Annotated in this window: 49 protein-coding genes (1 of these 49 cut by a window edge); 31 read left to right on the top strand and 18 right to left on the bottom strand. The window is 63.1% G+C overall.

Going from position 1 to position 57,331, the window contains the following annotated elements; translation table 11 throughout:
• The 8 genes from dctM to BBG20_RS24300 all read right to left on the bottom strand — a co-directional run.
• Nucleotides 1-1,273: the 5' portion of a C4-dicarboxylate TRAP transporter large permease protein DctM gene (gene dctM, locus BBG20_RS24335; RefSeq protein ID WP_065907971.1), read on the bottom strand. The gene continues 8 nt to the left of window position 1, outside the view; the window shows 1,273 of its 1,281 coding nt (coding positions 1-1,273); it begins with the start codon at nucleotides 1,271-1,273; the stop codon falls past the left edge of the window.
• Nucleotides 1,273-1,905 (bottom strand): TRAP transporter small permease, encoded by a 633-nt coding sequence (locus BBG20_RS24330; RefSeq protein WP_065907970.1) that lies wholly within the window; start codon nucleotides 1,903-1,905, stop codon nucleotides 1,273-1,275. The genes dctM and BBG20_RS24330 overlap by 1 nt, the downstream gene beginning before the upstream one ends.
• A gap of 175 nt (nucleotides 1,906-2,080) precedes the next feature.
• The gene (locus tag BBG20_RS24325; protein ID WP_065907969.1) at nucleotides 2,081-3,064 is read right to left on the bottom strand and encodes a TRAP transporter substrate-binding protein; all 984 of its coding nucleotides are present in this window, start codon (nucleotides 3,062-3,064) and stop codon (nucleotides 2,081-2,083) included.
• 173 nt (nucleotides 3,065-3,237) lie between these two features.
• Nucleotides 3,238-4,053 carry an HpcH/HpaI aldolase/citrate lyase family protein gene (locus BBG20_RS24320; RefSeq protein ID WP_065907968.1) on the bottom strand — a complete coding sequence of 272 codons (816 nt, stop codon included), beginning with the start codon at nucleotides 4,051-4,053 and terminating at the stop codon, nucleotides 3,238-3,240.
• Nucleotides 4,054-4,175: 122 nt separating this feature from the next.
• Nucleotides 4,176-5,369: a CaiB/BaiF CoA transferase family protein gene (locus BBG20_RS24315; RefSeq protein WP_065907967.1), complete on the bottom strand. Its 1,194-nt coding sequence runs from the start codon at nucleotides 5,367-5,369 to the stop codon at nucleotides 4,176-4,178.
• 13 nt (nucleotides 5,370-5,382) lie between these two features.
• Nucleotides 5,383-6,732, bottom strand: coding sequence for an MmgE/PrpD family protein (locus BBG20_RS24310; RefSeq protein WP_065907966.1), 1,350 nt, complete (start codon nucleotides 6,730-6,732; stop codon nucleotides 5,383-5,385).
• A gap of 10 nt (nucleotides 6,733-6,742) precedes the next feature.
• Nucleotides 6,743-7,906, bottom strand: a complete 1,164-nt coding sequence (locus BBG20_RS24305; protein ID WP_065907965.1) for an acyl-CoA dehydrogenase family protein — start codon at nucleotides 7,904-7,906, stop codon at nucleotides 6,743-6,745.
• 29 nt (nucleotides 7,907-7,935) lie between these two features.
• Nucleotides 7,936-8,754, bottom strand: a complete 819-nt coding sequence (locus BBG20_RS24300; RefSeq protein WP_065907963.1) for an FAS1-like dehydratase domain-containing protein — start codon at nucleotides 8,752-8,754, stop codon at nucleotides 7,936-7,938.
• A 191-nt stretch (nucleotides 8,755-8,945) separates the two neighbouring features.
• Here BBG20_RS24300 and BBG20_RS24295 point away from each other — a divergent pair, with 191 nt between their 5' ends.
• The 4 genes from BBG20_RS24295 to BBG20_RS24280 all read left to right on the top strand — a co-directional run bounded on the left by BBG20_RS24295 (nucleotide 8,946) and on the right by BBG20_RS24280 (nucleotide 13,088).
• Nucleotides 8,946-9,836 (top strand): LysR family transcriptional regulator, encoded by an 891-nt coding sequence (locus BBG20_RS24295; RefSeq protein WP_065907961.1) that lies wholly within the window; start codon nucleotides 8,946-8,948, stop codon nucleotides 9,834-9,836.
• Between the two features lie 33 nt (nucleotides 9,837-9,869).
• Nucleotides 9,870-10,358, top strand: coding sequence for a GFA family protein (locus BBG20_RS24290; protein ID WP_065907958.1), 489 nt, complete (start codon nucleotides 9,870-9,872; stop codon nucleotides 10,356-10,358).
• Between the two features lie 94 nt (nucleotides 10,359-10,452).
• On the top strand, nucleotides 10,453-12,276 hold the full coding sequence (locus BBG20_RS24285; protein ID WP_065907953.1) for a serine hydrolase domain-containing protein: 1,824 nt from the start codon (nucleotides 10,453-10,455) through the stop codon (nucleotides 12,274-12,276).
• Nucleotides 12,277-12,296: 20 nt separating this feature from the next.
• A complete protein-coding gene (locus tag BBG20_RS24280) occupies nucleotides 12,297-13,088 on the top strand; it encodes a MipA/OmpV family protein (protein ID WP_083221476.1) in 792 nt (263 codons plus the stop codon).
• Between the two features lie 131 nt (nucleotides 13,089-13,219).
• Here the strand turns inward: BBG20_RS24280 and BBG20_RS24275 are convergent, their stop codons facing one another.
• The gene (locus BBG20_RS24275; RefSeq protein WP_065907951.1) at nucleotides 13,220-14,497 is read right to left on the bottom strand and encodes an ATP-binding protein; all 1,278 of its coding nucleotides are present in this window, start codon (nucleotides 14,495-14,497) and stop codon (nucleotides 13,220-13,222) included.
• Nucleotides 14,498-15,205 carry a response regulator gene (locus BBG20_RS24270; protein ID WP_065907949.1) on the bottom strand — a complete coding sequence of 236 codons (708 nt, stop codon included), beginning with the start codon at nucleotides 15,203-15,205 and terminating at the stop codon, nucleotides 14,498-14,500. It lies immediately after the preceding gene.
• A gap of 157 nt (nucleotides 15,206-15,362) precedes the next feature.
• On the opposite strand from BBG20_RS24270, the gene BBG20_RS24265 reads away from it, so the two are divergent.
• On the top strand, nucleotides 15,363-16,562 hold the full coding sequence (locus BBG20_RS24265) for an MFS transporter (protein ID WP_065907947.1): 1,200 nt from the start codon (nucleotides 15,363-15,365) through the stop codon (nucleotides 16,560-16,562).
• Here the strand turns inward: BBG20_RS24265 and miaE are convergent.
• Nucleotides 16,518-17,120 (bottom strand): tRNA-(ms[2]io[6]A)-hydroxylase, encoded by a 603-nt coding sequence (gene miaE, locus BBG20_RS24260; protein ID WP_065907945.1) that lies wholly within the window; start codon nucleotides 17,118-17,120, stop codon nucleotides 16,518-16,520. The two genes, BBG20_RS24265 and miaE, sit on opposite strands and share 45 nt — an antisense overlap.
• A 150-nt stretch (nucleotides 17,121-17,270) precedes the next feature.
• Between miaE and BBG20_RS24255 the strand changes: the two genes are divergently transcribed.
• Nucleotides 17,271-18,134: a universal stress protein gene (locus tag BBG20_RS24255; RefSeq protein ID WP_065907943.1), complete on the top strand. Its 864-nt coding sequence runs from the start codon at nucleotides 17,271-17,273 to the stop codon at nucleotides 18,132-18,134.
• A gap of 42 nt (nucleotides 18,135-18,176) precedes the next feature.
• Here BBG20_RS24255 and BBG20_RS24250 read toward each other — a convergent pair whose 3' ends face one another.
• Complete coding sequence (locus BBG20_RS24250) at nucleotides 18,177-18,647, bottom strand: DUF1289 domain-containing protein (protein WP_065907941.1); 471 nt, start codon at nucleotides 18,645-18,647, stop codon at nucleotides 18,177-18,179.
• Nucleotides 18,648-19,042: 395 nt separating this feature from the next.
• Here BBG20_RS24250 and acnB point away from each other — a divergent pair, with 395 nt between their 5' ends.
• Nucleotides 19,043-21,652 carry a bifunctional aconitate hydratase 2/2-methylisocitrate dehydratase gene (gene acnB, locus BBG20_RS24245; RefSeq protein WP_065907939.1) on the top strand — a complete coding sequence of 870 codons (2,610 nt, stop codon included), beginning with the start codon at nucleotides 19,043-19,045 and terminating at the stop codon, nucleotides 21,650-21,652.
• Between the two features lie 335 nt (nucleotides 21,653-21,987).
• Here acnB and BBG20_RS24240 read toward each other — a convergent pair whose 3' ends face one another.
• Complete coding sequence (locus BBG20_RS24240) at nucleotides 21,988-23,637, bottom strand: SulP family inorganic anion transporter (RefSeq protein ID WP_065907937.1); 1,650 nt, start codon at nucleotides 23,635-23,637, stop codon at nucleotides 21,988-21,990.
• Between the two features lie 120 nt (nucleotides 23,638-23,757).
• Nucleotides 23,758-25,035, bottom strand: coding sequence for a serine/threonine transporter (locus tag BBG20_RS24235; RefSeq protein WP_065907935.1), 1,278 nt, complete (start codon nucleotides 25,033-25,035; stop codon nucleotides 23,758-23,760).
• Between the two features lie 451 nt (nucleotides 25,036-25,486).
• On the opposite strand from BBG20_RS24235, the gene BBG20_RS24230 reads away from it, so the two are divergent.
• The 7 genes from BBG20_RS24230 (at nucleotide 25,487) to BBG20_RS24200 (ending at nucleotide 30,979) form a co-directional block, all read left to right on the top strand.
• Complete coding sequence (locus BBG20_RS24230) at nucleotides 25,487-25,987, top strand: DUF4822 domain-containing protein (protein WP_065907933.1); 501 nt, start codon at nucleotides 25,487-25,489, stop codon at nucleotides 25,985-25,987.
• 54 nt (nucleotides 25,988-26,041) lie between these two features.
• The gene (locus tag BBG20_RS24225; RefSeq protein ID WP_065907931.1) at nucleotides 26,042-26,476 is read left to right on the top strand and encodes a hypothetical protein; all 435 of its coding nucleotides are present in this window, start codon (nucleotides 26,042-26,044) and stop codon (nucleotides 26,474-26,476) included.
• Nucleotides 26,477-26,628: 152 nt separating this feature from the next.
• A complete protein-coding gene (locus BBG20_RS24220) occupies nucleotides 26,629-27,222 on the top strand; it encodes a TetR/AcrR family transcriptional regulator (RefSeq protein ID WP_065907930.1) in 594 nt (197 codons plus the stop codon).
• A gap of 182 nt (nucleotides 27,223-27,404) precedes the next feature.
• Complete coding sequence (locus tag BBG20_RS24215; RefSeq protein WP_065907928.1) at nucleotides 27,405-27,929, top strand: cysteine hydrolase family protein; 525 nt, start codon at nucleotides 27,405-27,407, stop codon at nucleotides 27,927-27,929.
• A gap of 109 nt (nucleotides 27,930-28,038) precedes the next feature.
• Nucleotides 28,039-28,992, top strand: coding sequence for a 2-hydroxyacid dehydrogenase (locus tag BBG20_RS24210; RefSeq protein ID WP_065907927.1), 954 nt, complete (start codon nucleotides 28,039-28,041; stop codon nucleotides 28,990-28,992).
• A gap of 129 nt (nucleotides 28,993-29,121) precedes the next feature.
• Nucleotides 29,122-30,189: a phosphotransferase family protein gene (locus tag BBG20_RS24205; RefSeq protein WP_065907925.1), complete on the top strand. Its 1,068-nt coding sequence runs from the start codon at nucleotides 29,122-29,124 to the stop codon at nucleotides 30,187-30,189.
• 22 nt (nucleotides 30,190-30,211) lie between these two features.
• Complete coding sequence (locus BBG20_RS24200; protein WP_065907923.1) at nucleotides 30,212-30,979, top strand: SDR family oxidoreductase; 768 nt, start codon at nucleotides 30,212-30,214, stop codon at nucleotides 30,977-30,979.
• Here BBG20_RS24200 and BBG20_RS24195 read toward each other — a convergent pair whose 3' ends face one another.
• Nucleotides 30,980-31,423: a carboxymuconolactone decarboxylase family protein gene (locus BBG20_RS24195; RefSeq protein ID WP_065907921.1), complete on the bottom strand. Its 444-nt coding sequence runs from the start codon at nucleotides 31,421-31,423 to the stop codon at nucleotides 30,980-30,982.
• A 155-nt stretch (nucleotides 31,424-31,578) separates the two neighbouring features.
• Between BBG20_RS24195 and pdxR the strand changes: the two genes are divergently transcribed.
• From pdxR to BBG20_RS24180, 3 genes are all read left to right on the top strand, one after another.
• Nucleotides 31,579-33,012: a MocR-like pyridoxine biosynthesis transcription factor PdxR gene (gene pdxR / locus BBG20_RS24190; RefSeq protein WP_065907920.1), complete on the top strand. Its 1,434-nt coding sequence runs from the start codon at nucleotides 31,579-31,581 to the stop codon at nucleotides 33,010-33,012.
• An 84-nt stretch (nucleotides 33,013-33,096) separates the two neighbouring features.
• A complete protein-coding gene (locus tag BBG20_RS24185; protein WP_065907918.1) occupies nucleotides 33,097-33,378 on the top strand; it encodes a putative quinol monooxygenase in 282 nt (93 codons plus the stop codon).
• A 96-nt stretch (nucleotides 33,379-33,474) separates the two neighbouring features.
• Nucleotides 33,475-33,876 carry a cupin domain-containing protein gene (locus BBG20_RS24180; protein ID WP_065907916.1) on the top strand — a complete coding sequence of 134 codons (402 nt, stop codon included), beginning with the start codon at nucleotides 33,475-33,477 and terminating at the stop codon, nucleotides 33,874-33,876.
• A gap of 54 nt (nucleotides 33,877-33,930) precedes the next feature.
• On the opposite strand, the gene BBG20_RS24175 is transcribed toward BBG20_RS24180, so the two are convergent.
• A complete protein-coding gene (locus BBG20_RS24175; protein WP_065907914.1) occupies nucleotides 33,931-34,560 on the bottom strand; it encodes a DNA-3-methyladenine glycosylase I in 630 nt (209 codons plus the stop codon).
• Nucleotides 34,561-34,777: 217 nt separating this feature from the next.
• Between BBG20_RS24175 and BBG20_RS24170 the strand changes: the two genes are divergently transcribed.
• The 6 genes from BBG20_RS24170 to BBG20_RS24145 all read left to right on the top strand — a co-directional run bounded on the left by BBG20_RS24170 (nucleotide 34,778) and on the right by BBG20_RS24145 (nucleotide 41,722).
• The gene (locus BBG20_RS24170) at nucleotides 34,778-36,103 is read left to right on the top strand and encodes a C4-dicarboxylate transporter DctA (RefSeq protein ID WP_177343961.1); all 1,326 of its coding nucleotides are present in this window, start codon (nucleotides 34,778-34,780) and stop codon (nucleotides 36,101-36,103) included.
• 169 nt (nucleotides 36,104-36,272) lie between these two features.
• A complete protein-coding gene (locus tag BBG20_RS24165) occupies nucleotides 36,273-36,974 on the top strand; it encodes a FadR/GntR family transcriptional regulator (RefSeq protein WP_065907910.1) in 702 nt (233 codons plus the stop codon).
• Between the two features lie 17 nt (nucleotides 36,975-36,991).
• Nucleotides 36,992-37,678: a GntR family transcriptional regulator gene (locus BBG20_RS24160; RefSeq protein ID WP_065907908.1), complete on the top strand. Its 687-nt coding sequence runs from the start codon at nucleotides 36,992-36,994 to the stop codon at nucleotides 37,676-37,678.
• Nucleotides 37,679-37,750: 72 nt separating this feature from the next.
• Complete coding sequence (locus tag BBG20_RS24155; protein WP_065907906.1) at nucleotides 37,751-38,287, top strand: sigma-70 family RNA polymerase sigma factor; 537 nt, start codon at nucleotides 37,751-37,753, stop codon at nucleotides 38,285-38,287.
• Nucleotides 38,284-39,213, top strand: a complete 930-nt coding sequence (locus tag BBG20_RS24150) for a FecR domain-containing protein (RefSeq protein WP_065907904.1) — start codon at nucleotides 38,284-38,286, stop codon at nucleotides 39,211-39,213. The genes BBG20_RS24155 and BBG20_RS24150 overlap by 4 nt, the downstream gene beginning before the upstream one ends.
• Nucleotides 39,214-39,307: 94 nt before the next feature.
• Nucleotides 39,308-41,722: a TonB-dependent siderophore receptor gene (locus BBG20_RS24145; RefSeq protein WP_158267385.1), complete on the top strand. Its 2,415-nt coding sequence runs from the start codon at nucleotides 39,308-39,310 to the stop codon at nucleotides 41,720-41,722.
• Between the two features lie 137 nt (nucleotides 41,723-41,859).
• Here BBG20_RS24145 and BBG20_RS24140 read toward each other — a convergent pair whose 3' ends face one another.
• The gene (locus BBG20_RS24140; protein WP_065907901.1) at nucleotides 41,860-42,438 is read right to left on the bottom strand and encodes an LOG family protein; all 579 of its coding nucleotides are present in this window, start codon (nucleotides 42,436-42,438) and stop codon (nucleotides 41,860-41,862) included.
• Nucleotides 42,439-42,583: 145 nt separating this feature from the next.
• Here BBG20_RS24140 and BBG20_RS24135 point away from each other — a divergent pair, with 145 nt between their 5' ends.
• Entirely contained in the window at nucleotides 42,584-43,195 is a 612-nt protein-coding gene (locus BBG20_RS24135) for a hypothetical protein (protein WP_065907899.1), read from the top strand.
• 48 nt (nucleotides 43,196-43,243) lie between these two features.
• Here BBG20_RS24135 and BBG20_RS24130 read toward each other — a convergent pair whose 3' ends face one another.
• A complete protein-coding gene (locus BBG20_RS24130) occupies nucleotides 43,244-48,112 on the bottom strand; it encodes an NAD-glutamate dehydrogenase (protein ID WP_065907896.1) in 4,869 nt (1,622 codons plus the stop codon).
• 493 nt (nucleotides 48,113-48,605) lie between these two features.
• On the opposite strand from BBG20_RS24130, the gene BBG20_RS24125 reads away from it, so the two are divergent.
• The 7 genes from BBG20_RS24125 to BBG20_RS24095 all read left to right on the top strand — a co-directional run bounded on the left by BBG20_RS24125 (nucleotide 48,606) and on the right by BBG20_RS24095 (nucleotide 56,604).
• Nucleotides 48,606-48,959, top strand: coding sequence for a hypothetical protein (locus tag BBG20_RS24125; protein WP_065907894.1), 354 nt, complete (start codon nucleotides 48,606-48,608; stop codon nucleotides 48,957-48,959).
• Nucleotides 48,960-49,761: 802 nt separating this feature from the next.
• The gene (locus BBG20_RS24120; protein WP_017739127.1) at nucleotides 49,762-50,721 is read left to right on the top strand and encodes an AAA family ATPase; all 960 of its coding nucleotides are present in this window, start codon (nucleotides 49,762-49,764) and stop codon (nucleotides 50,719-50,721) included.
• Between the two features lie 5 nt (nucleotides 50,722-50,726).
• A complete protein-coding gene (locus BBG20_RS24115) occupies nucleotides 50,727-51,659 on the top strand; it encodes a DUF58 domain-containing protein (RefSeq protein ID WP_049712996.1) in 933 nt (310 codons plus the stop codon).
• Complete coding sequence (locus BBG20_RS24110) at nucleotides 51,656-52,150, top strand: DUF4381 domain-containing protein (RefSeq protein ID WP_065907893.1); 495 nt, start codon at nucleotides 51,656-51,658, stop codon at nucleotides 52,148-52,150. The genes BBG20_RS24115 and BBG20_RS24110 overlap by 4 nt, the downstream gene beginning before the upstream one ends.
• Entirely contained in the window at nucleotides 52,143-53,231 is a 1,089-nt protein-coding gene (locus BBG20_RS24105; RefSeq protein WP_065907891.1) for a vWA domain-containing protein, read from the top strand. Before BBG20_RS24110 ends, BBG20_RS24105 begins: the two co-directional genes overlap by 8 nt.
• Nucleotides 53,228-54,967 (top strand): tetratricopeptide repeat protein, encoded by a 1,740-nt coding sequence (locus tag BBG20_RS24100; RefSeq protein WP_065907890.1) that lies wholly within the window; start codon nucleotides 53,228-53,230, stop codon nucleotides 54,965-54,967. Before BBG20_RS24105 ends, BBG20_RS24100 begins: the two co-directional genes overlap by 4 nt.
• Nucleotides 54,964-56,604: a BatD family protein gene (locus tag BBG20_RS24095; RefSeq protein WP_065907885.1), complete on the top strand. Its 1,641-nt coding sequence runs from the start codon at nucleotides 54,964-54,966 to the stop codon at nucleotides 56,602-56,604. Before BBG20_RS24100 ends, BBG20_RS24095 begins: the two co-directional genes overlap by 4 nt.
• Nucleotides 56,605-57,331 lie beyond the last annotated feature (727 nt).

The following is a 57,331-nucleotide window of genomic DNA, read 5'->3' as shown; positions in this document are numbered from 1 at the left end:
CCAGCCAGTGCGGCAACGCCAGCGAGATGAACGGCAGGTACGTGACCATGATCAGGAACACCAGCAGGATCATCAGCCACGGCAACGCCGCGCGAATCGTCTGCCCGAGGCTCAGGCCGGTCACCGCCGAGGTCACGAACAGGTTCAACCCGACCGGCGGGTGGACCAGGCCGATTTCCATGTTGACCACCATCACGATCCCCAGGTGAATCGGGTCAATGCCCAGCTTCATCGCAATCGGGAAAAAGATCGGCGCCAGGATCAGCACAATCGCCGACGGCTCCATGAAGCTCCCCGCCACCAGCAACACAATGTTGACCATGATCAGAAAGCCGATCGGCGTCAGCCCTTCGGAGATCACCCACGCGGTGATTTCCTGCGGGATCTGCTCGGTGGTCAGCACATGCGCAAAGAGCATGGCGTTGGCGATGATAAACATCAGCATGATCGCCAGGCGCCCGGACTCCAGCAGCACCTTGGGGCAGTCGCGAAACGTCATGTCCTTGTAGATGAACAGCGCGACAAACGCCGAGTACACCGCCGCCACCGCCGCCGCTTCGGTCGGGGTGAACATGCCGCTGTAGATGCCGCCGAGGATAATCACCAGCAGCAACAGGCCCCAGAATGCACGGCGTGCGCAGGTCAGCCATTCACGAAAGGTCGCGCGCGGTTGCGCCGGCAGCTTCTTGATGCGCGCGACAATGTAGATCGCGACCATCAGCATCAGCCCCAGCAGCAGGCCGGGAATCACCCCGGCCATGAACAACTTGCCCACCGAGGTTTCCGTCGCCGCCGAGTACACCACCATCACGATCGACGGCGGAATCAGGATGCCCAGGGTGCCGGCGTTGCAGATGATCCCCGCGCCGAATTCCTTCGGGTAACCGGAGCGCACCATTCCCGCCACGGCAATCGAGCCCACCGCCGCCACCGTCGCCGGTGACGAGCCGGACAGCGCCGCGAACAGCATGCACGCCAGCACCGCCGCAATCGCGAGGCCGCCACGGATATGCCCGACACAGGCGTTGGCGAAGTCGATCAGGCGCTGCGCCACGCCGCCCGTGGTCATGAACGCACCGGACAGCAGGAAGAACGGAATCGCCAGGAAGGTGTAGGCGTCCGAGGTTTCGAACAGCTTGATCGCCAGCGAACTCACCGAGTCCTGGCTGAACATCAGGATCGACACCGCGCCGGACAGGCCCAGGGAAATCGCGATGGGCACGCCGAGGAACATGAACACGAACAACAGCAGGAATAGACAGAGCACGGCCATCAGTGACGCTCCTCATGGCTGCCAGCCAACTTGCTGGCCTCACCGGCCTCGTCGGCCAGGCCCAACCCGACCTGACGGTGGGTAAAGATGCGGTAGAAAATTTCCAGGTAGCGGATAAACACCAGGGCAAAGCCGATCGGCACGATGATCACGATGTCGCCGACGTCGACGCCGTACTGGTCGAGGTCCTCGGCGCCGATATGGGCCGTCATCACCGCGCTGACCCACTTGTAGCTGGCGACCATGAACAGCCCGGCGTAGGCCAGGCAGCACAGGCACGCGAGCATCCCGAGCACGCGTTGCACCGGGCGCTTGGTCAGCTTGACCAAGGCGTCCACGCCCAGATGGCCGGCGGTGCGCACGCCGTAGGAAATGCCAAAGAAGATCAACCAGCCGAACATCGCCTTGGTCAGCGCCACGCTCCAGGTCATGTCCTGGGCCCAGGTCATGGTGTGGTCGCCCAGGGCATTGAAGAAATTGCTGCTCAAGGCCCATTTGTCGGCCAGCGAGAAAAACAGCGTGTAGATGTTGTTGAGCATGACGTAGACGAACGTCACCAGGGTCATGGCGGCCAGCAGGAAGGCAATAAAGCCTTCCTCCAGGTGCTCCCAGACGCGCCTTAGCGTTTGCATGGCAAAACCTCGCGAAACTGGACGGGGGTATTCACGACAAGTCACTGACGAAACCGGATCAATGTGGGAGCTGGCTTGCCTGCGATGCGGGCGACTCGGTCTTTGAGGAACACCGAGGTGATGCCATCGCGGGCAAGCCCGCTCCCACAGGAGTCGGGTTTGTTTCAGCAATCAATTACTGGTTGGAAGCGTCGGCTGCCTTGATCAGGTCAGCCCCGATCTCACCCTCGAACTTCTGCCACACCGGACGCATGGCTTCGCGCCACAGCTGGCGTTGCTCGGGGGTCAGCTCGATGATCTCGCTGGTCTTGGCGTCGACGATCTTCTGCTTGGCCGACTGGTTCAGCGCCTCGGCCTGTTTGTTCACCTCGACGGTGACCTCGACCATGATCTGCTCCAGCGTGCTGCGGATGTCCGGCGGCAGGCCGTTCCAGAAAGTGGCGTTGGTGATCACCATGTAGTCGATCAGGCCATGATTGGACTCGGTGAAGTACTTCTGCACCTCGTTGACCTTCTGGCTCTCATAGTTCGACCAGGTGTTCTCGGTGCCATTCACGGTGCCGGTCTGCAGGCCCTGGTACACCTCGGCGAAGCTCATCTTGCGCGGGTTGGCGCGGATCGCCTTGAACTGCTCTTCAAGCACACTGGAGGCCTGCACGCGGAACTTCAGGCCACGGGCGTCCTTGGGTTCATGCAGGGCCTTGTTGGACGAGAGTTGCTTGAGGCCGTTGTGCCAATAGGCCAGGCCGAGGATGTTCTTGTCCTGCATCGAGGTCAGCAGGGCCTTGCCCTGGGCAGCCTGGAAACGGTCGACGGCAGCGAGGTCGTTGAACAGGAACGGCAGGTCATAGATCTGCACTTGCTTGGTGTATTGCTCGAACTTGGCCAGCGACGGCGCCAGCATCTGCACGTCGCCCAGCAGCAGCGCCTCCATCTCCTTGCCATCGCCGAACAGCGACGAGTTGGGGTACACCTCGACCTTGACCTTGCCCGGCAGGCGCTCTTCGGCGAGTTTCTTGAACAGCAACGCGCCCTGGCCCTTGGGGGTGTTTTCGGCGACCACGTGGGCGAACTTGATGACAATCGGATCCGCCGCCTGGGCCAGGCCCGCAGCGAACAAGGTGGCGGCGCACAGCAGCGCCCGGGAAAGCTTGAGCATGGGAAATCACCTTCTTATTGTTGTGTTGTAGGGCAAGGTGCCTGATGTCATGCGTGTAGTGAATTTCGAATTTTAGATACCTGCGTTCGGCGTGGACGAACGCGGCTCCGGCACACAACGAAGATCCAATCCGGGCGCTGGCTGGCCGGCGCCTACAGCTGGGGTTGTGTGAGTTATTTATGCGCAGCCAGCAGTCTCTGCGCACGCAACAGCACCGGCGCATCGACCATCTGCCCATCGACCTGATAGGCCCCTGCCCCATCGGCGCCGCCGTCTACCACGCGCTTGGCCCAGGCCAGGTCTGCTGCGCTCGGCGCCAGCGCCTCGTGGATCACCGCCACCTGCCGGGGATGAATGCACAGCGCGCCGGCAAAGCCCATTTCATACGCATGCCGGACCGAACGGCGCAGGCCCTCGGGGTCATCGATGGCCGGGTGCACGCCGTCCAGCGGCGCCACCAAACCCGCCGCGCGCGAATGCACGATCAACGCCAGGCGCGCCTGGTCGAGGGCGAACTGCGCGGCCGGCGTTTGGCTGCTCAGGTTCAAGTCCAGCGCCAGGTCCAGGCCACCGAACGACAGGCGTTGCACCTGCGGCGCACGGGCGATTTCAGCCACCGCCAACAAACCGCGCGCACTCTCGATAATCGGCCAGATCACTTTGCCGGTGGCGGCCACCACGGCGACCTGGGCGGCACTTTCCACCTTCGGCAACAACACGCCGGCCACATTTGCATGGGCTTTGCAGAACGCCACATCTTCGAAGTGCTCGGCATGCTCCGGCGCGTTGATGCGCACCCAGACCTGGGCACTGGGATTGGCGGTCAAAAACGCCGCGAGGTTATCCCGCGCCTGGCGCTTGAGGGGTTCTTCCACCGCATCTTCAAAATCCACGATCACCGCGTCGGCACCACTGGCCAGCGCCTTGGAAAAACGCTCCGGTCGGCTACCGGGAACAAACAGCGCCGAGCGCACAAGAGGGTTTGGCATCACACAATTTCCTTGTTATCGCCCCCGGTAGGCGCTGGCTGGCCAGCGATAGCGGCCCAGAGGTCAAACCAAGACTCAAGGACGCCATCGCCGGCACGCCGGCGCCTACAAAGGGTGCGGGGTCAAATGACGCCGCGTGTTTTCAGGGTTTCGATGGCTTCGGCGCTGAAGCCGAGCTGGTCGAGAATCGCTTGGCTGTGCTGGCCCAACGCAGGAACGGCATCCATGCGCGGGGTAAATGCCGCATTGCGCCCCGGTGGCAGCAACGACGGCAGCGGACCGGCCGGGCTGTCGACTTCACGCCAGCGATCACGCGCCTTGAGTTGCGGGTGGTCCCACACACCTTGCATGTCGTTGACGCGCGCACTGGCGATCTGCGCGTCTTCCAGGCGCTGGATCAGCGCCTCGGCATCCAACTGCGCAAAGCTGTCGACGATGATCTGGCGCAGTACCTCACGGTTGGCCGAGCGCTTGAAGTTGGCGCTGAAGCGCTCGTCCGTGGCCAATTGCGGGGTGAGCAGCACCTTGTCGCAGAACGCCGCCCATTCGCGCTCGTTCTGCAGGCCGAGCATCACCGTGCCGCCGTCGCCGGTGGGAAACGGCCCATACGGGTAGATCGTCGAATGCGCCGCGCCGGCACGGGGTGGCTGCGGTGCGCCGTCGAACGCGTAATACATCGGGTAGCCCATCCACTCCACCAGGCTTTCGAGCATGCTCACGTCAATGCGGCTGCCCTTGCCGGTCTTGCCACGCAGCAGCAGCGCCGAGAGGATGCCGCTGTAGGCGTACATGCCGGCGGAGATATCGGCGATGGAGCAACCAGCCTTGGCCATCTGGTCTTCGCCAGGGCCACCGGTGACTGACAAAAAGCCGCCTTCGCTCTGGATCAGCAGGTCGTAGGCTTTCTTCTTCTCGTAGGGCCCGCCTTCGCCATAGCCGGAAATATCGCAGACGATCAGCCGAGGAAAACGCTCGTGCAGCGCCTCGAACGACAAGCCCATGCGCGCCGCCGCACCGGGTGCAAGGTTCTGCACCAGCACGTCGGCATCCGCCAACAGGGCTTCGAGGATATCGCCGGCTTCGTCCTGCTTGAGGTCCAGGGTCAGGCTTTCCTTGGAGCGGTTGGTCCACACGAAATGCGAGGCCAGCCCGCGCACGCGTTCGTCGTAGCCACGGGCAAAATCACCGGCCCCGGGGCGTTCGATCTTGATCACGCGGGCGCCGAGGTCCGCCAGCTGGCGGGTACAGAATGGCGCGGCAATCGCATGTTCCAGGCTGACAACGGTGATGCCGTCCAGCGGTCGTTGGTTGCTCATGACAGTTCCTTCCTCAAAGGCAATCGGCCATGGACGCGGCGTTGCGCAAATCCCAGACCTTGGCGATCAATGCGTCGGCCTGGGCCGGTGTGCGCGCGGCGCTGAACTGGGTGAGGCGCTGGAATTTGTCGGCCAGTTCCGCGCGACTCAAGGTGTTGCCCGGATCACCCTTGGGCTCGTCGATGGCGCCGTGCAGCGTGCGGCCGTCCACCGTGGTGACGGTGACGCGGCCCAGCCAGCGCTGCGGATAGGCGCGGTCGACTTCGGGGTCGAGGGTCATGCTGACCTTGTCGCGAAACGCCGCCACGCCAGGATCAGTCAACGCCCATTCGTGGAATTCGGTGAGCCCGGCCTTGCCATGCACGGCGATCAATCCCAGCACGGTGCCCATGGAGAACTTGGCCTGGTGCACGCTGGTCGGCACGTTCACTCGCCCCAGCACATCGATGGCGCCCTGGTGCACACGCGTTTGCACGTGGCTGATGTCGGCGGCGCTGAGGCCTTCGCGCTGCATCAAATCCAACAGCGCATCGGCGGCAGGATGGGTATGCCGGCACGAGGCGTGGAACTTGAACGAGGTTTCCAGCAGCGCCCAGCGGCTGCCCAGGCCAGCCGACAATTTGCTCGGCTCGGCATCCGTGGACATGCCCGCCGCCAGGCCTTGGTCGCCTTCCAGGATATTGCGCGCGCCGGTCAGCCCCTCCGCCGTCAGGTAAGCGGCGAGCAATCCGTCTGCTGCGGCCTTGGCCGTGTGCAGTTGCTTGGAGTCGGCGGCGTCGCGCAAAAACTCCCACAGCCCGGCGGCCTGGGTGCCGGCGCTGCCGAGCAGGTTGATGAATTGTTCTTGGTTGAACGCCAACAACTTGCCCACCGCCACGGCCGCCGCCAGCGTGCCGACGGTGGCCGTGGTGTGGAAGATGCGGTAGTGGGAACGGCCCATGAATTCGCCGATGCGGATCCCGGCCTCATAACCGGCCACCGCGGCCAGCAGCAACTCACGGCCGGATTTGCCAAGGTCCTGCGCCGCGGCCAAGGCGGCGGGAAACACCACCGTTGCCGGGTGCAGCACCGAGCTGTTATGCAGGTCGTCCTGCTCCACCAGATGCGACGCGGCGCCGTTGACCAGCGCGGCGAAATACGCACTGCTGCTGCCCCCGTTGACGATCACCTGCGCCGGGCCGCTGCTCGGTCCCATCTTTTGCGCATAGCGCTCGAACAACGGAATCGGGTGTGCGCCCTGGCTGGCCAGCGCCGACGCCAGCCAATCCAGGAACAGGTCTTCGGTGCGCGCCAACACGGGCTCGGGCAAGTGGTCGTAGTTCAGTTCGGCAAGGAACCGACACAGGGCTTGGGTATGGCTCATGGTCAGGGCCTCAGAAGCTGCGTGGCAGTTCGAGCAAGTGCTCGGCCACGTAGGACAGGATCAGGTTGGTCGAGATCGGCGCCACCTGGTACAGGCGGGTTTCGCGGAATTTGCGCTCGACGTCGTACTCACAGGCAAAACCGAAGCCGCCGTGGGTTTGCAGGCAGGCGTTGGCTGCCTCCCAGGACGCCTTGGCCGCCAGGTACTTGGCCATATTGGCGCTGGCCCCGGCGTTCTGGCCGCTGTCGTATTCCTCGCAGGCGCGCCAGCGCATCAGGTCGGCCGCTTCGATTTCGATATGCGCTTCGGCAATCGGGAATTGCACGCCCTGGTTCTGCCCGATGGGCCGGCCAAACACCACGCGGTCGCGGGCATACGCACTGGCCTTTTCGATGAACCAGCGGCCGTCGCCGATGCATTCGGCGGCGATCAGCGTGCGCTCGGCGTTGAGGCCGTCGAGGATGTATTTGAAGCCCTTGCCCTCCTCGCCAATCAGGCTATCGAGGGGCAGTTCCAGGTTGTCGAAGAACAGCTCGTTGGTCTCGTGGTTGACCATGTTGGCGATGGGCTGCACGGTCAGGCCGTTGCCGATGGCCTCGCGCAGATCGACCAGGAAGATCGACATGCCCTCGGACTTTTTCTTCACCTCGGCCAGGGGCGTGGTGCGCGCCAAGAGGATCATCAGGTCGGAATGCTGCACCCGCGAGATCCAGACCTTCTGGCCATTGATCACGTATTTGTCGCCGCGCTTGATCGCAGTGGTCTTGATCTTGGTGGTGTCGGTGCCGGTGGTGGGCTCGGTCACGCCCATCGACTGCAGGCGTAATTCGCCGCCGGCGAGCTTGGGCAGGTAGAAGCGTTTTTGCGCCTCGCTGCCGTGGCGCAGCAAAGTGAACATGTTGTACATCTGGCCGTGCACGGTGCCGGAATTGCCGCCGCAGCGGTTGACCTCCTCGAGGATCACCGAGGCTTCCGCCAGGCCCAGGCCGGAGCCCCCGTATTCTTCAGGGATCATCGCCGACAGCCAGCCGGCGTCGGTCAGCGCCTTGACGAACGCTTCGGGGAAGCCCTTTTCTTCATCGATCTTGCGCCAGTAAGCCGCGTCGAATTCGGCGCACAAGGCGCGCACACCTTCGCGGATGGCATTCAGTTCTTCGTTGTCATTGGGGTGCATGTCACGGCTCTCCGCCTGTTGTTCTTGGATTATTCGAAACGTACTTCGGCGGTCTGCGCGAGGCCGTCCGCATTGCCCGCCCATAGCGCGGCGACACCGTCGGCGGTCACGCGCCCGCCGACTTCAAACGGCTGCGGCGCAATCAACGGGCGTACGCCGCGATAGGCAAAATGGCGCAAGGTCGCGTCCGGATGCGCACGGCAAAAGGCTCGCAAGCTCAAGGTGGCGATCAGCGGACCATGCACCACCAGCCCGGCATAGCCTTCGGTGCCGGTGACGTAGGGGTAGTCGTAGTGAATGCGATGGCCGTTGAAGGTCACGGCGCTGTAGCGAAACAGTAGGGTCGGCGTCGGGTCGACCGTCTCTTTCCACTCGCCCCGTGCCAGGGCATCGCCGCTGCCGGCCTTGGGTGGCGTCGGTTCACGGTAGACGATGTCCTGTTCTTCGCGGATGGCCAGGCGGCCGTCCTGGGAGTAGTCGTGGCGCACGGTAACGAACAGCAGCGAACCGGTGCGGCCGGTCTTTTCTTCGACCTGGGTGATGGTCGACACGCGCGTCGCCGCCTCACCGGCACGCAAGGCGTGCAGGAACTCGATACGCCCACCGGCCCACATGCGATTGCGATTGTCGGCCGGCGGCAGGAAACCGCCCCGGGCCGGATGGCCGTCGGTGCCCAGGGCAGTCTCCGGCAGCGGGTCCTGGAAAAAGCACCATTGCCACAACGGTGGCAGGTCAGCACCCTGCTCTGGCACGGGTTCGCCGAAGGTGGCGGCGATTCGCCTGAGCAGGTTGGGGCTCAGGTGATCGTGGGCGGTTTCGCTTCGGCCGATCCAATCAGTGGCGCTCATCGGGTGCAGGTCCTCGGGCAGTGAGTGTCTGCCCCGGATCATGCAAGCGCGTGCCCGTTCTGAGAATTTGCATTTCAATAAACCAGCGTTCGGTTATGCTGAACGCCAGCCTCATTTACAAGCGTATTCCTTGTAGGCGCTGGCCTGCCCGCGCCTTGTTGCCATCACCGTTGCCCGAATAGGTGTCTTGCATGCACTTTGATCTCGCCGACCTGCGCCTGTTTATCCATATCGCCGAATCCCCCAGCCTTACCCAGGGCGCCAAGCGTGCATTTCTCTCGCCGGCTGCCGCGAGTGCGCGGATCAAAGCCCTGGAGGGCCAACTCGACACGCGCCTGCTGTACCGCGACAGCCGTGGCGTGGAGATCACCCCGGCGGGCGAACGGCTGCTGCACCATGCGCGGTTGATCATGCGCCAGGTCGATTACCTGAAGAGTGAGTTCACCCAGTACGGCGTCGATTCTGCCGGGCATATCCGCATCTTCGCCAACACCACGGCGGTCACCGAGTTCCTCCCGGAGGTACTCGCGGGTTTCCTGTCGCAGCGCCCCGGCGTGACCGTGGACCTGCAGGAACGCCTGTCCCGCGATATCGTGCGCGGCGTGCTCGATGGCACCAGCGACATGGGCATCATCGCCGGCCCCGTGGAGGCCGCGGGTCTGCAGGTGCTGCACTTCAGCACCGATGAATTGGTACTGATGGTGCCGGTCGACCACCCGCTGGCGCAGCTGCCCTCGGTGACACTGGAGCAAACGCTCGCCTACCAGCATATCGGCCTGCATGAAGGCAGCACGTTGTTGAGTTTCCTGCGTGAGCACGTGGAACGCCTGGGCAAACATTTGTCGTTGCGCATCCAGGTGTCGAGCTTCGAGGCGATCTGCCGGATGGTCGAGGCCGGGGTCGGGATCGGCATCATTCCAGAGTCTGCCGCCGTGCGGCACAGTCGCACCATGCAGTTGGTGGCGGTGAAGCTGGATGAGCCCTGGGCGATTCGCGAGCGCAGCATCCTGGTACGCGAGCTGGAAGCACTGCCGGGGACCATTCGTGCATTGATCGCCACGCTGATGCCGCAGAGCGCCTAAGCTCAAAAGTCACCTTGCCAGAGGAGACGCCCCATGCAACTCGAAGGATCCTGCCATTGCGGCGCCGTGACGTTCAGCCTGAACAGCGCCCACCCCTACCCTTACCAGCGTTGCTATTGCTCTATCTGCCGCAAGACCCAAGGCGGTGGCGGCTACGCGATCAACCTGGCCGGGGACACCCACAGCTTGAAGGTCCAGGGCCGCAAACAGATTTCGATCTATCACGCGCGGCTCAAGCCCGACGGCGCCAGTCGCGCCCACGCCAGCACGGCCGAGCGGCACTTCTGCTCGCAGTGCGGCAGCGCCCTGTGGCTGTTCAGCCCGGAATGGCCGGAACTGATCCACCCGTTCGCCTCGGCCATCGACACGCCCTTGCCGGTACCGCCGCAACACACGCACTTGATGCTCGGTTCGAAGGCGCCATGGGTCGAGGTCAGCGTGCGCAAGGGCGACCTGCAGTTCGAGGAATACCCCGAAGAATCCATCGCCCAATGGCATGAGCGCCTGGGGTTGACCCGTTAACAGTCTTTGACAGTTTCCCGACAAAGCTCGCAAAGATTGTCGGACCGCGCTTCCCTAGCATTCGAGCATCCAAACGGCCATCCGGGTGCTCTTCATGGTTCGCACATTGCGCGGTATTCCGCTGTTGGGTTGCCTGCTCGGCAGTCTCGGTTGCCAAGGGCAATCGCCGGCCCCGCCGCCGATTCCCAAGGGTGACTACGGCGCCGTCATTCGCTACCTGCAGGCGCGTATTCCGCGCGACATGGCGCGCGACAACGTGGCCGGCCTGTCGATTGCCCTGGTCAATGGCCAGGAACTGATCTGGGCGCGCGGCTTCGGCCTGGCCGACAAGGCGCGGGGCGTGCCGGTCACGCCAAACACGGCGTTTCGCGCCGGCGGCATTTCCAAACTGCTGACGGCTACGGCAGCCTTGCAACTGGTGGAGCAACAGCGGCTGGCCCTGGATGCGCCGATCCAGCAGACCCTGCGCGAGTTCCATGTGCGTTCGCGCTTTCATGCCGACCCGGCCGCCGCCGACCGCGATATCACCTTGCGGCGGTTGCTCAGCCACCAATCCGGCCTGCCCAGCGAACACCTGCGCGACCTGCGCAGCGACTTCGCCATGGGCCAGATGCCGATGCGCATCTCCGGCGTGTGGTTGAGCAGTCCACCGGGCTCTCAAGTGGCCTATTCCAACCTTGCTTATGCGCTGGTCGGAGCCGCCATCGAACGCGCCAGCGGCAACAGCTTCGAAGCCCAGTTGCAGCACAGCCTGCTCAAGCCGCTGGAGATGAACCAGTCGGGTTTTACCGGCACCCGCAGCGCGCAGGATTACCGCGCCCAAGGCTACGAGGACGGGATTGCCAGCCCCGATGCCCAGGTGCGCGACCTCGCCGCAGGCGGTTTGTGGACCAGCCCCAAGGACCTCGCGCGCTACCTGCAGATGCTGTTTGCCCACGGCCTCTACAAAGATCAGCGGCTGCTGCGCAGTGCCTCGATTGAGCAGATGTTCACCCAGCAAAACACCGGCAACGCGCTGGACTTCGACTGCCAGGTGGGCCTGGCCTGGTTCCTCGCGCCCTGCGGTGACGAACCGGTCGGCCCCGCCATACGCACCTACCAGCACAGCGGTGGAGGGGATGATTTCGCTGCACAGTTGACCCTGCTGCCGGACCAGCAACTGGGCGTGATCATCATGGCCAATGACAGCCATGCCGAGGAACTGGTCGCCACGCTGGCCACCGACACCCTGCGCCTGATGCTGCAGGCACAAACCGGCCAGGCAGTCTGCGCCGATGACTGCCAGGCGCCCAGCCATGGCCTCAAGTTGCGCCACGTGCCGGCGGCCATCGACCGCAAGCGCCTGGCCGGGTTCTATGCGACCGCCTGGGGCGTGTTTCGCATCAAGGATGGCCACAGCCGGCTGGCTGGCGAGTTGGCCGGCTTCGATTTCGAGTTGCTGCGCGACGACGAAGGCTGGTTGCGCGCGCAGAAAAAAGTCCTCGGCTTCTGGCTCAAGGACCTCGGCGAACTCAGCCGCATCCAGTTGGACGTTGTCACGGTGCAAGGCCGTCAGATGCTCACCGCACGCAGCCACGGCCAACGCATTGCCATCGGCGAGCGCATCGAGCCGCCACCCTTGCCCCTGGCCTGGGCCGACACCATCGGCACGTATCAAGTGCTCAACACCCATGAGCCCGACGCACCGTTGAGCGGTGTCAGCGTGCGCCTGGAAGACGGCTTCCTGGTGATGCGCGGCCAACGACACGACGAACCGCTGACCGACTACATCCTGCTGCCGGTCGACAACGCTCACGCGGTGCTGGCCGGTAACGGCTATGGCCTGGGCGACACCGTGAGCCGCCAGGTCAACGGCCTCAGCGCCTCGGGCTACGCCTTCAAACGCACGCAATCCCCTCATAAACCCCTGGTTCTCTAACCCCCTGGATGGACATTCTTATGCGCTCGACCACCCTGTGCCTGTCGCTCTCCTCACTGTGTCTGCTGGCCGGTGCCGACCGCGCCCTGGCCGAAGACTGGCAATACAGCCTCAAGGCCGGCGTGGCCAACGCGCCGCGCTACAGCGGCAGCGACCAGCGCATGAGCGCGCCGCTGCTGGGCGGCAAAGTCGTCAGCCCGTGGGGGATTTTCCTCGACACCGACAAGGGCCTGGGCTGGGGGTATGAAGGCAATGCCTTGAGTTTCAGCACCTACGTGGGCGCCAGCAGTTCGCGTAAAGACAAGAACGAAAGCCTGCACGCCGGCTCCAAGCGACTCAAGGGCATGGGCGAGATCAAGGCCCGCCCGCAAGTGGGGGTAAGCGCAAGCTACAACCTGGGCGGCGTAATCGTCGGCGCGACCCTGGAGCACGCGCTCAAGGAAGACGACCACAAGGACAGCGGCAAGGCCTTCACCCACCTGGAACTGAGCCTGGGCACCAACCTCTATGACGGCCGCTACGGTTCGGTCGACGCCAGCCTCAGCAGCCATTTTGGGGACCGCAATTACCTGCAGACCTGGTACGGCGTGACCACCGGCCAAGCGGCGCAAAGCCGCTTCCAGGCCTACAAGGCCGGTGCAGGCAATATCAGCAACGGCCTGAACCTGGTGTGGAGCGTGCCGATCAGCGAACACACCGAATTCTCGACCCTGCTCGATGTGCAGTACCTGGCGGATGAAGCGGGCAAGAGCCCAATTGTCGAGCGCAGGCTACAAACGTCGGTGATGGGCGTGCTTGAATACACGTTCTGATGAGGTAGCCCCATCAACCTGTCGGAGGGAACTCCCGAAAGCGCTCGGTCAGTTGATTCATGTGTTAACTGACAGAAAGCCTTCGGGAGCAAGCCCCCTCCCACCGGTGAGTTCTGCACGATGGACGCTTGTTACTCGGCATACGCCCAGGTCATCCGGAACGACGCCCCGCCCCACTCCGAATCCAGTACTTGCACCTGCCCGCCATGCCACTGCGAGACCCGCTGCACCAACGCCAGGCCGAGGCCGAAGCCACCGGTGCGGCGGTCGCGGCTGGCGTCCAGGCGCATGAATGGCTGGAAGATCTTCGCGCGACCGTCCTCGGGCACACCGGGGCCGTCGTCGCACACGCGCACTTCATAGCCGCTGCCGAACTTGACCAGCGACACTTCGACCCGGCGCTCGGCGTAGCGGATGGCATTGCGCAGCAGGTTGATCACCGCACGTGCCATGAAGCGCGGTTCGATCTGGATAAAGTCCACCTCGCAGGTGCGCAGCGACAGCTGGATGCCAGCCGCCTCGGCCTCCAGCGCCACGCTGCCGATCACGCTGTCGAGCCAACTGTGGGCTTCGATGCGCTCGCGGGTCACCTGGGTGGCGCCGCGCTCCAGGCTGGCATAGGTGAGCAGTTCGGAGACCATTTCTTCCAGCTCGCCGAGGTCGGCGTACATGTCGGCGATCAACGCGCGGCTCTCGCGCGGGTCGGCCTGTTGCTTGAGCTGGTCGAGCTCGAACGACAACCGCGCAATCGGCGTGCGCAGCTCGTGGGACACCGCGTTGGTGAGTTCACGCTGATTGGCGATCAGGCTTTCGATGCGTTCGGCCATCTGGTTGAAGTGCCCGGCCAGCTCACGCACGGTGGAGCGGCGCGGCAGCAGGATGCGCGAGCCGAGGTCGTTGTCGCCAAAGCGTTGCGCGGCCAGGCGGATATGCTCCAGGTCCCGCCAGTGCGGGCGCACCCAGAAGTACAGGACGATGGCCAGGCACAACCCGAGAAACCCATAGGCCCACAGGTACAGCCATTTGGGCTCTTCCGGCAGCTTGATTTCCAGCAACTGCGGGCCACCGTCGATGCTGGTGAGGAATTCCTGGAAGTCGCCACGCACCACCAGCAACCCTTCGGCCAGCAGTTGTTGTTCACGCGCGCTCAGCGCCTGGGTGTCTTTGGGCACCAGCTTGAGGCGCAGGCCGTAATGCACTTGCAGCTCGTCCAGCCGGGCCTGGCGCTCGTCCCCGCGCAACGGCCGTAATTGCTCTACCAGCCCATAGGCCGGACCGCGCAGGGCTTCGCGGTTATAGGTTTCATTGGCCTCGGGCAACAGCTCGTCGAAGGTGTAGTTGACCAGCCAGATCGCCGCCGCCAGGCCGATCGCCAGAATCACATACAGGCGCAGAAACAGCCGCAGCATCTAGACCTCCCACGCAAACGGATTGAACAGATAGCCCTTGCCCCAGATGGTCTTGATGCACACCGGCTCGCGGGGATTGTCATTGAGCTTGCTGCGCAACTTGCTGATGTACACGTCGACGCTGCGGTTAAGGCCATCGAAGGCGATGCCGCGCATGCGGTTGAGAATGTCGTCGCGCGAGAGGATCTTGCCGGCGCTGCTGGCCAGCAACCACAGCAGTTCGAACTCCATGGTGGTGAGGTCGACCTGCTCCTCCCCAAGGCTGACCACCCGGCAACTGCGGTCGATCGCCAGCCGGCCAAAGGCGATGGAGCCGCGCACCGTCGGCTCCGGCGCCTGCCGACGCTGCAGCGCGCGCAGGCGTGCGAGCAGCACCGGGGGCTTGATCGGCTTGATCACATAGTCGTCGGCTCCGGACTCCAGGCCGAGGATGTGGTCCAGGTCATCTTCCTTGGCAGTGAGGATCACAATCGGCGTGTCGGACACATTGCGAATCTCGCGGCACACATGCAGGCCGCTCTGCCCCGGCAGCATCAGGTCGAGCACGACGATTTTCGGCTTGAACTCGAGAAACGCCGCCAGGGCTTCATCGCCGCGGTGCACCACGCGCACCTCGAAGCCATGCTGCGACAGAAAGTGCGCGATCAGCCCTGCCAGCTTCTCGTCGTCCTCAACGAGCAGGACCTTGCCCAGACCCAGGTTTTCCATAAGTTCTCAGTGTGCAAAGGCGGATTGAAGAGTGGGCATTATAGGTGGCAAGCTGGGCCTCTGACCCCACTGGTCAACGGCGGCCGACGAACCTTCATGCTTTTAAGAGTTTTTAACAAATAGCCCGCACTCTTTAACGCCATTCACAGGGAGTTGTATGCGCAAGGATTACCTGGCGTTCTTCGTTTCACTGTTCCTGTCACGGCTGGCAGACCAGATCCTGCTGTTTATCGTGCCGTTGATCGTGTTTCAGACCACCCAGAGTGTGTCGTGGGCCGGGCTGGCGTTTTTCGTCGAGTCACTGCCACGCTTTCTCGCGTTCCCGGTGTGCGGCGCATTGTGTGACAAGTTTTCCCCGGTGCGCATCCTGCATATCAGCCAGGTCTACCGGACGCTGGCGTGTGGGGTGGCGGTGGCACTGTACGCGGTGTTCGACGGGATTTATTGGATCGTGGGGCTTTCCGCGCTGTGCGGGGTGCTGACCACCCAGGGCATCATGGCCCGCGAAGTGCTGATGCCGCATGTTTTCCAGCAATACAGTTATGCCAAGACCCTCTCCTACTCGCAGATCGCCGACCAGAGCGGCTTGGTGCTGGGGCCGCTGATTGCCGCACTGATGCTGCAAGTGTGGGCCTGGCATTGGGTGGTACTGGGCATCGCCGGCCTGTTTGTGCTGGCGGACCTGGCCATGTGGGCCTGGCAGCGCAGCAATACAGTGACGCTTGCACACCATGCGCAGCACCGGGATATCTGGGTGCAACCGCTGCGCATTGCCTTCGGGCATATCCAGCAGTTGGCGGGGCTCAAGCGCTTGATTGCGCTGACGGTCGGGGTCAACTTGATCATCGGGGTCACGCTGGCCACGTCCGCCGCCATGGTCATCGGTCTCTACGCGGCAGACAAGGATGCCTACGCCCTGCTGCAAGCCGCCGGCGCCCTGGTGACCATCGCGATTCTGTTTTACCTGGCGCGCAGCGCACTGCCGCTGAAAGTGCTGGGTGGGCTGTCGTACGTGTTGATCGCCGTCGGCGCATTGATCACCGCCCTCAGCCCGACGCTGTGGGCTTACACCCTGGGCTTTCTGCTGGTGATCGGCTTCGACAAGATGTACAGCGTGTACATGCGCAGCGTCCGGCAAAAAGTCATCCCGGTGCAGGATTTCGGCAAGACCGTCGGTGTGATCACCCTGCTCAACAACCTGCCACAACCGATGGCCGGCCTGGCGGTTGCGCTGCTGGCCAGCCCGTTGGGCACGCAAACGGTGATCCTGCTGCTGACCGCGATCACCGCGTTGATCGGCGTGGCCGTGGCCTCAGGCTGGTACGCCACTGTGAAAGCGGAACTCGATGTCGGGTGACTCGATCAGTTCCTGCTCGGCCGCCCGCACCCGCTCGATCACGTGGGCGATGTCCTTGGCGTCGCCGTACTGGTAGGCCAGCTTGAGGTAACCCTGGAAGTGCCGCGCCTCGCTTTTCAGCAGGCCGAAGTAGAACTTGCCGAGTTCTTCGTCCAAATGCGGCACCAGGGCTTCGAAACGCTCGCAACTGCGCGCTTCGATAAATGCGCCGACCACCAGCGTATCCACCAACTTGACCGGTTCGTGGCTGCGCACCACCTTGCGCAAACCGGAGGCATAACGCCCGGCGTGCAACTGGCGCAGTTCAACCTTGCGCTTTTTCATCAGGCGCATGACTTGTTCGTGGTGCACCAGCTCTTCGCGGGCCAGGCGCGACATCATGTTGATCAGGTCAACATGGCCGTGGTACTTGGCAATCAGGCTGAGGGCGGTGCTGGCGGCCTTGAATTCGCAGTTCTTGTGGTCGATCAGCAGGGTGTCCTGATCGGCCAGCGCGGCCTGGACCCAGGCGTCGGGGGTGCGGCAGCCGAGGAATTCGTGGATTTCGGGCAGGTTCATCGGGCTCACGGGTAAAGGATCACAAAAGGGCGCCGATTATACCGACCGCGCCGCAGACCACCAGCCACCGGCCTTGATGTGCATCAACATGACGTCCGGCGAGCAGCAACTATAGTTGTTCCAGCCCGCCCCTTTTTGGAGATCCCGATCATGCAAGCCATTCGCAGCATCCTGGTGGTCATCGAGCCCGAGCATTCGGAAAGCCTGGCCCTCAAGCGCGCGAAGTTGATCGCCGGGGTCACCGGCGCGCACCTGCACCTGCTGGTGTGCGACCGCAAGCACGAGCACTCGGCGCTGTTGAGCCTGCTTAAATCCTCCCTGCAAGAGGATGGCTACAGCGTCACCACCGAGCAGGCCTGGAATGAGAGCCTGCACGAAACCATCATCGACGTGCAGCAGGCTGAAGGCTGTGGCCTGGTGATCAAGCAGCATTTCCCCGACAGCCCGTTGAAAAAGGCCCTGTTGACCCCGGCGGACTGGAAGTTGCTGCGCTACTGCCCAACGGCCGTGCTGCTGGTCAAGACCGCTACGCCGTGGGCTGGCGGGGTGATCCTGGCCGCGATCGATGTGGGCAACACCGATGGCGAGCACCGTTCGCTGCACAATTCGATCATCGATCATGGCTTTGATATCGCCAGCCTGGCCAAGGCGCAGCTGCATGTGATCAGCGCCCATCCGTCGCCCATGCTGTCGGCGGCGGACCCGACCTTCCAGCTCAAGGAGACCATCGAGGCGCGCTATCGCGAGCAATGCAAGGCCTTCCAGGCTGAGTTCGATGTGGACGATGCGCACCTGCATATCGAGGAAGGCCCGGCGGATGTGCTGATCCCGTTCGCGGCGCATAAATGGCAGGCGGCGGTAACCATCATCGGCACCGTGGCGCGCACCGGGCTTTCCGGGGCGCTGATCGGCAATACGGCGGAGGTGGTGCTGGATGAGGTGGAAAGCGACGTGCTGGTGCTCAAGCCGCAGGAGCTGATGGATCACTTGGAGGAACTGGCCACCCAGGCCTGACACGCAGGCCGGTGCTGGCTGGCTTCAAAGGTGGGAGCTTCATCAGTGCCCAAACGCGTCCTTGAGAAACCCCGGGGCGATATAGCGCTGGTAGTGGGCCTCGGACAAGATAAAGAACTCGCGGTCGATGGCGTCGCGCAAGTCCGGCAGGTTCCAGTCACGAAACTCCGGCAACAGCACCATGCCATAGGCTTCCAGGTTGGAAATCACCCGCGCGCCCCGGGCAATCAACTGATAGGCCCAGCAGTACTCGGACTGGTGCGGCACGAAGCGAATCTTGCGCTGCTCCAGCTGGCCGCGCAGGGTCTTGGGGTCGAAAATCTCCAGTTTGCCGGCCATCACCTGCACCAACAACTGCTCCAGGCGCAGCCACACTGCCCGTTTTTCTTCTTCGTTATAGCCATTCCACTGGATCACTTCGTGGTGGAAACGCTTGCAGCCACGGCACACGAGATCGCCGTAAACCGTGGAGCACAGGCCGACGCAGGGGGTCTTGATGGTTTGGTTGGACATGGGCAACGACACGCAAATCAGCGAAACAGTGCGCCATGTTAGCCCTTTGTCTAACCTTCATCACCCTGCAAACTTGGCGAGGCAACTTACCTTTAGAAATTTTTTGCCGTAGAATCATCCGGCCTTGTAAGGCGCCAATAATCCGCTGGAAGCTGTTTTCAAAGCGTCACGAGCACAGTCGTTCCTTCAGAACGGTGTTGGCGTGGGTTCGACCCGGTAGGTCAGGACCCTCGCCAACCCTCATCAGCTCCGTTCTGCAGGCGTAAAACTTTGAAAGCAGCTTCTGTGAGGAATGCCGGCAGCGCTGGCTTTGCGGCCCAAAAAGCCCCCGAGCGCATGTGTGCCGATCATTTCTGGATGAGCGTCCCGTGGGACCACTGATGAGGGTAATAACTGTGCTTGAAGCCTACCGCAAACATATCGAAGAGCGTGCCGCCCTGGGTATCGTTCCCCAGCCGCTTAACGCCGAACAAACCGCAGGCCTGGTCGAGCTGCTGAAAAATCCTCCGGCTGGCGAAGAAGAATTCCTCGTTGACCTGATCACCAACCGCATTCCACCAGGTGTTGACGAAGCTGCCTACGTCAAGGCCGGTTTCCTGTCTGCCCTGGCCAAGGGCGAAGCCACTTCCCCCCTGATCAGCAAGCAACGCGCTGTTGAACTGCTTGGCACCATGCAAGGCGGCTACAACATCGTGACGTTGGTCGAGCTGCTGGACGACGCCACCCTGGCACCTGTCGCCGCCGCCCAACTCAAGCACACCCTGTTGATGTTCGATGCGTTCCACGACGTCGCTGAAAAAGCCCGTAACGGCAACGAACACGCCAAGGCCGTAATCCAGTCCTGGGCCGACGGCGAGTGGTTCAAGAACCGTCCGACCCTGGCCGACAAGATCAGCCTGCGCGTGTTCAAGGTCACCGGCGAAACCAACACCGACGACCTGTCCCCTGCCCCGGACGCCTGGTCGCGCCCTGACATCCCGCTGCACGCCCTGGCCATGCTGAAAATGGCTCGCGAAGGCATCGTGCCGGACGAGCAAGGCAAGACCGGCCCGATGAAGCAGATCGAAGAGATGCGCGGCCAAGGCTTCCCGATCGCCTACGTCGGTGACGTGGTCGGTACCGGTTCGTCGCGTAAATCGGCGACCAACTCGGTCCTGTGGTTCTTCGGCGACGACGTTCCCTACGTGCCGAACAAGCGCGCTGGCGGCTTCTGCTTCGGCAGCAAGATCGCTCCAATCTTCTACAACACCATGGAAGATGCCGGCGCCCTGCCGATCGAATTCGACGTCACCAACATGAACATGGGCGACGTGATCGACCTGTACCCACATGCTGGCAAAGTCACCAAGCACAACAGCGACGAAGTACTGACCACCTTCGAAATGAAGACGCCAGTACTGTTGGACGAAGTCCGTGCCGGCGGTCGTATCCCGCTGATCATCGGCCGTGGCCTGACCGAGAAGGCTCGCGCCGAGCTGGGCCTGCCGCCTTCGACCCTGTTCAAGCTGCCGGAAGCACCGGCTGAAAGCACCAAGGGCTTCACCCTGGCGCAGAAAATGGTCGGCCGTGCCTGCGGCCTGGCAGAAGGCAAAGGCGTTCGTCCTGGCACCTACTGCGAACCGAAGATGACCACCGTGGGCTCCCAGGACACCACCGGTCCAATGACCCGTGACGAACTGAAAGACCTGGCGTGCCTGGGCTTCTCGACCGATCTGGTAATGCAGTCCTTCTGCCACACCGCGGCTTACCCCAAGCCGATCGACGTGACCACCCACCACACCCTGCCTGACTTCATCATGACCCGTGGCGGTGTATCGCTGCGTCCAGGCGACGGCATCATCCACAGCTGGCTGAACCGCATGCTGCTGCCGGACACCGTCGGTACCGGTGGTGACTCCCACACCCGTTTCCCGATGGGCATCTCGTTCCCGGCCGGTTCTGGCCTGGTCGCGTTCGCCGCAGCCACTGGCGTGATGCCACTGGACATGCCGGAATCGATCCTGGTGCGCTTCAAAGGCAAAATGCAACCTGGCATCACCCTGCGTGACCTGGTGCACGCCATTCCTTACTACGCGATCCAGGCTGGCCTGCTGACCGTAGAGAAGAAAGGCAAGAAAAACGCCTTCTCCGGCCGCATCCTGGAGATCGAAGGCCTGAACGACCTGACGCTGGAGCAGGCTTTCGAGCTGTCCGACGCCTCGGCTGAACGTTCGGCTGCCGGTTGCACCATCAAGCTGTCCAAGGACTCCGTCACCGAGTACCTGAACTCCAACATCACCCTGCTGCGCTGGATGATCGGCGAAGGCTACGGCGATGCACGCACCCTGGAACGTCGTGCTCAAGCGATGGAAGCCTGGGTTGCCAACCCGGAGCTGATGGAAGCCGATGCCGACGCCGAATACGCCGAAATCATCGAGATCGACCTGGCCGAAATCAACGAGCCGATCCTCTGCGCACCGAACGACCCGGACGATGCCCGTCTGCTGTCGAGCGTTGCCGGCGAGAAGATCGACGAAGTGTTCATCGGTTCGTGCATGACCAACATCGGTCACTTCCGCGCTGCCGGCAAGTTGCTGGAACAGGTCAAGGGTCAGCTGCCAACCCGTCTGTGGCTGTCGCCGCCGACCAAGATGGACGCTCACCAACTGACCGAAGAAGGCTACTACGGCATCTACGGCAAGGCTGGCGCGCGCATGGAAATGCCGGGCTGCTCGCTGTGCATGGGTAACCAGGCACGTGTAGAACCGAACTCGACCGTAGTGTCGACGTCGACCCGTAACTTCCCGAACCGTCTGGGTGACGGCGCGAACGTCTACCTGGCGTCCGCCGAGCTGGCGGCAGTTGCCTCCACGCTGGGTCGCCTGCCGACGGTTGAAGAGTACATGGGCTACGCAGCGAAACTGGACACCATGGCCAGTGACGTTTACCGCTACCTGAACTTCGACCAGATCGCTGAGTTCCGCAAGATCGCAGCCAGCGCCAACATCCCGGTGATTCAAGCCTAAGGGTGTGTTGACGTAAAAGGCGCCGCGTACCGCAAGGTACGCGGCGTTTTTTTTGCAAGCTGCAAACTACAAGCGACAAGCTGCAAGCCTCAAGCTTCAAGCCTCAAGCCTCAAGCCTCAAGCCTCAAGCTTCAAGCTTCAAGCTTCAAGCTTCAAGCTTCAAGCTTCAAGCCTCAAGCTTCAAGCTTCAAGCTTCAAGCTTCAAGCTTCAAGCTTCAAGCTTCAAGCTTCAAGCTTCAAGCTTCAAGCTTCAAGCTTAGAGCTTAGAGCTTAGAGCTTGTCGCTTGCAGCTTGCAGCTTGTAGCTTGTAGCTTGTAGCTTGCAGCTTGCAGCTTCTAGCTTGTGCTGGCCTCCAGCGCCAGTTGCACCGCGCCGTCGACGCTCAGGCCGCTGAGCAGCACCTGCGGCGCCAACGCCTCGGGCAGCCCCTGCAGCACCTCGCGGGCGTCATGCCGCACACGGGCCAGCACCAGGCGCTTGCCCTCCCCGCGCACCTGGGCAAAAAAACCTGCCAGTGCTTCGATACTGGTGCCGTCAAGGTCCGGCGACTCTTCCAGGCTCAGCACCACTGCGTCGACCGGAGACTGACGCATCAAGCGCAACGCCGCGCCCAGGATGCGCTCGGCATTCGCGAAAAACAGCGCCTCACTGGGCCGCACGATCAATACCCCGGGCACCGCCACGGCATCGGGATGGTGCAGGCGATCGACAAAGTCGTGACTGTTGCCCAGGCGCCCGAGCACCTGCAGGTCGGCTGAAGACATCTGGCGCAACATCAGCATCACACTGATTGCAACCGACACCAGCAAGCCATCCAGCACGCCGAGCACCAGCACGGCCGCCACCGCGCAGACCACCAGCAATCGATCGCGCCGCCAGATGAAATAACGCCCCAGGGGTTGCAGGCTCAAGCCTCGGCCCAAGGCATAGATGACGACGGCCGCCAGCACCGGCTCCGGGGTGAGCGCGACATAGGGCAACACCGTCAGCACAATCACCAGGATCACCAGCGCGGCGAAGATTCCCGCCAAGCGCGAGTAGGCACCGGCCGCCTCATTGGCCGAAGTCGCCGAGTAACCGGCACCCGCCGGCATGCCGTGGAACAGCCCGGACACCAGGTTGGCCGCACCGAGCGCGAGCAGATCACGGTTGGATGACACCCGGTCGCCATGCTTGAGGGCGAATGAGCTGATGGAACCGTAGGACTCGGCGTACAGGATCATCACCAGCGCAAACGCCAATTCCCCCAGGCGCAGCCAGTCGGCGAACGGCAACACCGGCAAATGCCCCAGCTCCAGGCGCAGGTCGATCATGCCGATCAGGGCCACGCCGTGGGCCTGCAGATTCAGGTATTGCCCGGCCGCGATGCCAAGCACCACGACCACCAGCCCGCCAGGCACGCGCGGCATGCGTGCACACACCCAGAGCAGCAGCAACGCCACCCCGGCCACCATGGCCGCCGGCCAGTTCCACTGTGGCAGTTGCTCGAGCAATTGCGGCAGGAAGCGGATCAGGTTGTTATCGGTCAGGTGCACGCCCACCACACTCGCCAACTGCTTGAGGATGATGGTCAGCGCCAGGCCGAAGGCAAAGCCACGCAACACCGGCTTGGCGATAAACGAGGTGACGCCGCCGAGCTTGAACAGCCCGGCCAGCAGGAAAAACACGCCGGTGACCAGCACCAGCCCGAACGCCAGGGACAGCCGCAGCGCCGGGTCATCTGCGGCCAGGCTGGACGTTGCGGCCGCCAACACCGCCGCCGAAGACGAGGTGGCCGAGACAATCGCAAAACGGCTGGTGCCGAACAGGCCGTAGCACACCAGGCCGGCGAACAAGGCAATCACCCCGGCCTGGGGCGGCAGCGCGGCGATACTCGAATAGGCCACGGCTTCCGGCAGCAGCAGGCCGGCAATCGATAAGCCGGCGAGCAGGTCCTGGGTACGGGTGGGCGGCGCAGCCACGGGAGTAGCAGGTTCAGTGTTCAAGCGGCCCGACCATCCTGGCAAATGAGGTGCGTCAGCTTAGCCTGCATTGAGGTTTTTCGAGCGCAAAAAAAAGCCGATTCGCGGTCTGCGCGAATCGGCTTTTTGGCGTGAGTCCCGCGGTCAGGACAGCAGCGAGTAAATCAACGCGGTAATCGCCACCAGGCCGACCGCCGTGACAAACACGTTGGACGCCTGCCCACGGTACTTGGCCATCGCCGGTACCTTGCGGATCGCGTACATCGGCATCAGGAACAGGATCGACGCGATGATCGGGCCGCCCAGGGTCTCGATCATGCCGAGGATGCTTGGGTTGAGCGTGGCGACGATCCAGCACACCACCAGCATGAACGCGGCGGTGATGCGGTCGAGAGTCTTCGCAGCCGGGCGCCGGCCGCTCTTGAGCACCAGGCCCTTGAGGCCTTCGCTGGCACCGATGTAGTGACCGAGGAACGACTTGGCAATCGCCACGAACGCGATCAACGGTGCGGCGAACTCGATGGTCGGGTTGTTGAAGTGGTTGGCCAGGTACGACAGGATCGACAGGTTCTGCGCTTTCGCTTCGGCCAGTTGCGCCGGCGACAGGGTCAGCACGCAGCTGAACACGAAGAACAGCACCATCACCACCATCAACAGGTGCGCGCGCGACAGGATCTGCGAGCTGCGCTCATCGGCGTGGGCACCGTACTGGCGCTTCTGGTCCACCGCGAAGGCCGAGATGATCGGCGAGTGGTTGAACGAAAACACCATCACCGGGATCGCCAGCCACAGCGTATTGAGCAGCGCGGACGGCGCCGGCACCACACTGGCGGTGCTGAGGATGCCGCCCGTCCAGTGAGGGATCAGGTATACCGCCAGGAACAGCAAGGCGACGATAAACGGGTACACCATCAGGCTCATGGCCTTGACGATTACCTGCTCGCCGCACCGCACCACAGCCAGCAGGCCGAGGATCAGCACCAACGACAGGATCGCGCGTGGCGGCGGCATGATGTGCAGCTGATGCTCCATGAAGCTGCCGACGGTGTTGGTCAGCGCCACGCTGTAGATCAGCAGGATCGGAAAGATTGCGAAGAAGTACAGCAAGGTGATCAGCGCACCGGCGCGGATGCCGAAGTGCTCCTCGACCACGTCAGTGATGTCGGAGCCTTCGCGGCCGGACAGTACGAAACGGGTCAGGCCACGGTGGGCAAAGAACGTCATCGGGAAGGCCAGCACCGCCAGGATCACCAGGGGCCAGAAGCCGCCCAGGCCGGCATTGATCGGCAGGAACAAGGTACCGGCGCCAATGGCGGTGCCGAACAGGCCAAGCATCCAGGTGGTGTCCTGGCGGCTCCAGCTTGTGAGGGTTGCAGGTGTCGTTGCATAGCGTTCGTCGACGCTATTGGCCTGATCATTCATCCGGTCGGATCTCCGCATTTACATAGCCGGGACGAGTCAGAAAAACCTGACAGGCAGCGCCCCGACCATAGAAGGGGCGTGATTGTCCGGGATTCTCTTGAATAAGCAAAGACTTAGCTGAGGAACGGTTTGCCGGTGCAGCCGCTCCAGGGCCGCCCTGGGCGATGGTTGCCGGGAATGCTTAAACCGTTTCGAGCGATTGCAGCGTGCTATTCGTGAATGCAGCCAAGTCTTGGCGTATTAACTGGACTCGATGTATTTAGAGAACCTACCTACAACTCAATCAGACACTAACGACTATCTAAATAAAATAATAAGCACACCACCGCGACAATTGTTACATAAGCCTACACAGCCATTGAGTCACCGCCAAACTTGAAACTAATATCGCCCGCAGCCGTCCCGAAGAAAAACAACAACACCGCGCACTTAAAACAACAGGAGTTCGACCATGCGAAGACTTAACGCTGTATTTACCAGCCTGTTACTCAGCTGTTTTCTCATCCCGCACGCCAGTGCCACAGAACACGTGGTACCTGAAGCGGACATTCACGCGCTGGCGTCTTCGCCGCAATGGCTAACCACCAAAGTCTATATCGAAGGCGAGCCGGACAAGGACGTCAAGGCCAACTACCCCGGCGTCGTTGGCCTATCCATGTGGGACCCACTGCGCAATCGCTATGAGTTCTTCTACACCGACACCGGCCGCTCAAAGCATGCCGATGGCGGCGGCGGATACTTCATGGTCACGGGCGACCGCAAGACGCATATCCTGATCCCGGACCTCGGCCCGAACCGAACCATCGTCAGGCGCCTGGAGAAACTTGATAACAGCGAATTCACTTACTCTCGCGAAGTTCCGCGCGACATGATCCCCACACAACCTCCCGTACGCATTTATGTAGTACACGCTCCGTATAAAGGCCCAATCAAGACAGCCATGTCGAATTAATTAAACATTGATGTTTAGCACTCTTCCAAACAACAAAGAACAAGGTGCCCGACCATGAATAAACGCAACCCTCTTCGTTTGCTGTTAATACCTGCACTGCTGGCCGCCGCGCTGTTGCCCGCTGCAGCGACCGTTGCTGCGCCGCCAGAAAAAAATACGGCCATCACTGCCGAGAACGCGGTCATGTTGACCGTGTTTCTTAAACACGATCAATCGCGCCCTCTGGGCGAGCTGAAGACGCAACTGGCCAAACAAGCGTTTCACGCCGTATTCCCACCCGCCGGGGTGGAGGTGGTGAGTTGGAACATCACCATGGGCATCGGCCAGGTCGTCGTGCTGCGCCTGCCGGCCTCGCGCCTGGCAGAGGTCAACCTGGCAATCGAAAACAGCGCGTGGGGGGTGTACACCACGGAATTTTTCCCCACCTACAACTTCATGCCCATCGCACAAGCCGAGCAGGACAAGGCGCGACGCAGCGCCCCGCAGTGATCGCCTGAGCGCTGCTGCGCCCCGAATGCGGCCAGGGGCGCAAAACGTGCGACCTCCGGGGACTAATACATTCCCGCACAAATCTATTTTAGAATGGCGCCCGTTGCTGTAGTTTTCATACAGCACCCGCCATTCTTCCTGTGAGCCCCGCCATGCCTCGCGTCTCCCGCAAACAAGCCGAACTCAACCGTGAAATCATCGTCGAGGCCGCCACGCACCTGTTTCGTGAGCGTGGGTTGCACGGCATCACCCTGTCGGATGTGATGGCCGCGGCCGGCCTGACCCACGGCGGCTTCTACGGCCACTTCGCGTCCAAGGAAGCCTTGGCCACGGAGGCCTGCCAGCAGGCCTTCGAGCACGCGAACCTGGGCTGGCAGGAAAAGATCCGCACCAGCGAAGATCGGCAAGCGGCGCGCCAGGCAGTCCTGGCCCCCTATCTGTCGGCGGCCCACCGCGACAACCCGGGTGACGGCTGCCCGATTTCAGCGTTCACCCCGGATATGTGCCACGAGCCCGCCGACACAGCGCTGCAGCACACTTTCATAGACGGGGTCGAAAAGTCGCTGGAGATCTTTGCCCAGCTTCAGGATGAGGATCGCCAGGCGATGCTGGCGAAATACGCGATGATGATCGGCGCCGTCACTCTCGCCCGTGCGACACGCGGCAATCAGCTGTCGGACGAATTCCTTGAGGCCGTACGAAACACCTTGTTGCCCGTTGACAGCCCCGCGCCTGTCCCAGCATGATCGGGCCATGAACCTGATCGCGCAGTACCTCACCCGTACCACCACCACGACCGCTCAAGGCGGGTCGCGCGGTGGCTGTGGGTGCTTGAACTAAACATCCGCAGATTCAACCCAAGGCCCCGCCAGCAATGGACGGGGCCTTTTTATTGCTCCGCCACCTGGCAATCACAAGGAGCAACACCATGGCTGACGCCCTGCTGATCATCGATATGCAAACCGGCCTGTACGATGGCCCAGAAAAACCCTTCGAACGCGAGCGGGTGCTGGATACCATCAATCAGCTGATCCAGCGCGCACGCGCGGCCCATGCGCCGATCTTCGTGGCCCGCCACACCGGTCCGGCGGGTTCTCCAATCGCCGCAGGCAGCCCGTTCTGGCAGCTGTGGCCTGCGCTGGACGTCGATGCGGCCCGCGATCAGCTCTTCGACAAGACTCGCCCGAGTTGCTTCCTCGGCACCGACCTGGCGCAGCAACTGCACGCCGCGCAGGTCAAGCAACTGGTGATCGCCGGAATGAAAACCCAATTCTGCATCGACACCACGTGCCGGGTGGCCGTGGAGCTGGGCTTTGGCGTGGTACTGCCGGAAGACGCGCACACTTGCATGGACACCCCGGCGCTGAAGGCCGAGGCGATTATCGAGCACCACAACGCCACGCTGGCGGGCGCCTTTGGACAGCGGGTGAAAGCGGCCGAGGTCAGTTTCTGAACCGGCACGCGCTCGCCTCCGACCCTGCATTTTTTCTGACGCGGCGAAACGATATTACTTACAAATCGCGCATACTCATCCCTTCAAACCCTTCAGGAAGAGCGTTCCGATGACCACCACTGTTCTGGTCCTGGTTGAAACCATCAACGAATACCTGCAAATCATCGAGAGCAATGACTTTCATGTGATCCTCGCGCCGACACCGGCCGAACGTGCCCAGGCCATCAAGGCCCATGGCGGACAGATCAAGGCGGTGCTGACGCGCGGCCCACTGGGGTTGTATGCCGAGGAAATCGCCGCCCTGCCGCTGCTGGAGATCATCTGCGTGATCGGCGCCGGCTACGAACACGTGGACCTGCAGGCCGCGAGCAACCGCGGCATCGTGGTAACCAACGGCGCCGGGGTCAACGCGCCGTCGGTGGCCGACCACGCCATGGCGCTGCTGCTGTCGCTGGTACGCGGCATCCCGCAGACCGATGCGGCGGTGCGGCGCAGCGAGTGGCCCAAGGTGATGCGCCCGTCCCTGGGTGGCAAGCAACTGGGGATTCTCGGGCTCGGCGCCGTAGGCCTGGAAATCGCCAAGCGCGCAGCCCTGGGTTTCGGCATGGAAGTGAGTTACCACAACCGCCAGCCGCGCGATGATGTGGACTACACCTACTGCGCCACCGCAGTGGAGCTGGCGCGCAACTCGGACTTCCTGATCCTGGCCACGCCCGGCGGCGCCAGCACTCGCCACCTGATCGACCGCAATGCCCTCGACGCCCTGGGCCCCAACGGTTACCTGGTGAATATTGGCCGCGGCAGCGTGGTGGTCACCGCCGACCTGGTCGCGGCCCTTGAGCAGCGCCGTATCGGCGGCGCCGCGCTGGACGTGTTCGACGACGAGCCGAAGGTGCCCGACGCCCTCAAGCGCCTGAGCAATACCGTGCTCACCTCACACGTGGCCGGCCTGTCGCCCGAAGCCGCCCACGACACCGTGCAGCGCGTGGCCGACAACCTGGTGGAATACTTTGCCGGTCGCCCGGTGCTCACGCCGGTGACCCTGCCAGCGCCCGAAAAATGACCGATCAGGCACGCTGATTATCGTCCAACACGCTAACCTATTAAGCCGCCCCGACCTTGTCGCTGGGCGGTGGTGCGCATTAGATTAGGAAATAGTCCGAGGCCTTTAGAATAAGCAGAAGGGATAAGCATGGCGCTGAACGACCAATCGACCCAGATTCGCCCAGGCGAAGAACTTGATGCCAGCCTGATCGATCCCTACCTCAAGGCCCATATCCCGGGCCTGAGCGGCACGCCCACGATCAGCCAGTTTCCGGGTGGTGCGTCGAACCTGACCTACCTGCTGGAATACCCCGGCCAGGAATTCGTGCTGCGCCGTCCACCGTTTGGCCACAAAGCCAAGTCCGCCCATGACATGGGCCGCGAATACCGCATTCTCAACCAGCTCAAAGATGGCTTCCCGTATTGCCCCAAGGCGTACGTGCATTGCACCGACGAGGCGGTGATCGGTGCCGAGTTCTACGTGATGGAGCGCGTCAACGGCATCATCCTGCGCTCCGACCTGCCAGCCGAACTGGGCCTGGACGCGACCAGGACCGAGGCACTGTGCAAGAGTTTTATCGACAAGTTCGTCGAACTCCACCAGGTCGACTACAACGCCTGTGGCCTGGCCGACCTCGGCAAACCCGAAGGCTACGTCGAGCGACAGATCCGTGGCTGGAGCGACCGCTACGAAAAAGCCCTGACCCCCGACGCGCCGAGCTGGGAAAGGGTCCGCGCCTGGCTCAACGACAAGATGCCGGCCGACCACCCGACCTCGAGCATCGTGCACAACGACTACCGCTTCGATAACGTGATCCTCGACCCTCATAACCCGATGCAGATCATCGGCGTGCTGGACTGGGAACTGACCACCCTCGGCGACCCGCTGATGGACCTGGGCAACACCCTTGCCTACTGGATCGAGGCCGGCGATCCCGCGCCCGTGCAACTGATGCGCCGCCAGCCGAGCAACGCCCCCGGCATGCTTACCCGCCGCGAGTTCGTCGATTACTACGCTGAACGCGCCGGGATCCAGATCGACAATTTCGATTTCTACTACACCTACGGCCTGTTCCGCCTGGCCGGCATCGTGCAGCAGATCTACTACCGCTTCTTCCATGGCCAGACCCAGGACAAACGCTTTGCGCAGTTCATCCACATGAACAAGCTGCTGGAGCAGATGAGCCTGAATGTCATCGGCAAATCCGCGCTCTGATTGCACATAACAAGGAATCCCCATGTCCAAGACCAACCTGTTCGACCTCGACGGCAAGATCGCTTTTGTGTCCGGCGCCAGCCGTGGCATCGGTGAGGCCATCGCCAAGTTGCTGGCCCAGCAAGGCGCCCACGTGATCGTCTCCAGCCGCAAGCTGGAGGGCTGCCAACACGTGGCGGACGCGATCATCGCCGACGGCGGCAAGGCCACGGCCATTGCCTGCCACATCGGTGAAATGGAGCAGATCACCCAGGTCTTCGCCGGCATTCGCGAGCAGTTCGGGCGCCTGGATATCCTGGTGAACAACGCCGCCACCAACCCACAGTTCTGCAACGTGCTGGACACCGACCTCGGCGCGTTCCAGAAGACCGTCGACGTGAACATTCGCGGCTACTTCTTCATGTCGGTGGAAGCCGGCAAGCTGATGCGCGAAAACGGTGGCGGCAGCATCATCAACGTGGCGTCGATCAACGGCATTTCGCCGGGCGTGTTCCAGGGCATCTACTCGGTGACCAAGGCCGCCGTGATCAACATGACCAAGGTGTTCGCCAAGGAGTGCGCGGCGTTCGGCATTCGGTGCAACGCCCTGCTGCCGGGCCTGACCGACACGAAGTTCGCCTCGGCGCTGGTGAAAAACGATTCGATCCTGAAAATGGCCCTGGCGCAGATCCCGCTCAAGCGCGTGGCGGCCCCCAGCGAAATGGCCGGCGCGGTGCTGTACCTGGCCAGCGATGCGTCCACCTACACCACCGGCGTGTCGCTGAATGTGGACGGCGGTTTCCTGTCCTGATCAAGCATTCGGCGGTTGCTGCCGAAAACTCACCGCCAGGCGGTTCCAGCCACTGATGCTGGACACCGCCATGGTCAGGTCCACCAGTTCCTGCTCGCTGAATTCCAGACGCACTGCCGCGAACAGCTCATCTGAAACGCTGGAAGTCGGCAGCGACGCCACCGACTCGCTCCAGGCCAACGCGGCCTTCTCCCGCGCCGTGAAAAACGGCGAATCGCGCCACACGCACAGGGCAAACAGACGTCGCTCAGTCTCACCGCGCTGACGCGCCGCCATTGAGTGCATGTCGGTGCAAAACCCACAGTGGTTGAGCTGCGAGACGCGAATCTTGATCAGCTCCAGCAACGACTGTTCGATGGACAGGCCAAAGATCGCTGCCTCCAGCACGAGCATGCCCTTGAGCGCTTGCGGCGAAGCGGTGTAGTAATCCAGACGAGGTTCCATGGGGTGGCTCTCAGGCAGCGAATGCAATCACAACCTAGCCTAGAGCCCTTAAGGCATAAGCCCTATAGCCAATCCGGTGGTTTACGCAGAGACCATTTTGAGCGCGCCCCGCGAGCGAGTAGTCTTGGCGCAGATTGAATGCTCCTGGGTGAAACATGGAACTGCACATCGTGATCCACGGCCGCAAGGATCTGGCCGAACAGTTGTACCAGCAGTTGCGTGAAGCCATCGGTTCCGGACGCCTGGCCGCCGGTGCGCAATTGCCGCCCAGCCGCTTGCTCGCCGAACAATTGGGCGTGTCACGCAAGACCGTCTCGGACACCTACGCGACCCTGACCTACGAAGGCCTGCTGGTCGGCAAGACCGGCCGTGGCACCTTCGTCAACGCCCGCGCACCGCAGACCGAACGCCTGCAAACCGGCGCCGACCTGGCCTGCGCTGCCAACCTGGCGACCTGGCAGGCGCTGCCCTCGCCCATGCGCCACCCCACGCGCGACAGCACCTTGCGCTACGAATTTATCGGCGGCGCCACCAGCCGCCATCAGTTTCCGCAGGATGAATGGCGACGTTGCACCCAGGACGCGCTGCGGCGCATCGCACAGAACAGTGGGTTCTACAGCCAGCCCGAAGGCTTGCCGGCACTGCGCAGTGCCATCGCCGGGCACATTGCGTTTTCACGCGGGGTCAACTGCCGTGACACCGACATCATCGTCACCAATGGCGCGCAGCAGGCCCTGGACCTGATCGCGCGGGTGGTGCTGGAACCGGGCAGCATTGTCGCCATGGAAGACCCGGGCTACAGCCCCGCGCGCCAGTTGTTCATGGCCATGGGCGCGAGCGTCGCGAGTGTGCCGGTGGATGCGCAAGGGATTCAGGTCGAGCAGATCCCGGCCGGCACGCGCCTGATCTACGTCACGCCGTCGCACCAATTCCCGCTGGGCATGCCCATGAGCCTGCCGCGCCGGGAAGCCTTGTTGGCACGGGCGCTGGAACTGGGCGCGATCATCATCGAGGACGACTACGACAGCGAATTCCGCTACGAAGGCCGGCCCACCGATTCGCTGCAGAGCATGGACACCCGTGGCCTGGTGACTTACGTCGGGACCTTCTCGAAAACCCTGTTGCCGGAGCTGCGCCTGGGTTATGCGGTGCTGCCACCGGCGATCTACGGCGCGGTGCTCAAGGCCAAGCAATTGACCGACCAGCACAGTTCGACCCTGCCCCAGTGGGCGCTGGCCAAGTTCATCAGCGAAGGCTACCTGCTCAAGCACATTCGCCGCTGCCACACGGTGTACGCCGGGCGCCGCGAACGCATCCTGCAACGCCTGGCGGGCGACCTGTCGCCGTGGTTCGAAGCGGTGCCGACCGTGGCCGGGTTCCACATGGCGGCGCTGTGCAAAGTGCCGGTGAATATCGCGCTGCTGATGCAGTTGGCGCGCCAGGTGGAAGTGGGCCTGTACCCGCTCGACGTGTTCTTCCACGACGCGCCGGTACGCCCGGGCCTGATCATCGGTTTTGGGGCGATCGAGACGCTGGACATCGACCCGGCCCTGGACAAGGTGCGCGACATTCTCCAGCAGATTGGCTAGCGGCTTTTCCGCCGGATTGGACATTGGTGCTGGCGCAAACAGGCTCTAGCCTGTGCACTCCCCCAGACTCTGGAGACCCTCGCCATGACCGAATGCGCCTTCAACACTGTTCATGTCCGCGCGGCTGCCGGGCGCTCGACGCAACTGGGCCAGCGCCTGGGGCAGATCGCCGAAGCCGTGCGCAGCGCCCCTGGTTGCCTCGACTATGCCGTACAACGCAGCCAGCAAGACCCCGACCTGTGGACCGTCAAGGGCCGCTGGGCGTGTGCTGCGCAGCTCTTGGCGCACTTCGAGCTGCCGGCCCTGCAAGGCTTTATCGCGCTCACCGCTGAACAACTGGCCAGCCGCCTGCACTTCGACCATTGAGCGATTGGTCTCCTGGCCTTTGCCAGGATTGGTCATTGGTCAGCCGGGGCACGCGGCGTAGGGTGAAGAGGTCTCGAACTTCTCGGAAACTTCGCCATGAAACGACTGCTCGCCACCACCCTGATGCTCGCCTCCTTCAGCGCCTTCGCCCATGAACCCGTGTACAACCAGGAATCGATCAAGGTGCTGCAGGAGCACGCCCTGACCAATGTGCCCGGCAAGAAAACCATCATGCTCACCGTCGACTACGCCCCCGGCCAGGCCACCGTGCCGCATAGCCACACCGGCACCGCCGTGGCCTATGTGCTGGAAGGCGCGATCACGTCGCGAGTGAATGATGAGAAGGCCGTGACCTACAAGGTCGGCGAGTCGTTCTACGAGCCGGCCGGATCGCGGCACTTTGAATCGAGCAATGCCAGCCAGACCCAGCCAGCCAAGCTGCTGGTGGTGATGGTGCTCGATGACAAGGCCGAGGTGCTGACGCCGCTGAAGCAATAATCCGCCCCGCCACTGCAGGCGCTGGCGAGCCGGCGCCTACAGGTTCAGCCGGGTTCAGGGGCGCTTGAACTGGCGGCGCAGGTCTTCGATCCGGGGCCGGCACGCGCAGCCTTCGAGGTGGTCGTTGACCATGCCCATCGCCTGCATCAGCGCGTACATCGTGGTCGGCCCGACGAAGGTCCAGCCGCGCTTCTTCAACGCCTTGGACAAACGCACCGATGCCGGTGAAGTCGGGTTGCCGGTCCAGTACGCCATGTCGACCACGGCCGGACGCTCCGTCTCGTCGGGCTCGAACGCCCACAACCAGCGCGCCAGCGAACCGGTCTCGTCGACCAGTTCACACGCCCTGCGCGCATTGTTGATGGTCGAGACGATCTTCGCGCGATTGCGCACGATGCCTGGGTCCTGCATCAGTCGCTCGATATCGGCCTCGCCATACTGCGCCACCCGGCGAAAATCAAAGCCTTCGAATGCCACGCGAAACTGCTCGCGCTTGCGCAGGATGGTGATCCAGGCCATGCCCGCCTGAAAGCCTTCCAGGCAGATTTTTTCATACAGCTGGATGTCATCCGCCACCGGCACGCCCCACTCATGGTCGTGGTAACGCGGGTACTGCGGCGCAGCCGTGCGCCAACTGCAGTGGGTCTGCCCGGTTGCATCCGTGGTCAGTCCGGGTTTATCCATCCATCACCTCCAAAGCCAAGCGGCGGATGATAAGCGAAAAAAATTCCCCTCCGCCAACCGCTCAAGCATCGGTGTTGGCGACCAACTGGTCAGACCGGGACTTGTCAACCGTCCAAGAATGACTTGTTATTTCAAAAAAACCCGGCGTAGACTGGCCGCGCACTGGACTTACCGGTATGACCACAACAATTAAGCCCTGGAACCACCAGGGCACCGAATAGAGATCCCTCCCATGCTCAGATGGTGCTCGCGTTCGATTTTCCTGCAAGTCGTGATTGGCCTGGCTCTAGGCATAATCTGCGGCCTCGCCCTTCCCGAATTCTCCTCGCAACTCAAACCCCTGGGAGACGGCTTTATCAAGCTGATCAAAATGCTGATTGGCCTGATTGTGTTCTGCGTGGTGGTCAGCGGTATTTCCGGTGCCGGCGACTTGAAGAAAGTCGGGCGCATCGGCCTCAAGTCGGTGATCTACTTTGAAGTCCTCACCACCGTCGCGTTGGTGATCGGCCTGATCATGGCCTTCAGCACCGGGATCGGCACCGGCGCCAATATCCACCTGGAGCAGTTGTCCTCCGCCGGCCTCAATGAACTGGCGGACAAGGGCCAGCATATCCGTGGCACCAGCCAGTTCCTGATGGACCTGATCCCCAACTCGGTGATCGGCGCCTTCGCAGACAACAATGTGCTGCAGGTGCTGCTGTTCTCGGTGTTGTTCGGCAGCGCCCTGAACCTGGTTGGCGAAGCCGCTTCCGGCATCTCGCGGCTGATCAACGAGCTGAGCCATATCATCTTCCGCATCATGGGCATGATCGTGCGCCTGGCCCCCATCGGCGTATTCGGCGCGATCGCCTTCACCACCAGCACCTACGGCCTGGATTCCCTGCAACACCTGGGCAGCCTGGTCGGCCTGTTCTACCTGACGTGCTTTGCCTTCGTCGCCGTGATCCTCGGCCTGGTCATGCGCCTGTCGGGGCTGCGCATGCTGCCGCTGCTCAAGTACCTGCGCGAAGAGCTGCTGATCGTGATGGGCACCGCCTCCTCCGACGCCGTGCTGCCACAGATCATGCGCAAGCTCGAACACCTGGGCATCGGCAGCTCCACCGTGGGCCTGGTGATTCCGACCGGGTACTCGTTCAACCTCGACGGTTTCTCGATCTACCTGACCCTGGCCATCGTGTTTATCGCCAACGCCACCGGCACGCCGCTGTCGATGACCGACTTGCTGACCATCCTGCTGGTGTCGCTGATCACCTCCAAAGGCGCCCACGGCATCCCCGGCTCCGCGCTGGTAATCCTCGCAGCGACGCTGACGGCGATCCCGGCGATTCCGGTGGTCGGCCTGGTGCTGGTGCTGGCGGTGGACTGGTTCATGGGCATCGGCCGCGCACTGACCAACCTGATCGGCAACTGCGTCGCCACCGTGGCCATTGCCCGTTGGGAAAAAGACATCGATATCCAGCGCGCGAACAAAGTGCTCGACGGCCAGCAAGGCTATGCCTTCCAGGCCAAGAAGCCGGTATTGCCCGCGCACCAGGAGTTCTGACCGGTTTCATCAGCGGCACCGTTCAAATGTGGGAGCGGGCTTGCTCGCGAAAGCGCTGGGTCAGTCACAGATGTATTGACTGAATAACCGCATTCGCGAGCAAGCCCGCTCCCACAGTCAAGAGTCGCCATGCTCGCTAATGTATTCGCAACATAAAGGAGAGGTAGACGTGATCAGCACCTCAACCGTCGTCAATTCAGTCGTCGAAAAACTTCGCGCCGCCCTGGCGCGGGGCCAGTGGCGCCGGGGCGAAATGCTCCCCGGCCAGCGTGAACTGGCCGAACAGATGGGCATCAGCCGCCCGAGCCTGCGTGAAGCCGTGATCGTGCTGGAAACCCTCGGCCTGGTGCGTTCCATGCCCGGCAAAGGCGTGGTCGTGCTGGAAACCAGCGTCAGCGATCCACAGTCCAGCGACGCCGTGGCCGACGCCAGCCTCGAAGACATCCTGCAACTGCGCTACACCCTCGAACCCTTCATCGTCGGCCTGGTGGCGCAGTCGATCAGCAGCAAGGAAGTCGGGCAACTGCGCCTGACGCTGATGGACATGCGCGAAGCCCTCGATGCCGGTGACGCCGAAGCGGGCATGAACGCCTACATCGGCTTCCACGAGGAATTGTTCGCCCTCACCTCCAACCCGATCTTCCAGAACGTGGTGCAGCAAACCAGCAACGCGCTCAAGCAAAGCGCCCAGGTGCTGCGCAACTCGCCGGAACACCTGGCCGAACGCCTGCAGGAAAACGAGGCGGTGGTGCGCGCCATCCGCAACAAGAACAGTGCCCTGGCCAGCGCCGAAATGCGCCGGCATATCCTGCAGGAAGGCCTGCGCATGGGCATTCGCCTGAACATCCCGGACGACCACCTGGGCAGTTGATTTTTTGGAGACCGGCCATGAACGCCCACGCCTTGCAACGCGACCCCGTCCTGCCCACCCTGCGCCTGGTGGCCGGCAAGAAGCCCTCGGTGGATGACATCTACCCACGGCTGTTCGATGCCATCCTCGAGCAACGCATCGCCCCGTCCAGCCGCTTTACCGAAGAAGGCCTGGGCGAGACCTTTGGCGTGAGCCGCAGCGTGATTCGCCGGGTGCTGGCCAAGCTGTCCCACCAGCAAGTGATCATCCTGCGCCCCAACCAGCGCGCCCAGGTCGCCGCGCCAGATGGCCAGCAGACCCGGCAAATCCTCGAAGCCCGGCGCATGACTGAAATCACCGTGGTGCAACTGGCCTGCGCCCAGGCAACGCCTGGGCAGATCCGCCAGCTGCGCGAGCTGATTGCGCGCGAGCGCGACTGTATCGAGCGTGATCAACGTGGCCCGGCGATTCGTTTGTCCGGCGAGTTTCACCTGCAATTGGCTGCGATGGCCGGCAACGCGCCGCTGGCGCAGTTCCTCAACAGCCTCGTGCCGTTGACGTCGTTGATCATCGCCCAGTACGAAGCGCAGGCCTGCACGTACTGCGCGTGGGAGGAGCATGTGGCGATTGTCGATGCAATTGAGCAGCGCGACACGGACACCGCAGTGCGCTTGATGACCGAGCATCTGGATCACCTGGAAACCAAGCTGCTGCAACTCAACTGAACGCGGCGAGCGGTTGTCACCTGAGGGCGAATAATTGATAATCGCTCTCATTCCCGCCCAGACAGTTACAACATGCCGCCAGCCACGCCCCTCACCTCTTCCGACGCTTCGACCCTGCGTGAGCAGATCCTGAGGCAGTTGTTTGGCGACCACCATGGCTGGCTGCTCGACCGTCTGCGCGCCCGCCTGGGCTGCCGTCATGATGCCGCCGACATGGCCGCCGAGACGTTTGTCCAAGTCGTTGCCCTGCCCGCGCCGCAAACCATTCGCGAACCGCGCGCGCTGCTGACCACCATTGCCAAGCGGCTGATCTACGACACCTGGCGTCGCCGCGACCTGGAACGCGCCTACCTGCAAGTGCTGGCCGCCCAGCCCGAAGCGGTGGAGCCTTCACCGGAGGAGCACGCCCTGACCCTGGAAAGCCTGATGGCCGTGGATGCCTTGCTGGATGGGTTGTCGCCGCGTGCGCGCACCGCGTTCCTGTGCAGCCAGATCGATGGCATGAAGTACGCCGACATTGCTGCGCTGCTGGGCGTGTCGACGATTCGCGTGCGCCAGTACGTGGCCAAGGGGCTGCGCCTGTGCTGCCGCGAGTTGCTGGAATCATGAGTTCGCGCGCCGCCCTTGAACAAGCTATCGAGTGGAGTGCCTGCCTGCGCGATGAATCGCTGCTGCCCAGTGAGCGCCATGCGTTCGAGCATTGGCTGCAGGCCGATCCGCTGAATGCCCAGGCCTGGAATACCGTGCAAAGCCATGTGCAACGCAGCCTGGCGCCGGCCCATGACGCACAGGCCCGCCGCGCCTTGCAAGCACCGCGCCCCAGTCGTCGTCAATTGCTGCGCGGCGCCTTGGCCGTCTCCGGACTCGGAGTGGTCACCCAGGCGCTGCGCCAGCCAGGCATGCCACTGGCGGAATTCGGCGCCGACCTGCGCACCGGCACCGGCGAGCGGCTGAACACATGGCTGGCAGATGGCAGCCACCTGGTACTCGATGCACAAAGCGCGGTGGATATCGATTGGCGCACGGACGAACGCCGGCTGTTGCTGCGCGCCGGCAAGATCATCCTCGACATCCACCACGAGCCACGCCCCTTCAACATCAGCACCCCGTTTGGCCAGGTACAGGGCAATGGCACACGGCTGATGGTGGCGGCATACGCCTCATTCAGCCACGTCTGGGCCCTGGGGCCGGACGTGCACATCACCACCCGCCGTGGCGCGCAACTGACGCTCAAAGCGGATCAGGGCGCACGCTTCAACGACAGCATTGAACGCCTGGCCGCCAACCACAGCGGCGAAAGCAGCTGGCAGGACGGCTGGCTCAACGTGCAGGACTGGGCACTGGGCGACGTCATCGCCGCGTTGAAACCGTACCGGCGCGGCGTGCTGCGCGTCAGCCCGAGCGCTGCGCCGATGCGCGTCTCCGGCGTGTTCTCCCTCGACCACAGCGACCGCGCCCTCGCCGCCCTGGCGCAAACCATGCCGCTGCGCATCCAGCGTTATGGCGAGTGGTGGGTCAGCGTCGACCGCGCCTGAATTATTTTTTCATCCGCCTATATCGCTTTTTCATGCTCGCTGGACATACCCCATGAACCGCCCACGAATGCGGACCGCCAATGGAGCCCTCGTTATGTCCCGCTGCACCCGTACCCTCTTTCCGCTAGCCCTGCTGGTGGCCCCCCTGGGCCTGGCCCACGCCGCCAATTTCGACTTGCCGCCCGCGGGGCTGGCGACCACCCTGGGCCGCATCGCCCAGCAAAGCGCGCGTGAAATCGTGTATGAACCGAGCCTGGTGTCCGGCCTGCAAGCGCCCGCGGTACGCGGTGACATGAGCACTGAGCAGGCCTTGAGCCGCGCCCTGTCAGGTTCCGGCCTGGGCCTGGACACCACCGAAGGCGGCGTATTGACGCTCAAGCCCCTGCCCTCCGGCACCCTCAACCTGGGCGAGACCAGCATCAACGCCAACACGTTCGACAGTGAAGAGAACGGCGACAACAGCTATGTGGTCAAGCGCGGCCGTGGCGCAACCAAGACCGATACGCCACTGGCCGAAGTTGCGCAGTCGATCTCGGTGGTGTCGCGCAAGCAGATGAATGACCAGGCCGTACAGGACGTCAGCCAGGCGGTGCGCTACACCCCCGGTATCTATGGCGAATACACCGGCAGCAACAACAGCCGCGAGCAGTTTCGCGTGCGCGGCTTTTCGCCCTACGTGTTCCAGGATGGCCTGATGCTGCCGTATGGCGAAAGTGGCCAGGGCAGCGTGTCCGAGCCCTACGGCCTGCAAAGCGTGGAAGTGCTGCGCGGCCCCAGCTCGATGCTGTATGGCCAGAGCCGTCCCGGTGGCTTGATCAACCTCACCAGCAAACTGCCGACCACCACGCCCTTGCATCAGTTGCAGGTTCAAGGCGGCAGCCATGACCTCAAGCAACTGGGCTTCGACTTCAGCGGCCCGCTGGACGACCAGGGCGTGTGGAGCTACCGGCTGACCGGCCTGGTCAAGGACAGCGGCACCCAGGTCGAACACGTCGACAACAACCGCAACTTCATCGCCCCCGCGCTGACCTGGCGCCCTAACGATGACACCTCGCTGACCCTGCTTGCCCAATACCAGCGCGACTGGGGCGGCACCACCGAGCAATACTACCCGCAAAAAGGCTCGCAGCAGGGTTCGCCCTGGGGCCACATCGGCAGCGACACGCTGCTGGGCGATCCGGATTACGATCAGCTGCGCCGCGAAAGCTTCCAGCTCGGCTACCTGTTCGAGCACCATCTGAACGACACCTGGACCCTTCGCCAGAACCTGCGCTGGAGCAAGGTAAACATCCAGAACCGCTCGGCGTTCAACAACGGCTATGCCAGCGCCACCAGCCCGGTGCTCAATCGGCTGGCCTCCGACATCAAGCGCAACATCCAGATCTTCAACGTCGATAACCAGGCGCAGGCGCGCTTCAACACCGGTGCGTTGGAGCATACCCTGCTGATGGGCCTGGATTTCCGGCGCAACGCGCTGGACAACGACGTGGTCAACGGCACGTTCAGCCCGATCAACCCGTACAACCCCACTTACGGCGGCAGCGTCAGCGGCCAGTACGTGGGTCGCGACATGTACCAGACCCAGAAGCAGACCGGCGTCTACCTGCAGGACCAGATCAAGCTGGATAGCTGGATCCTGACCCTCGGCGGTCGCTACGACTGGGCCACGTCCACCAGCGACTTCCGCCCGGACCGCGCGACGCCACGCGACCGCGTGATCAAGCAGGACGATGAAAAAGGCACCTGGCGCGCGGGGCTCGGCTACCTGTTCGACAACGGCGTGATGCCCTACGTCAGCTACTCGCAATCGTTCGACCCGACGCTCAATACCAGCGTCAGCGCGACCACACCGATCTTCAAGCCGACCGAAGGCGAGCAATATGAAGCCGGCGTGAAGTACCAACCGCCGGGCCAGGACAGCTTTATCACCGCGTCGGTCTACACCCTGACCCAGAAGAATCTCACCACGGCCGACCCGCTCGACATGCGCAATACCGTGCAGATCGGCGAAGCGCGCAGCCGTGGCTTCGAGTTGGAAGGCAAGGCGGTACTGAACCGCAACCTGTCGCTGATTGCCTCTTACACCTACACCGACAGTGAAATCACCCAGAGCGGCTACGTGACCTCGGCCTACACCGATAAAGGCTACGAACTGCCCTTCACCCCGCGCCACCGGGCGTCGGCGTGGCTGGACTACACCCTCGATGACGGCCCGTTCACCGGCCTCGGCCTGGGCGCCGGCGCACGCTACACCGGCGTGTTGTGGGGCAGCTCCGCCGTCTCCACCACCGCCGCACGCGACCGTATCCAGAGCGGCAACGTCACCGTGTTCGACGCCGCCGTGCATTACGACCTGGGCAAGCTGGCCAATGATTTGAAAGGCACCCGCGTCGCGCTGAATGCCAGCAACCTGTTCGACAAGGACTACATCACCGCCTGCACCAACACCACCGCGTGCTACTACGGCCCACGGCGCAATGTGACCGCGACGCTGACCTACGACTGGTAAGGCAGCCGCTGACAACCGATGGCGAAGGCCCGCGCCATCGGGTTTGCCCTCAAGTCGGCAGCAAGGGGCGCTGGATCAACAGCACGTGGCGTCGCGAAGAGTCGCTGCGCCACACCCGACTGCAGGCGCTTGCGGCCTCAGGTTTGCTCGCGCTCGATCCACTTGGCCACGGTAGGCGCCGTATAGTCGCGCACTGCCGCCAGTAAACGCTCCACGTTCGGTTCGACAATCAACATGTCGCGGTGCACCGGCTTCAAAAACGCCTCGCTGACCACGTTGTCGAGGAAGGCGGCCAAGCCATCGTAAAACCCGTTGATGTTCAACAGTGCGCAAGGCTTGGCGTGCTGGCCCAGTTGCGCCCACGTCCACACCTCAAACAACTCTTCAAACGTGCCGATGCCTCCAGGCAATGCGATAAAGCCGTCGGACAGATCCGCCATCAGCGCCTTGCGCTCGTGCATGGAACCGACGATCCGCAGGTCTGCCAGGCCGGTGTGGGCCAGCTCCTTATCGGCCAGGAACGCCGGCATGACACCAATCACTTCACCGCCACTGGCCAGCGCCGCGTCGGCCACCGCGCCCATCAAACCCACCGAAGCGCCGCCGTAGACCAGACCGATACCGGCCTTGGCGAGCGCCTCACCCAATTGAGTGGCCATTTCGGCATACACCGGCAACCGGCCTGGGCTTGAGCCGGAAAAAATACACAGTCGCATAGACCCTCGCTTGCTGAGTGTTGTTGAGTACCCGGTGGATTAAACCACGCCAGGTTCTTTGCGTATTGACTGACAGCCCTGTCGGCGAGCAATCGGCAGAATGGGTGGCCGTATTATCAACATTCCTTTGCCGATGAGTGCCCCTATGCGACCCCTTATCCGTACCCTGATCGCCAGCGCTTTTATTCCAGCACTCAATGCGCATGCCCATCTCGGTGACGACGCCACGCAAGTGATCACCCCGGCACACCCCGTCTGGTTGCTTGAGCAACCTTACGCAGACGGCCCGATGCTGACGGCCCGCACGTTTGGTGCCAGTGCCTATGACGGGTATAGCGTCAAGGCCAACCTGGCGATCAGCTGTCACCCGCAGAACCCATCGGCGGGCATTGAACTGGAGATCTCCCCGCAGTCGCTGGGCTTCGACGTTGCGCCTTTTGAAGGCAAGGGTGCCGCCAAAGCCGGACCACTGCGCATCACGACGGGAACCCGCGCCAGCGTCGATCACTCGATCAATGGCGTGTGGACCCACGGCGGGGTTTTCCAGGTCAGCACGATTTTTGTACTCCGCGGCTCCGTGCCCCGCGACGAACTCGCCTACTGGGCCAGTGATGCCTCACGGGGTCAAAGCCTGACACTGTCATTGGCGCCAGCCCAGGAGGGGGGCAAGCCGCTGACCGCAACGTTTTTACTGCCAGCCAATAACACCGGGCTGAAAAAAGTCATCCAGCCGTGCCTGGGGACTGCCACGCCATAAAAAAAGCCCCGCATCTTACGATGCGGGGCTTTGTGTCCAGCGGTTGGATCAAGCCGGTTGCAGCACCGACTGACCGCTCAACGCCAGGTCCAGCAGTTCACGGTTGGCGACCGCGTACATGGCGTAGTCCGTGCCGACCGCAGCACGAATTTCCACCATCATCGCGCGCCAGCGATCCGCCATGTCCTGGTGCTGCTCAAGCCACAGGGCCACGCGGGCTTCCATGTCTTGTGGCGCATCGGCCATTTGCAGTACCGCGATGGTGATCGCGCGTTGCTGCCAGTCCACGTCGTCGCGGAACGCTTCGCGCGCCTGGGCCTGCCAGTTGTTGGCCACTGGCAGATCGCTGATCTGCTGCAGGTACCACGGCAAGTCGAGGGCGCTGCCCACGGCGAAGTAGGCTTTCGCCACTTCGGCGGCATCGTGACCGGTGACGTCAGCGGCTTCGATGATCGGCAGCAGCGTGTACAGGTGCGTCGTGCCGGCCACCATGCGTGCCAACAACTCCGGCACGCCGGCTTCGGTGTAGGCCTGGTAGCGGGTCTGCCAGCCTTCGCGGGTCGGGCCTTCCAGCAGTTCATCGAGCTTGAGGCCCAACGCGGCCAGGTGTGGACCGAAGTGCGCGGTATCACGCCCGGCATCCTGCTCGTTGCGACGGCTGCGCAGGAACCAGCGTGTAGCACGGCGGCCCAGGCGCATCAGCTCGTCCATCAGCTCCAGTTGCACGTCGGCGGAGACCTGGTGGTCCAGGGCTTCGATCTGACGGAACCAGTGCGGGAGATGGAAGATGTCACGCACGATCACATAGGCGCCAGCCACGTTCGCCGGGCTCATGCCGGTCGACTCCTTGAGGCGCTGCACGAAGGTGATGCCCATGTGGTTGACCAGGTCGTTGGCGATCTGGGTGCTGACGATCTCGCGCTTCAGGCGATGACGACGCATGGCCTCGGAGAACTTGGCGACCAGGCTCGGTGGGAACGCGGTCTCCATGTCACGGGTCAGGTACTCGTCGTCCGGCACCAGCGACTTGAGCAGCGCTTCCTTGAGGTCGATCTTGCTGTAGGAGATCAATACCGACAGCTCTGGACGCGTCAGGCCCTTGCCGTTGGACGCGCGCTCGGTGAGCTGCTCCTCGGTCGGCAGGTACTCGATGGCGCGGTCCAGCTTGCCACGGCCTTCCAGGTCGCTCATCAGGCGCTTGTACTCGGCTGCGCGCTCGTAGGCCTTGCGGGCGGCCAGGGACAGGGCCTGGGTCTGCTTGTAGTTGTTGCCCAACACCAGGTGGCCGACTTCGTCGGTCATGCTCGCCAGCAGCTGGTTGCGCTGCTTGTCGGTCATGTCACCGGCCTGCACCACTTCGTTGAGCAGGATCTTGATGTTCACTTCGTGGTCGGAGCAGTCCACGCCACCGGCGTTGTCGATGAAGTCGGTGTTGGAACCGCCGCCATTGAGGCCGAATTCCACACGACCCAATTGGGTCATGCCGAGGTTACCGCCCTCGCCCACCACCTTGCAGCGCAGCTCGTTGCCGTTGACACGCAGTGCGTCGTTGGCCTTGTCGCCGACGTCGGCGTGGCTTTCGGTGCTGGCCTTGACGTACGTACCGATACCGCCGTTCCACAACAGGTCCACCGGCGCCTTGAGCAAGGCGTTCAGCAGCTCGGTCGGGGTCAGTTTGTCGGCCGAAATGTCGAAGCGCTCTTTCATCTGTGGCGAGATGGCAATGCTCTTCGCGCTGCGCGAGAAGATCCCGCCGCCTTCGGACATGATGCTGGTGTCGTAGTCGGTCCACGCCGAACGCGGCAGTTCGAACATGCGCTGGCGCTCGACGAAGCTGGTCGCCGGGTTCGGGTTTGGATCGATGAAGATGTGCAGGTGGTTGAAGGCCGCGACCAGTTGCAGCTTGTCGGACATCAACAGGCCGTTACCGAACACGTCACCGGCCATGTCGCCGACGCCGACCACGGTGATGCTGTCTTCCTGCACATTGATGCCGCGCTCACGGAAGTGACGCTGCACGCCGACCCACGCGCCCTTGGCGGTGATGCCCATTTTCTTGTGGTCGTAACCGGCGGAACCACCGGAGGCGAATGCATCGCCCAGCCAGAAGCCGTAGTCGATGGCGATGCCGTTGGCGATGTCGGAGAAGGTCGCGGTGCCTTTGTCCGCCGCCACTACCAGGTACGGGTCATCGTCGTCATGGCGCACGACGTTGGCCGGTGGTACCAGGGCGCCGTCTTTCAGGTTGTCGGTGATGTCCAGCAGGCCGGAAATGAAGATGCGGTAGCAGGCGATGCCCTCGGCCGCGATCTCGTCGCGGCTGCCGCCCAGTGGCAGGCGACGCGGCAGGAAGCCGCCCTTCGCACCCACCGGCACGATCACCGAGTTCTTCACTTGCTGGGCTTTTACCAGGCCGAGCACTTCGGTACGGAAGTCTTCCTCACGGTCGGACCAGCGCAGGCCGCCGCGCGCAACGTTGCCAAAGCGCAGGTGCACGCCTTCGACACGCGGCGAGTAGACGAAGATCTCGAATTTCGGCACCGGCTTTGGCAGCTCAGGAATCGCACGCGGGTCGAACTTGAAGCTGAAGTACGACTTGTTCTGGCCGTTGGCGTCGGTCTGGTAGAAGTTGGTCCGCAGGGTGGCCTTGATCAGGTCCAGGTAGCGACGCAGGATGCGGTCTTCGTTGAGCACCTGGACGTCGTCCAGCGCGGTGAGGATCGCTTGCTCCAGGCGTTGCTGCTTGTCTTCCAGGTCGTCGGCGGTGAGCTTGCGCGCCAGGTAGAAACGGGTCTTGAACAACCGGGTCAACTCGCGGGCGATGTCGGTGTGGTTGTTCAGGGTGCTGGCGATGTAGCCGAGGTCGAAGCCCAGGCGGATCTGCTTGAGGTAACGCGCGTAGGCACGCAGCAGCGCCACGTCGCGCCACGGCAGGCCGGCGGTGAGTACCAGGCGGTTGAACGCATCGTTCTCGGCGTCGCCATGCACGATGTGCACGAACGCGTCCTGCAGCGTGTCGTTGAGTTGCTGGATATCCAGGTTCACGCCTTCGGCGGCGATGAACGCAAAGTCATGGATCCAGAACTCGCGGCCATTGGCGTGACGCAGGCGGTAAGGGAATTCACCCAGCACGCGCAGGCCGAGGTTTTCCAGGATCGGCAGCACGTCGGAGAGTGCCAGCGGGGTATCGGCGTGGTAGAGCTTGCAATGCAGCTCGCGCTGGCCGGAGACCTGGCCCAGCGGCTGGTAGAAGCTCATCACCAGCGGGTTGGCTTCGGTGAGGCTGTTGAGGTGCTGCATGTCGACCACGGCCGAATGCGCAGCAAAACGCTCGCGGTAACCGGCTGGGAAGCCTTTCGGGAAGTCGGCCAGCACGTTGGTGCCCTGGGCTTCGCCGAAGCTTTCGACGACCAGGCTGGAGTAGTCGTCCTGCCAGCTGCGGCAGGCCTGTACCACTTCTTTTTCCAGTTGCAGCGGGTCGATGTCCAGGCGGTTCTTCGGGTCGACCCGCAGAATCAGCTGCACGCGCGCCAGCACGGACTCGGAGAAGAAGGTCCAGAACTCGCAATCCGAAGCCTTCAGGCGATCCATCAGCACTTGCTGGATCTTCTGGCGCACTTCGGTGGAATAGATGTCGCGCGGCACGTAGGCCAGGCAGTAGCAGAAACGACCGTACGGGTCTTTGCGCAGGAATACGCGGATCTTGTTGCGTTCCTGGATCTGCACGATCGACATCACGGTGCTGAACAGCTCGTCGACCGGGGTCTGGAACAGGTCGTCACGCGGCAGTACTTCGACCACCTGGGCGAGTTCCTTGCCCAAATGCGCCTTGGGCTGGAAGCCCGAGCGGCGTTCGATTTCGGCGACCTTGCGACGGATATACGGGATGACCCGCACGCTTTCGCCGTACACCGAGGAGGTGTACAGGCCCATGAAGCGGTGTTCCTTGATGACCTTGCCGTCGGCATCGATCTCGCGGATCGACACGTAGTCCGGATAGGCCGGACGGTGCACACGGCTTGGGTGCGCGGCCTTGGCGAACGACAGCACGGTCGGTTCACGCAGGTAGGCAACGGCATAGTCTTCGATGCGCAGGTCATCGGCGGTGAGGCCGGCGCGCAGCAGCTTGGTCAGACCGAGGAAGGAATTGGCGTCATATTCGATATGACCGCCGTCCGCCTCGTCACGTACCACGAATTCTTCATAGCCGAGGAAGGTGAAGTGGTTGCCCACCAGCCATTCCAGGAAGTTCTTGATCTCGGCTTTTTCTTCGCCATCGATCACGAACTGGCTGGCGTCGATACCGGCCAGCAGGTCCTGGACCTTGGCTTTCATCGGTTCGAAATCGGCCACGGCCACACGCACTTCGCCGAGTACCTGCTCAAGCTCTTTGCTCAGCACGTTCAGTTCGGCAGCGTTGGCGCAGCGGTCGATTTCCAGGTACATCAGCGATTCTTGCTGGATGCCTTCGCCCTGGGTGCCCTTGGGCAGGATTTCCAGCAGCTCGCCCTTGCTGCCACGGCGTACGCTGAGCACGGTGGTCTGCAGGGTGTGGATGCTGTAGCCGCGGCGGTTCAGCTCGGTACGCACCGAGTCGACCAGGAACGGCAGGTCATGGTGCAGCACTTCGACCGCGGTGTGGGTCGACTGCCAGCCATGACGTTCGTAATCGGGGTTGTAGACCCGCACTTGCGGTTGGGTGTGATCAAAGCGCTCAAGCAGGCGCCAGGCAGACAGGGTGCAACCGGCCAGGTCGGAAAGGCGACGCTGGGTCAGTTCGTCCAGGGAAATGATGCCGAAGAATTGTTCAGCGAACAGCGCCACTTGTGGCAGTGCCTGTTCACTGATGTGCTGCGCCAGTGCCGCTTGCAGTTGATGCTGGAAGTCGGCCTTGCTGGCTGCGGTGAAGAACGCCATCTGTGGTACTCCGCTTGGGCTTGTTATTGATGGAAGCGTCGCGTGTTATCCCCTTGCGGGGAGACCGTCAGCTCTGTTCGTCGATACAAGTGGATAAGTACCTTAAACGAATCAGGGTGACAGGTGGGTGAAGCTGGACAAGACAATGAGGTCACATACAACTTCCATAAGATGCGCACCTTGCCAGGTGACGGTACGACGGGCAGGTCAGGCGCCTGGCACATGCACATCCGTTGCGCAGCTTAACGACTGTAGGAAGACAGCTGCTTGCGACGCTGCGACATATTCGGTCATCGGTAAGCAGGCCAGTGGTTGCGACTTGGGCAACCCGGATTTTTTCGCAGAAAAACAGGTGTTTTCCCCGCCTGCGAGTACCGGAAATGACTGATTCAGCCCGTCAGGTCATGCACTGGGTCTGACACGGCATGCAGCACAAAATTCGCTGCAATGGCACAATTGCCCGCGCAACGCCCTACCCCAGACAGGATTCCCCATGCTGCAAATCAAGACCGACGCCCTGATGGCCACTCCGTGCGACGAAGAAGAAGACAACATGGCCATGCTCTGCTGCCACGGCAAAAACGGCGAGATGTTCATGCTCACCCGTTACCCCGACGAAGACGAAGTGGAGCTGACCTGGGACTACGAGCCATCGACCCTGGACGGCCTGAAAGTCACCCTGAGTGACACGGCATTGCTGGTCGAACTCGCTGCCGGCGATGCCGATGCACTGGGTGGCAAGGATCAACTGCAGATCAGCCATGGCACTGCTGCCTCGGACCTGGCCGAAGTTGAAGCGACCTTGCAGAACATCCTCAAAGGCACGGGTACGTTTATCCGGACGTAGTGGCCGGGCAAGCGGGCTTGTTGTGATGAGCGCGCTTGTTGTGTGATGAGCGCGCTTGTTGTGGCGAGCGGGCCTGTTGTGGTGAGCGGGCTTGCCCCGCGTTGGGCTGCGCAGCAGCCCCATCAAGATCACCGCATTCCCCCAGGGGGACCGCGTTCTCTGGTTTTAGGGCCGCTTCGCGCCCCAACGCGGGGCAAGCCCGCTCACCACAAAGAGCCCTATTGCCACAGCAAGCCCAATTGCCAAAATAAGCCCTATTGCCACAGCAAGCTCTATTGCCACAAGAAGCCATTGCCACAAAGAGCCTATTGCCACAGGAAGCATGCTCGCCAACGGAAGCTCGCTTGGGCCGCAAGTGCCGAGGCACTGAGTAATAACCTTACGAAGTGCTGAAGGTGCAGCGGCCCAACACCCTTGTGGTGAGCGTGCTTGTTGTGGCAATGGGGCTCTTTGTGGTGAGCGGGCTTGCCCCGCGTTGGGCTGCGTAGCAGCCCCATCAAGATCGCCGCATTCCTCCAGTGGGACCGCGTTCTCTGGTTTTAGGGCCGCTCCGCAGCCCAACGCGGGGCAAGCCCGCTCACCACAAAAAAGCCCTATTGCCAGAAGAGACCCTATTGCCAGATAAGCCCGCTTGCCACAGCACAAAGGAGCAATTTGCGCGCCCACACAAAATTCCTACAAGTTTTCCCAAAAATACTCGTCACGCCGTTAGTCGCCGCCCCCTGCCATGCATTAAAGTAGGCGCCCCAGGCTGTCGTTTGTTGCAAGACGTACAGGCTCATCTCTCCAGGAACCGTCATCGATGGAACATCGTGAAGCGCTGCTCGCGCTGCGAACCTTTCTTTCTACGCAGATTCTCGGCCAGGAAAAACTCATCGATCGCCTGCTGATCGCCCTGCTCGCCGACGGCCATATGCTGGTCGAGGGCGCACCGGGCCTGGCCAAGACCAAGGCGATCAAAGAGCTGGCTGAAGGCATCGAAGCGCAGTTCCATCGTATCCAGTTCACCCCCGATCTATTGCCCGCCGACATCACCGGCACCGAAATCTATCGCCCGGAAACCGGCAGCTTCGTGTTCCAGCAAGGCCCGATCTTCCACAACCTGGTGCTGGCCGACGAAATCAACCGTGCGCCGGCCAAGGTGCAGTCGGCGTTGCTGGAGGCCATGGCCGAGCGCCAGGTCAGCGTCGGGCGCAGCACCTACGAGCTGTCGCCGCTGTTTCTGGTGATGGCCACGCAAAACCCTATCGAGCAGGAAGGCACCTACCCGTTGCCCGAAGCCCAGCTCGACCGCTTCCTGATGCACGTCAAGATCGGCTTCCCCGACGCCGCCGTCGAGCGGCGCATCCTGCAGCAGGCGCGCGGCGAGGCGCTCAACGGCGAGACCAAGCCCGAGCGCCGCGTCAGCCAGCAGGCGATCTTCGCTGCGCGCAAGGAAATCCTCGGCCTGTACATGGCCGATGCGGTGGAGGAATACCTGGTGCAACTGGTCATGGCCACGCGCACCCCGGCCAAGTTCGATCCGGAGATGGCCGAGTGGATCGCCTACGGCGCCAGCCCGCGTGGTTCCATCGCCCTCGACCGCTGCGCACGCGCCCATGCCTGGCTGGCCGGGCGCGACTTTGTCAGCCCGGAGGATATCCAGGCGGTGCTGTTCGACGTGCTGCGCCACCGCATCATTCTGTCGTTCGAGGCCGAAGCGGCCGGTATTGACCAGGACCGCGTGGTGCAACGCATTCTCGACGTCGTTGCCGTCGCTTGAACCCCATGAACGCAAGCGATGGAATCCGCGTCACACTCAGCGAATTGATTGAGATGCGCCACCGCGTGCGCGAAGTGCAGCTGTTTTCCACCCCCAGCCAGCGCAGCCCGCTGATCGGCTTGCATCACTCCAAATTGCGCGGGCGCGGTGTCGACTTCGACCAGGTGCGCGTGTACCAGGCCGGTGACGATGTGCGCACCATCGACTGGCGCGTCACCGCACGCACCCAGGAGCCGCACACCAAACTGTTTCACGAAGAACGCGAACGGCCGATTTTCATCATGGTCGAGCAAAGTTGCCGGCTGTTTTTCGGCTCGGGGCAGATGTTCAAGTCGGTGCTCGCCGCCCAGGCCGCCAGCCTGATCGGCTGGGCCGCGCTGGGGCATAACGACCGCGTGGGCGGGCTGGTGTTCGGCGACAGCGAGCACTACGAAATCAAGCCGCGACGCAGCAAGCAAAGCCTGCTGCAACTGCTCAACCGCCTGGTGCGCGTCAACCAGAGCCTCAACACCGAAAGCCGCCCGGAAGCCGACGCCCTGGGCATGGCCCTGCGCCGGGGCCGCGAAGTGCTACGCCCGGGCAGCCTGGTTATCGTGATTTGCGACGAGCGCGCGCTGACCGAAGGCGCCGAACAACAGCTGAGCCTGTTGTCACGCCATTGCGACCTGCTGCTGTTGCCGATTTCCGACCCGCTCGACCACGCCCTGCCCGCCGCCGGGCTGCTGCGCTTTGCCGAACGCGGCGCGCAGCTGGAGCTAGACACGCTGAACTTCGACCTGCGCCAGGCCTACAAGGCCCAGGCCGAAGCGCGCATCGCCCGCTGGGAACTGCTCGCGCAAAAACTGCGCATCCTGCTGATGCCCCTGAGCACCCAGAGCGAAATGGTCGAGCAACTGCGCGAGTACCTCAACCCTCAACGCCCGGTTAAAAAGCAATGAGCAGCCTCGACCAGTTGCAACCGCTGATCGCGCCGCCGAGCATCGGCTTCTGGCCGCCTGCGCCGGGTTGGTGGCTGTTGCTGGTGATCATCCCGTTGCTCGCTTGGGGCCTGTGGTCGCTGCGGCGTTTCCTGCCTGCGCGGCGTCCCGTGGCACGCGCCGAACAACCACTGGACCCGTTGCGCATCGCCGCCCTGGCGGAGCTGGCGCTGATGCCCAAGCCCTACGACGGCGCCCCTGCCGGTGCCTGGCTGCAACAACTCAACGGCCTGCTCAAGCGCCTGTGCCGCAACGACTACCCCTACAGCCAAAGCCACACCCTCAACGGCCGCAAATGGCTGGCATTCCTCGACAACCGCTGCCCCGCCGCCGGTCTGACGCGCTGGATGGTGCTGGTCGAAGGCGCCTACAAACCCGAATGCAAACTCGACGACAAGGCCATCGCCGGCCTCACCCAGGCTGTCGACACCTGGATTCGCAAACATGTTTGAGTTCGCCTGGCCGTGGATCTTCATCCTGTTGCCCTTGCCGTGGCTGATGCGCCTGGTGTTGCCAGTGGCCGACAGCGGCGAGCCGGCCCTCAAGGTCAGCTACCTCAGCGACCTCGAAGGCCTGGCCCGGCGCCGTGCCCGTGTCAATCTGCCGGGCTGGCGCCAACAGGCACCGTTCGTGGTCCTGTGGCTGCTGCTGTTGACCGCCGCCGCGCGCCCGGAATGGCTCGGCGAGCCGTTGCCAATCGCCGCCAGTGGCCGCGACCTGCTGGTGGCGGTGGACGTGTCCGGCTCGATGGATTTTCCCGACATGCACTGGCAGGACGATGACGTCAGCCGCCTGAGCCTGGTCAAGCATCTGCTCGGCGACTTCCTGGAAGAGCGCGAAGGTGATCGCGTCGGACTGATCCTGTTCGGCAGCCAGGCCTACCTGCAGGCGCCACTGACCTTTGACCGCCACACCGTGCGCACCTGGCTGGACGAGGCGCGCATCGGCATCGCCGGCAAGAACACCGCCATCGGCGACGCCATCGGCCTGGCCTTGAAACGCCTGCGCCAGCGCCCGGCGCAAAGCCGCGTGCTGATCCTGGTCACCGACGGCGCCAACAACGCCGGGCAGATCGACCCGCTGACCGCCGCGCGCCTGGCCGCTGAAGAAGGCGTGAAGATCTACCCGATCGGTATCGGCGCCGACCCTGAGCAAACCGGCTCGCTGGGTATCCTCGGTGTCAACCCGAGCCTGGACCTCGATGAGCCCGCGCTCAAGGCGATTGCCGAGGCCACCGGCGGACAATACTTCCGCGCCCGCGACGGCGAAGAGCTGCTAGCGATCAAGGACACCCTCGACAAACTCGAACCCGTCGAACAGCAACCAACCCAGGCCCGCCCGGCACTCGCGCTGTACAGCGCGCCGCTGGCCCTGGCACTGGTATTGAGCATGCTGCTGGTAATCCAGGAACGCTGGCCGAACAACGCGCTGCAACGGTTGTTGAACAAATTGTCGACCCGTGGGCGTTTCCTGCAGCAGCATCCCGAATGGCGCCAGCGCCTCAAACGCCTGCGTCTGCGGAGGCGTCGATGATCGACCTGTGGCCGCACTGGTTCCGTCCCTGGTGGCTGTTGCTGCTGCCCCTGCTCGGCTGGCTGCTGTGGCAACTGTGGCACCGGCAAAAACGCGCCGGGCGCTGGCAGATGATCCTGCCGCCGGCCTTTCATGCGGTGCTGCTCAGCGGCGGCAATGGCCGCGAAAGCAAATCGCCGTGGGTGGTGCTCGGCATCGCCTGGCTGCTGGCCGTGCTGGCATTGCTTGGCCCCAGCTGGCAGCGGGTCGAACAGTCGAGCCAGAAACCTTCTGATCCCTTGGTGGTGCTGCTGGAACTGACCCCGGAGATGCTCGCCACCGACAGTCCGCCAAACCGCCTGGAACAGGCGCGGCGCAAGCTGTATGACCTGTTGCAGGCGCGCACGGATGCGCAAACCGCCATCGTCGTGTACGCCGGCAGTGCCCACACGCTGGTGCCGCTGTCCGACGACCTGGCCACCAGCCGCAACCTGCTCGATGCGCTGCGCCCCTCGCTGATGCCCGAAGTCGGCCACCGCGCTGACCTCGCGGTGGAAAAAGCCCTGGGCCTGCTCAAGCAAGGTGGCCTGGGCCAGGGCCGGCTGTTGCTGATCGGTTCTTCCTTGTCCAAACAGGAACGCCAAGGCATCCGCCTGTTGCTGCAAAGCGGCCAGGCGCCGAGCTTGTCGATCCTCGGCATCGGCAGCCGCGAAGGCACGCCGGTGACTCAGGAAAGCGGCGAATTCCTCAAGGACGAACAGGGCGCGATCCTGGTGCCGCGCCTCGACAGCCCTACGCTCAAGGCCTTCGCCAGCGAAATGGGCGGCCGTTACCGCGCCGCGCGCCTGGACGACAAAGACCTGCGCCAGCTCGGCGTGCTGGACCCGCCGCAGACCCTGCGCAACGACGGCCAACTGCTGCACCTCGACACCTGGGCCGACCAGGGTTATTGGCTGCTGCTCCCGCTGTTGCTGCTCGCGGCCTGCGCCGGGCGGCGTGGCTGGCTGTTCTGCCTGCCGCTGCTGCTGTTGGGTGCACCGCAGCCCAGCTATGCCTTCGGCCTGCAGGACCTGTGGCTACGCCCCGACCAGCAAGGCCAATACCTGCTGAAGAAAAAACGCCCCGCCGAAGCCGCGGAGCACTTCGAAGACCCGCAATGGCAAGGCGTCGCACTGTACGAAGCCGGCAACTATGCCGAGGCCATCAAGCGTTTCGCCCAGAGCAATGACGCCTACGCCCACTACAATCGCGGCAACGCCCTGGCCAAGTCGGGCGAGCTGGAGGCGGCGATCGATGCCTACGAACAGGCCCTGGAAGCCCAGCCCGACCTGCAGCCGGCCCTGAAAAACAAGGCTCTGGTGGAAACCCTGATGCAGGAACAGGCAAACCCCGAGCCGCAAAAACCTGCAAAAAACCAGGATGACGAAACCACGCAACCCGGCCAAACTGCGCAACCAGGCGCCAGCGGGCAAAGTGCCACGGGTGGCGAGCAGTCGTCCCAGGGACAGGGCGAAGCCGGCACCGGTGATACCAAGGCCGGCGCCACGCCACAACCCGGCGGTAACGAAGTACCGGGCAGCGAACTCGGGGACGAGCAGACCACCACCCCGCCACTGCGCCCTGCCGACGCCAGCCTCGACGGTGAACATCGCCAGGCTCTGGAGCAGTGGCTGCGGGAGATTCCGGACAACCCCGGCGAACTGCTGCGGCGTAAATTCTGGTACGAACAGCAACAACATCAGGACAAGACTCGATGAGCCGCCGCACGACCCTACTGCTTTTGCTCGCGCTGTCGGCAGGCCACGCCCAGGCGGCGAGCCTGGTCGCCAGTGTCGACCGCAGCCGCCTCAATTCCGGCGAGACGGTAGAGCTGACGGTGGAATCCAGCGACGTCACCCAGTTCGGCAAACCCGACCTGTCGCCGCTGGACGAGCAGTTCGAAGTCAGCGGCACGCGCCAACTCAACCAGCTCACCACCTTGGGCGGCGACAACCACGCCACCACGCGCTGGATCATCACCCTGCTGCCCAAGCAAAACGGCACCGTGGTGATCCCGCCCCTGCAAGTGGGCGAGTACAAGACCCAGCCGATCAGCCTGCAAGTGGTCGAAACCACCAGCCAGGACAGCAGCGCGGAACTGGCGCCGGTGTTCGTCGAGGCCAATCTCGACCAGACCAGCGTGTACGTGCAGGCCCAGGCACTCTTGACCGTGCGCGTGTACCACTCGGTGTCGCTGTATGACGACAGCAGCCTCACGCCGTTGCAGATCCCGGATGCGCGGGTCGAGCAGTTGGGCGAGTCGCGCACCTACGAGAAAGTCATCAACAGCATTCGCCATGGCGTGATCGAAACCCGCTACGCGATCTACCCGCAGCACAGCGGCGCCCTGGAGGTTCCCGCCCAGACCTTCAGCGCGACCCTGGTGGAATCGCGTCCGCCACAGGAAAACACCTTGCAGGGCACCAAGCCCGGCAAGCTGATCCACGTGAGTTCGACGCCCCTGTCGCTGACGGTCAAACCCAAGCCGGAGCTCTACCCCGCCGACGCCGCCTGGCTGCCGGCACGCAGCCTGACCTTGAGCGAAAGCTGGAACCCCGAGCCCGAACACGTGCAGGTCGGTGACTCGCTGACCCGCAGCCTCACGGTCAAGGCCGAAGGTTTGTCCAGTGCGCAACTGCCGGCCCTGCCGAGCACCGACATCAACGGCCTGCGGCGTTACCCGGACCAGCCGGTGCTTGGCAACCAGACCAACGACCGCGGCCTGATCGGTAGCCGTGAAGACCGTGAAGCCTTGGTGCCCAATCGCGTCGGCGCCCTGGAGTTGCCCGCCGTCGAAGTGGTGTGGTGGAACACCCACGAGGACCATCTGGAACGCACCAGCCTGCCGGCGCGCACCCTGCAAGTGGCGAACAACCCGAGCCTGGTGGTGGACACCCCCGCCACGCCGACGATCATCACCGCTCCGGACGACAGCCGCCTGTGGCTGTGGCAACTGAGTACGCTGATCCTGGCCTGCACCACCTTGCTGGGCTTCGGCCTGTGGTGGCGTGCACGCTGGCAGCCGGCGGTGCTGCGCGCGGCGCAAACCGGCCCGAGCCCGCGCTCCCTGCTCGACGACCTCAAGCGCGCCACCCAGGCCAACGACCCGCAAGCCACGCGCCAGGCGCTGGACGCCTGGGCGCGCCAGCAGCCGGAAACCCTGGCGGACATGGCCGCGCGCTTTGTGCCGTTATCGGATGCGCTGGATGGCCTGAATGGCGCGCTGTACAGCGAGAGCGGCCAGTACTGGCTGGGCGAAGACCTGTGGCGCGCGATCAAGGCCATCCCGATGGCCGAGCGTGAACTCGATCCGGCGACCGATACCACCAGCCTGCCGCCGCTGTACCCCAAGTAAGCCGGACTCAGCCAGACCACAAAACCCTGTGGGAGCGGGCTTGCTCGCGAAAGCGGCGCGTCAGTCACTGGTGATTTGACTGACCCAGCGCATTCGCGGGCAAGCCCGCTCCCACAGGGGTTAGCGCAAGCGGGATAGAACTTCGTCGCCCGTGAAGGACTCGCAGCTCATGGCCGTCATTGGCCTAGACGCGGTTGGCGTCCAGATCCGTGAAGCATCGCTGGGCAACAGTGGCCACGGGTCAAAAATGTGGGAGCGGGCTTGCCCGCGAAGGCGGTCTATCAGTCCCCCCTGCACTGACTGATCCACCGCCTTCGCGAGCAAGCCCGCTCCCACATGGGTTAGCGCAAGCGAGGCAGAACTTCGTCGCCCGTGGAGGACTCGCAGCTCATGGCCGTCATTGGCCTAGACGCGGTTGGCGTCCAGATCCGTGAAGCATCGCTGGGCAACAGTGGCCACGGGTCAAAAATGTGGGAGCGGGCTTGCTCGCGAAAGCGGTCTATCAGTCCCCCCTGCACTGACTGACCCACCGCCTTCGCGAGCCCGCTCCCACATGGGTTAGCGCAAGCGGGATAGAACTTCGTCGCCCGTGAAGGACTCGCAGCGCATGGCCGTCATTGGCCTAGACGCGGTTGGCGTCGAGATCCGTGAAGCATCGCTGGGCAACAGTGGCCACGGTTCAAAATTGTGGGAGCGGGCTTGCTCGCGAAAGCGGCGTGTCAGTCAC

Source organism: Pseudomonas aylmerensis (assembly GCF_001702265.1).
GTDB classification, from domain to species: domain Bacteria; phylum Pseudomonadota; class Gammaproteobacteria; order Pseudomonadales; family Pseudomonadaceae; genus Aquipseudomonas; species Aquipseudomonas aylmerensis.
The sequence above is the reverse complement of the archived record's forward strand: the minus strand, read 5'-3'. Positions and strand labels throughout refer to the sequence as shown.

Bases quoted from the DNA above. Each gene is read 5' to 3' on its own strand.
- BBG20_RS24315 (WP_065907967.1), bottom strand. From the start codon at position 5,369: ATGAGCAACCAACGACCGCTGGACGGCATCACCGTTGTCAGCCTGGAA.
- BBG20_RS24225 (WP_065907931.1), top strand. From the start codon at position 26,042: ATGAATAAACGCAACCCTCTTCGTTTGCTGTTAATACCTGCACTGCTG.
- BBG20_RS24250 (WP_065907941.1), bottom strand. From the start codon at position 18,647: ATGTCCAACCAAACCATCAAGACCCCCTGCGTCGGCCTGTGCTCCACG.
- BBG20_RS24180 (WP_065907916.1), top strand. From the start codon at position 33,475: ATGAAACGACTGCTCGCCACCACCCTGATGCTCGCCTCCTTCAGCGCC.
- BBG20_RS24135 (WP_065907899.1), top strand. From the start codon at position 42,584: ATGCGACCCCTTATCCGTACCCTGATCGCCAGCGCTTTTATTCCAGCA.
- BBG20_RS24220 (WP_065907930.1), top strand. From the start codon at position 26,629: ATGCCTCGCGTCTCCCGCAAACAAGCCGAACTCAACCGTGAAATCATC.
- BBG20_RS24270 (WP_065907949.1), bottom strand. From the start codon at position 15,205: ATGGAAAACCTGGGTCTGGGCAAGGTCCTGCTCGTTGAGGACGACGAG.
- BBG20_RS24200 (WP_065907923.1), top strand. From the start codon at position 30,212: ATGTCCAAGACCAACCTGTTCGACCTCGACGGCAAGATCGCTTTTGTG.
- BBG20_RS24175 (WP_065907914.1), bottom strand. From the start codon at position 34,560: ATGGATAAACCCGGACTGACCACGGATGCAACCGGGCAGACCCACTGC.
- BBG20_RS24125 (WP_065907894.1), top strand. From the start codon at position 48,606: ATGCTGCAAATCAAGACCGACGCCCTGATGGCCACTCCGTGCGACGAA.
- BBG20_RS24120 (WP_017739127.1), top strand. From the start codon at position 49,762: ATGGAACATCGTGAAGCGCTGCTCGCGCTGCGAACCTTTCTTTCTACG.
- pdxR (WP_065907920.1), top strand. From the start codon at position 31,579: ATGGAACTGCACATCGTGATCCACGGCCGCAAGGATCTGGCCGAACAG.
- miaE (WP_065907945.1), bottom strand. From the start codon at position 17,120: ATGAACCTGCCCGAAATCCACGAATTCCTCGGCTGCCGCACCCCCGAC.
- BBG20_RS24275 (WP_065907951.1), bottom strand. From the start codon at position 14,497: ATGCTGCGGCTGTTTCTGCGCCTGTATGTGATTCTGGCGATCGGCCTG.
- BBG20_RS24115 (WP_049712996.1), top strand. From the start codon at position 50,727: ATGAACGCAAGCGATGGAATCCGCGTCACACTCAGCGAATTGATTGAG.
- BBG20_RS24210 (WP_065907927.1), top strand. From the start codon at position 28,039: ATGACCACCACTGTTCTGGTCCTGGTTGAAACCATCAACGAATACCTG.
- BBG20_RS24235 (WP_065907935.1), bottom strand. From the start codon at position 25,035: ATGAATGATCAGGCCAATAGCGTCGACGAACGCTATGCAACGACACCT.
- BBG20_RS24185 (WP_065907918.1), top strand. From the start codon at position 33,097: ATGACCGAATGCGCCTTCAACACTGTTCATGTCCGCGCGGCTGCCGGG.
- BBG20_RS24310 (WP_065907966.1), bottom strand. From the start codon at position 6,732: ATGAGCCATACCCAAGCCCTGTGTCGGTTCCTTGCCGAACTGAACTAC.
- BBG20_RS24295 (WP_065907961.1), top strand. From the start codon at position 8,946: ATGCACTTTGATCTCGCCGACCTGCGCCTGTTTATCCATATCGCCGAA.
- BBG20_RS24100 (WP_065907890.1), top strand. From the start codon at position 53,228: ATGATCGACCTGTGGCCGCACTGGTTCCGTCCCTGGTGGCTGTTGCTG.
- BBG20_RS24330 (WP_065907970.1), bottom strand. From the start codon at position 1,905: ATGCAAACGCTAAGGCGCGTCTGGGAGCACCTGGAGGAAGGCTTTATT.
- BBG20_RS24325 (WP_065907969.1), bottom strand. From the start codon at position 3,064: ATGCTCAAGCTTTCCCGGGCGCTGCTGTGCGCCGCCACCTTGTTCGCT.
- BBG20_RS24230 (WP_065907933.1), top strand. From the start codon at position 25,487: ATGCGAAGACTTAACGCTGTATTTACCAGCCTGTTACTCAGCTGTTTT.
- BBG20_RS24255 (WP_065907943.1), top strand. From the start codon at position 17,271: ATGCAAGCCATTCGCAGCATCCTGGTGGTCATCGAGCCCGAGCATTCG.
- BBG20_RS24145 (WP_158267385.1), top strand. From the start codon at position 39,308: ATGTCCCGCTGCACCCGTACCCTCTTTCCGCTAGCCCTGCTGGTGGCC.
- BBG20_RS24205 (WP_065907925.1), top strand. From the start codon at position 29,122: ATGGCGCTGAACGACCAATCGACCCAGATTCGCCCAGGCGAAGAACTT.
- BBG20_RS24195 (WP_065907921.1), bottom strand. From the start codon at position 31,423: ATGGAACCTCGTCTGGATTACTACACCGCTTCGCCGCAAGCGCTCAAG.
- BBG20_RS24155 (WP_065907906.1), top strand. From the start codon at position 37,751: ATGCCGCCAGCCACGCCCCTCACCTCTTCCGACGCTTCGACCCTGCGT.
- BBG20_RS24140 (WP_065907901.1), bottom strand. From the start codon at position 42,438: ATGCGACTGTGTATTTTTTCCGGCTCAAGCCCAGGCCGGTTGCCGGTG.
- BBG20_RS24105 (WP_065907891.1), top strand. From the start codon at position 52,143: ATGTTTGAGTTCGCCTGGCCGTGGATCTTCATCCTGTTGCCCTTGCCG.
- BBG20_RS24285 (WP_065907953.1), top strand. From the start codon at position 10,453: ATGGTTCGCACATTGCGCGGTATTCCGCTGTTGGGTTGCCTGCTCGGC.
- BBG20_RS24280 (WP_083221476.1), top strand. From the start codon at position 12,297: ATGCGCTCGACCACCCTGTGCCTGTCGCTCTCCTCACTGTGTCTGCTG.
- BBG20_RS24160 (WP_065907908.1), top strand. From the start codon at position 36,992: ATGAACGCCCACGCCTTGCAACGCGACCCCGTCCTGCCCACCCTGCGC.
- BBG20_RS24110 (WP_065907893.1), top strand. From the start codon at position 51,656: ATGAGCAGCCTCGACCAGTTGCAACCGCTGATCGCGCCGCCGAGCATC.
- BBG20_RS24265 (WP_065907947.1), top strand. From the start codon at position 15,363: ATGCGCAAGGATTACCTGGCGTTCTTCGTTTCACTGTTCCTGTCACGG.
- BBG20_RS24300 (WP_065907963.1), bottom strand. From the start codon at position 8,754: ATGAGCGCCACTGATTGGATCGGCCGAAGCGAAACCGCCCACGATCAC.
- BBG20_RS24320 (WP_065907968.1), bottom strand. From the start codon at position 4,053: ATGCCAAACCCTCTTGTGCGCTCGGCGCTGTTTGTTCCCGGTAGCCGA.
- BBG20_RS24130 (WP_065907896.1), bottom strand. From the start codon at position 48,112: ATGGCGTTCTTCACCGCAGCCAGCAAGGCCGACTTCCAGCATCAACTG.
- BBG20_RS24150 (WP_065907904.1), top strand. From the start codon at position 38,284: ATGAGTTCGCGCGCCGCCCTTGAACAAGCTATCGAGTGGAGTGCCTGC.
- BBG20_RS24095 (WP_065907885.1), top strand. From the start codon at position 54,964: ATGAGCCGCCGCACGACCCTACTGCTTTTGCTCGCGCTGTCGGCAGGC.
- BBG20_RS24290 (WP_065907958.1), top strand. From the start codon at position 9,870: ATGCAACTCGAAGGATCCTGCCATTGCGGCGCCGTGACGTTCAGCCTG.
- BBG20_RS24305 (WP_065907965.1), bottom strand. From the start codon at position 7,906: ATGCACCCCAATGACAACGAAGAACTGAATGCCATCCGCGAAGGTGTG.
- BBG20_RS24215 (WP_065907928.1), top strand. From the start codon at position 27,405: ATGGCTGACGCCCTGCTGATCATCGATATGCAAACCGGCCTGTACGAT.